This window comes from Streptomyces sp. NPDC048185, from assembly GCF_043202495.1.
GTDB lineage: Bacteria > Actinomycetota > Actinomycetes > Streptomycetales > Streptomycetaceae > Streptomyces.
In genome coordinates this window covers 1-55255 of the sequence record NZ_JBIDAN010000007.1, presented here as the reverse complement: position 1 = coordinate 55255, position 55255 = coordinate 1, and the positions used below count along the sequence as shown (strand labels likewise).

Below are 55255 nucleotides of genomic sequence, written 5' to 3'. Positions count from 1 at the left end.
CGGTTCGATCAAGGTCAAGACCGAATAACCGGCCGCACGGCACCTCACGGAGCGGGCGGGCACCCCCGGTGCCCGCCCGCTCCGGCGTTCCCGCAGGCCCGCCCGGGCCACCGCCGCGTCACCCTCCGCCACCCCGCGTTTGCGGCCGGCAAGCCCTCGGCCCCCCTCCGCGTCACCTTGCTCACGGGCGGATAACAAGGTGGACAGAAGGGGTTTTCAGGCAGGTCTACGCGCGTTAATCTGCGGCGAAGCCAGCGCCGAAGCCGAACCGTACGGCGCTTGTACGACAGGAGCTCCACAATGCGCCGGATTTCCCGGATCACGGTCGCAGGCGCGGCGACCGCCTCCCTGGCCCTCGCCCTCGCCGCCTGCGGCGGTACCTCGACCTCCTCCGGGTCGTCGGACTCGAAGGACGACAAGGGCCTCGCCCTCGCCTACGACGTCGGCGGCAAGGGCGACCAGTCCTTCAACGACGCCGCCTTCTCGGGTCTGGAGCAGGCGAAGAAGGAGTTCGGCTACCAGACGGCCGACATCGAGCCCACCGAGGGCGAGACCGACGCCGACAAGGAGCAGCGCCTCGCGTCGCTGGCGAAGCAGGGCTACAACCCGGTCATCGGCGTCGGCTACGCGTACGCCACCGCCATGAAGAACGCGGCGGAGAAGTACCCGGACACCACCTTCGGCATCGTCGACGACTCCCAGATCCAGGCCAAGAACGTGGCCGACCTGGTCTTCAACGAGGAGGAGGCCTCCTACCTCGCGGGCGTCGCCGCCGCCAAGAGCACCAAGACCAACACGGTCGGCTTCGTGGGCGGTGTGGACGTACCGCTGATCCACAAGTTCGAGGCCGGCTTCGAGCAGGGCGTCACGGACACCAACCCGAAGGTCAAGGTGCTGTCGCAGTACCTGACGCAGACGGCGGAGGAGGGCGGCTTCTCCAGCCCCGACAAGGGCAAGACGGCCGCCGAGGGCCAGATCGAGAAGAAGGCCGACGTCGTCTACGCCGCCGCCGGCCTGTCCGGCCAGGGCGTGATCGAGGCCGCCGCCGCGCACAAGATCTGGGCGATCGGCGTCGACTCCGACCAGTACAAGCAGGAAGCCCTCGCCAAGTACAAGGACTCCATCCTGACGTCGGCGACCAAGGACGTCGCCAAGGCCGTGTACAACCTTGCGAAGTCGGTCAAGGACGGCAAGCCGGCGACCGGTATCGTCAAGGGCGATCTGAAGTCCGGCGAGGTCGGCCTGTCGGTCTCCAACCCGAAGTTCGCGGACAATGCCGAGCTCCAGGCAGCCATCAAGACGGCCAAGGAGAAGATCGTCAGCGGCGAGATCAAGGTCAAGAGCAGCTGAACTGAGCTGAGCACCACCTCGAACAGCGTGTAACCGCGGGGTTGCGCCGCTCGGCGGGGTACGGGGAGGGCACCTCCAGGTCCTCCTCGTACCCCGTCGTGTCGATGTGCCGCCGCCGCTTCAGATGCCGTAGGGGCGCTACGCGCGTAGACGACCCCCGTCCCCAGGAGAGTGCGCCATCAACGCGTCCAGCAGCCCTCCGGCCGGAGCGGCGGTCAACGAATCGGTGACCGCCGTCGAACTCGCCGGGATCACCAAGCGTTTCCCCGGCGTCGTGGCCAACCACGACATCCACCTCACCGTCCGCAGGGGCACCGTCCACGCCCTCGTCGGCGAGAACGGCGCCGGCAAGTCGACGCTGATGAAGATCCTCTACGGCATGCAGAAGCCGGACGAGGGCACCATCGCGATCGACGGCGAGCAGGTCTCCTTCTCGTCGCCCGCCGACGCCATCGTCCGCGGCATCGGCATGGTCCACCAGCACTTCATGCTCGCCGACAACCTCACGGTCCTCGAGAACGTGGTCCTCGGCAGCGAGAAGCTGTACGGCATCGGCGGCAGGGCCCGCCGCAAGATCAAGGAGATCTCCGAGCGCTACGGCCTCGGCGTGCGCCCCGACGTCCTGGTCGAGGAGCTGGGTGTCGCCGCCCGCCAGCGCGTGGAGATCCTCAAGGTCCTCTACCGCGGCGCCCGCACGCTGATCCTCGACGAGCCGACCGCCGTCCTGGTGCCGCAGGAGGTGGACGCCCTCTTCGACAACCTGCGCGAGCTGAAGGCCGAGGGCCTGTCCGTCATCTTCATCTCCCACAAGCTGGGCGAGGTCCTCTCCGTCGCGGACGACATCACCGTCATCCGCCGGGGCACCACCGTCGGCACGGCCGTGCCCGCCGAGACCACCCCGCGCCAGCTCGCCGAGCTGATGGTCGGCAGCGAACTGCCGACGCCGGAGACGGCGGAGTCGACGGTCACCGACCGCCCGGTCCTCACCGTCGACACGCTGCGCCTGGTGGCGCCGGGCGGCAAGGCCCTGCTCGACGACGTGTCCTTCACCATCCACGCCGGCGAGGTCCTCGGCATCGCCGGTGTCGAGGGCAACGGCCAGACCGAGCTGGTCGACGCGCTGATCGGCCTCAAGCACGCCGACTCCGGCACCGTCCGCTTCCTCGGCGAGGACATCACCTCGCTGCCCACCCGCAAGCGCCGCGAGCAGGGCGTCGGCTACATCCCCGAGGACCGCCACCGGCACGGCCTGCTCCTGGAGGCCCCCCTCTGGGAGAACCGCATCCTCGGCCACGTCACCGAGAAGCCCAACGCCAAGGGCGTCTGGCTGGACCCGAAGGCCGCGCAGGAGGACACCCGCCGCATCGTCGAGGCCTACGACGTCCGCACCCCCGGCATCGACGTCACCGCGGCCTCCCTGTCCGGCGGCAACCAGCAGAAGCTGATCGTCGGCCGCGAGATGAGCCACAAGCCGCGCTTCCTGATCGCCGCCCACCCCACCCGCGGTGTGGACGTCGGCGCACAGGCCGCGATCTGGGACCACATCCGCGAGGCCCGCCGCGAGGGGCTGGCCGTGCTGCTGATATCCGCCGACCTGGACGAGCTGATCGGTCTGTCCGACACCCTCCGGGTGATCTACGACGGCAAGCTGGTCGCGGACGCCGACCCGGCCACCATCACCCCCGAGGAGCTCGGCTCGGCGATGACCGGTGCCGCCTCCGGCCACCTGGAACACGACGAGACCGACGAGACCCCCGCAATCCGCAAGTCTCCCGAGGCTCCGGAAGACGAGGCCCGCTGATGAAGAAGTTCGACAAGGAGCGCGTGCTCCTCGCGGTGGCCGGACCGGTCATCGCGCTCGCCGTGGCCTTCGTGCTCAGTGCGATCGTCCTGATCGCCTCGGGCAAGAACCCGATCGAGCCGTTCGCCCTGATGTTCGAGCAGGCCGGGTTCTCCGACATCCAGGTCCTGATCATCAACCAGGCGTCGATGTACTACATCGCGGCCCTCGCGGTCGCCATCGGCTTCCGGATGAACCTGTTCAACATCGGCGTCGACGGCCAGTACCAGCTCGCCGCCATGATGGCCGCGATCGTCGGCGCCCACGCGAACCTCCCCGCGTTCCTCCAGGTGCCGCTGCTGCTCCTGACCGCCGTGTGCACCGGCGCCTTCTGGTCCGGCATCGCAGGCGTTCTCAAGATCACCCGCGGCGTCAGCGAGGTCGTCGCGACGATCATGCTCAACGCCATCGCCACCGCCGTCATCGGCTACCTCTGGCTGCCGGACGTCTTCGGCGTCAAGATCGGCAACAACAACACCACCGGCGAGATGCACGAGTCCGGCTGGATCCCCGGCATCGACATGGGCGCGGCCGGCGAGATCTACGGCCTGGTGATTCTCGCCGTCCTGCTCGGCATCGGCTACTGGATCGTCCTCAACCGCACCCGCTTCGGCTTCGACCTGCGCGCCTCCGGCGCCTCCGAGTCCGCCGCCGCGGCCAGCGGTGTCGACCCCAAGCGCATGGTGCTCACCGCGATGCTCATCTCCGGCGGCCTCGCCGGTCTCGCGGGCCTGCCGATCCTGCTCGGCGACACCCACACCTACAGCCTCAACTTCCCCACCGGCATCGGCTTCCTCGGCATCGGCATCGCCCTGCTCGGCCGCAACAGCCCGGTCGGCATCGCCTTCGCCGCCCTGCTGTGGGCCTGGCTCGACAAGGCCTCGCCCGAGCTGGACTTCCACGGCTACGACAAGGAGATCGCGGTCATCATGCAGGGCCTGATCGTCCTCTCCGTCGTCGTCTCCTACGAAGCCGTCCGCGAGTGGGGCCTGCGCCGCCAGCAGCGCCGGGTCGGCGCGGAGCTGGCCGCCGGTCACGTCCTCGGCGCCACCGACAACACCAAGAAGGAGGTGGCTGCCCGATGACCACCGCGACCGACCTCAACCAGCCCACGCTGCAGCCCGCGGCGCCGACCGGCCGCCGCATGTCGTGGCCCGTGCTGCTGCTGGTCATCGTCGGCGCCCTGGCGCTGACCTCGATCGTCCGGCTGATCACGGGCGCCGACGGCATCACCAACGTCAGCCAGATGTCCACCGCGCTCCAGCTCGCCGTGCCCATCGGGCTCGCCGGCCTCGGCGGTCTGTGGGCCGAGCGCGCGGGCGTCGTCAACATCGGCCTCGAGGGCATGATGATCCTCGGCACCTGGTTCGGCGCCTGGGCCGGTTTCCAGTGGGGCCCGTGGACCGGTGTCCTCGTCGGCATCGTCGGCGGCGCGATCGGCGGTCTGCTGCACGCGATCGTCACCGTCACCTTCAACGTCAACCACATCGTCTCCGGTGTGGCCATCAACATCCTCGCGCTCGGCGCCACCCGTTACCTGGCCCCGCTCGCCTTCGAGGGCCACCAGGGCGGCTCGGCCAAGCAGTCCCCGCCGGTCGACTCCCTCGGCCACTTCACGGTGCCGGGCCTGTCCGACGGCCTCCAGACCCTCAACGACAAGGGCTGGTTCCTGATCTCGGACATCGCCGGCCTGCTCGGCGGCCTGGTCACCGACGTCTCCTGGCTGACCCTGCTCGCGGTCGCCCTGATCCCCGCCACCTGGTGGATCCTGTGGCGCACCCCGTTCGGCCTGCGCCTGCGCTCCTGCGGCGAGAACCCGGTCGCCGCCGAGTCGCTCGGCGTCAACGTCTACAAGTACAAGTACCTCGCCGTGATCATCTCCGGCGGCCTGGCCGGCCTCGGCGGTGTCTTCCTGTCCATCGTGGCCAACCCCTTCTACCTGGAGGGCCAGACCAGCGGCCGCGGTTACATCGGCCTCGCCGCGATGATCTTCGGCAACTGGATGCCGGGCGGCCTCGCCATCGGCGCCGGGCTCTTCGGCTACACCGACAGCCTCAACCTGCGCGGCGGCTCCGCCAACGTGCACGCCCTGCTGCTGCTCGGCGCGCTCCTGCTGGTCGCCGGCGCCATCTGGCTCGCGGTCCGCGAGAAGTACGTCAAGGCCGCGATCACGTTCGTCGTCGGCGCCCTGGTCTTCGCCTGGTACGCGGGCACCAACGAGGTGCCGAACCAGGTCGTCTCCGCCACGCCGTACGTCGTCACCCTCGTCGTCCTCGCCCTGTCCGCGCAGCGCCTGCGGATGCCCAAGGCCGACGGCATGCAGTACCGGAAGGGGCAGGGCAAGTGACCGGAGCCGACTGGGCGGCCCTGCGCACGGCGGCCCGGGACGCGATGTCCCGGGCGTACGCCCCCTACTCGGGGTACCCCGTCGGTGCCGCCGCCCTGGTCGACGACGGCCGCACCGTCACCGGCTGCAACGTGGAGAACGCCAGCTACGGCATCGGCCTGTGCGCCGAGTGCGGCCTGGTCTCCCAGCTCCAGCTGACCGGCGGCGGCCGGCTGACGCACTTCGTCTGCGTCGACGGCCACGGCGAGGTCCTGGTGCCCTGCGGGCGCTGCCGTCAGCTGCTGTTCGAGTTCGGCGGTCCGGAGATGCTGCTGGAGACCCCCGCCGGGGTGCTCCCGCTCGCGGAGATGCTCCCGCAGGCCTTCGGCCCCGACCACCTCACGAAGTAAGGAAAGCCAGCATGGCCATGGACGTCATCTCCGTCATCCGCACCAAGCGGGACCGCGGCGAACTCAGCGGTGAGCAGATCGACTGGGTCATCGACGCGTACACCCGCGGCGAGGTCGCCGACGAGCAGATGTCGGCCCTCGCGATGGCGATCCTGCTCAACGGCATGAACCGCGGCGAGATCGCCCGCTGGACGGCCGCGATGATCGCCTCGGGCGAGCGCATGGACTTCTCGTCCCTGTCCCGCCCGACCGCCGACAAGCACTCCACGGGCGGCGTCGGCGACAAGATCACCCTCCCACTGGCGCCCCTGGTGGCGGCGTGCGGCGCGGCCGTCCCGCAGCTCTCCGGCCGCGGCCTCGGCCACACCGGCGGCACCCTCGACAAGCTGGAGTCGATCCCCGGCTGGCGCGCCCTCCTCTCCAACGAGGAGATGCTGGACGTCCTGGACACCACCGGCGCGGTGATCTGCGCGGCGGGCGACGGCCTCGCGCCCGCCGACAAGAAGCTGTACGCCCTGCGCGACGTGACCGGCACGGTCGAGGCGATCCCGCTGATCGCCTCCTCCATCATGTCGAAGAAGATCGCCGAGGGCACCGGCTCCCTGGTCCTGGACGTCAAGGTGGGCTCCGGCGCCTTCATGAAGACGATCGAGGACGCCCGCGAGCTGGCCTCCACGATGGTCGGCCTCGGCACCGACCACGGCGTGAGGACGGTCGCGCTCCTCACCGACATGGCCACCCCGCTCGGCCTCACCGCGGGCAACGCCCTGGAGGTCCGCGAGTCGGTCGAGGTCCTGGCCGGCGGCGGCCCGTCCGACGTGGTCGAGCTGACCCTCGCCCTGGCCCGCGAGATGCTCGACGCGGTCGGCCTCAAGGACGCCGACCCGGCGAAGGCCCTCGCCGACGGCTCCGCGATGGACGTCTGGCGCCGCATGATCGCGGCCCAGGGCGGCGACCCGGACGCGGCCCTGCCCACGTCGAAGGAGCAGCACGTGGTGAAGGCGTCCTCCTCGGGCGTCCTGACCCGCCTCGACGCCTACGACATCGGCGTCGCCGCCTGGCGCCTGGGCGCGGGCCGCGCCCGCAAGGAGGACCCGGTGCAGGCCGCCGCCGGCGTCGAACTCCACGCCAAGCCCGGCGACACGGTCACCGAGGGCCAGCCCCTCCTGACCCTCCACACGGACACCCCCGACCGCTTCGCGTACGCGCTCGCGGCCGTGGAGGGCTCGTACGACGTCGCCCCGGCGGGCACGGACTTCACCGCCTCGCCGGTGGTGCGGGAACGTATCGCCTGACCAGGCATTTCCCCATTCGGGTGAACGGGATCGGTAGACCACTGCCGGTCCCGTTCGGCATGCTGGGATCGGTGACGCACCGATAGGAGAACCGCCATGAGCGCACTCACCGTCAGTCATGATCCCGAACAGAGCTGGGACGAACTCGTCAGGTTCTGGGAGGAGATGGAGTGGCCCGAGGGCAGCAAGGTGGAGATCATCGAGGGGATCATCACCGTGTCACCCACTCCGGCGTATCGCCACAACGTGATCGCGGATCGCATCCAGCGCCGTCTCTACTCCGCGATCCCCGAGGATTGGGGGATTTTCCAGACTCTGGCCATTGCGGTGCCTTCCCGGCTGGGGATGCTCATCCCGGATCTTTTGGTGACACCGATCGATGACGAGTGGGGCGGAGAGGACAGCCACATCCCTGCCGCCGTCGCAGAACTCGTCGTCGAGGTCACTTCCCGGTCCAACGCCAGACACGACCGCATTACCAAGCCTGCTGCCTACGCCACTGCGGGCATCCCGCTCTATCTCCTGGTGGATCGCTGGGCTCCCAGCGGCCCCACAGCGACTCTTTACGGTGAACCGAAGGGTGACGTGTACCGCGTTCTGAGCACTGCCAAGTTCGGCGACCCCCTCACGCTCCCCGCCCCCTTCGACCTGACCCTCGACACCGGCGAGTTCCCCGAGGCCTGACTCACCCCAGCACCGTGGCCACCCCCACCAGCACCGGTACGGACACCACCGTCGACACCAGGATCGCGTCCCGCGCCAGCCGCTCGCCCACCCCGTACGTCGACGCGTACGTGTACAGGTTCTGCGCGGCCGGCAGCGCCGACGTCACCACCACGTCGAGCAGTTGAGGGCCCCGCAGCCCGAACACTCCCGACGCCAGCGCCCAGGCCACCGCCGGCTGTCCCACCGCCTTCAACGCCACCGCGAGCAGCACGGGCCGCCGTTCCGCACCCCGCAAGGGCATCGTTGAGCCGCACAGGCCGATGCCGAAGGCCATGAGCACCGCGGGGACCGACATGTTGCCGATCAGCGTCACCGGGTCCATCACCGCGTCCGGCACCCTGAGACCGCTCGCGGCTACCGCCACCCCGGCGAGCGAGCCCAGCGCTATCGGATTGCGCAGCGGCGTCAGCAGCCTCCGCCACAGCGAGCCCTTCGCGCCCTCGCCGGACAGGTCCAGGATCGTCACCGCCACCGGCGTCACCAGCACCAGCTGGAACAGCAGCACCGGCGCCACCAGCGAGGCGTCCCCCAGCACGTACACGGCGATCGGGATGCCGAGGTTGCCGGAGTTGACGTAGCCGGAGCACAGCGCGCCGATCGTCGTGCGGCCCACGCCCCAGCCCCGCGCCGCACCCACCGCGGCGAAGACCCCGGCCACCGCGACCGTGGACAGCGCGGTCACCAGCAGGCGGCTGGAGAAGACCACCGACAGGTCGGCCCCCGCGAGGGTGGTGAACAGCAGCGCCGGGGACGCCACGTGGAAGGCGAGCTTCGTCAGCACCTCGCGCCCCTGGTCCCCGAGGTGCCCGCGCAGCCCCAGCACATAGCCGACGCCGATCACCACCGCGATCACCGCGAAGCCGGTCAGCACCCCTTGCACGGCGACGCCTCCCCGGGGACGAGGAGGCGAGGGGCGTCGGGCGGCGCGGCAGGCGGAGGTATGTGGGGCACATGCCAACCCTCCGGGGCGGGCCGCGCCGAGGTCAACGTGATCTTCGCCGTGTCCGCACCGATGAGTTCCACCGGACCGCCCGGTCTACCGCACGTGGACGCCGTGACACCCGCCGTACTCGTGCTGCCGGGGCCCGTCTCCCGAGGGGAGACACCCCGGCTCTGCGACGAGGTGCGCGCACTGCTGGAAGCCACCCGGGCCGGCGTGGTCGTCTGCGACGTCGGCGGGCTGGGACCGCCCGGACTCGCCGTCGTCGACCTGCTGGCCCGGCTTCAGCTCGCCGCCCGGCGGGCCGGGGGCCGGATACGGCTGCGCGACCCCGACCCCGCCCTGGGCGCCCTACTGGACCTCGTCGGTCTCCGCTTCGAGGCGGAGGGGCAGGTCGAACAGCGGGAACCACCGCTTGGTGTCCAGGAAGCAGTGGAACCCGGTGATGCGGCCGTCTGAGATCTCCAGCACCTGGACCGCCCACGGCGCGAAGCCGCCCGCCTCCGGGTCCGGCTTGTAGTGGGCGAAGGCCGGCAGCCCGTTGGCCTGGACCGGCAGCAGCCGGGAATTCGCGCACGCGGCACCGAGCGTCGCCATGAAGCCGGTGATGTCCGCCGGACCGGCCAGCCACAGGTCGAACGGCGGCATGGTCATCACCGCGTCCTCGTGCAGCAGCGCGGTCAGCGCCGTCATGTCATAGCCCTCGAAGGCGGCGACATAGCGCTCCAGGAGCTTCTGCTGCTCCTCGTCCAGCGGGTCGGACACCGCCGCCCCTGCCCCCTGGTCCGCCCGCTCGGCGAGTGTCGCCCGGGCCCGCTGGAGGGCGCTGTTGACGGACGCGACCGTCGTGCCGAGCAGCTCGGCGACCTCGCTCGCCTTCCACGCCAGCACCTCGCGCAGGATCAGCACCGCCCGCTGCTTGGGCGGCAGCTGCTGGAGCGCCGCCATGAAGGCGAGCCGCACCGACTCCTTGGCGACCGCGGCCTCCGCCGGGTCGGCCGTCGTCGGCAGCACCCGGGCGTCCGGCATCGGCTCCAGCCAGGTGTTGTCCGGGCGGGGCGACAGCGCGGCCTGGGCGAGCGGCGTCGAGTCCGTCAGGTCCATCGGACGGGCCCGCTTGTTGCCCGCGCTCAGCATGTCCAGGCAGACGTTGGTCGCGATGCGGTACAGCCAGGAGCGGAGACTGGAGCGGCCCTCGAACTTGTCATAGCTCCGCCAGGCGCGCACCAGGGTGTCCTGCACCGCGTCCTCGGCCTCGAAGGAGGAGCCGAGCATCCGGTAGCAGTACCCGGTCAGCTCGACCCGGTGCTTCTCCAGCGCGGAGTCCAGCTCCGGTGTCACGGTGCCGTTGGTCATCGTCCACCCACCCACCCCTGGGCCGTCCCGTCGTGCGCGTTGTCGCGCCTCGCACTTCGGAAGCTACCGCAGGGGACTGACAATGGCCCGCGGAGTCAGGAAAGGCGCACGTCAACGCGTGGCGGGCAGACCCCGTACCGGGGAGCGGACGCCCTGCCGGCGCGCCGCCAGCGACCCGAGGGCCGTGATCGCCACGACGCCCAGCACCGCCAGCAGCCCGACCCCGACCGTCCCGGCCCAGCCACCGGAGTGGAAGGCCACCGCGCCCACCGTGCTGCCCGCGCTGGAGCCGATGTAGTACGCGGACTGGTACAGCGCCGACGCCTGGGCGCGGCCGTGCGTGGCGGTCTTCCCGACCGCCGACGAGGCCACCGCGTGCCCGGCGAAGAAGCCCGCCGTGATCAGCACCAGCCCGAGCAGGACCAGCGGCAACCAGGGCGCGAGGGACAGCAGCAGCCCCGCCGCCGTCGTGCCGCCGCCCAGGTACAGCGCCCCGCGCCGCCCGAGCCGGCCCACCAGCCGACCCGCCGTGGACGCCGAGACCGTACCGACGAGGTACACCAGGAAGATCGAGCCGATGATGCCCTGCGGCAGGGAGAACGGTGCCTCGGTCAGGCGGTAGCCGATCACCGTGTAGACGCCGCCGAACACCGTCATGAACAGCGCGCCGATCGCGTACAGGCGGCGCAGCAGCGGGTCGGAGAGGTGGTCGCGGACCGTGCGGGCCAGGACCCGCGGGCGCAGCGAGCCCGCCGTGAAGTGCCGCGGCGCCGGCAGCAGCAGCCGGAAGGCCACCGCGCACGCCACCGCGACCAGGCCGATCACCCCGACGGCGACCCGCCAGCCCCACTCCTGCGCGACCCAGCCGGTGATGATCCGGCCGCTCATGCCGCCGACGCTGTTGCCGGCCACGAACAGGCCGATCGCGGTGACCAGCGCCCGCGGCCGCACCTCCTCCGCGAGGTACGCCGTCGCCGACGCCGGCAGCCCGGCCAGCGCCGCGCCCTGCACCGCGCGCAGCGCGACCAGCGCCGGCAGCGACGGGGCGAAGGGCACCAGCAGCCCGACGGTCACCGCGACCGCCAGCGACGCCGTCATGACCGTGCGCCGTCCGAAGCGTTCCGACAGGGCGCTCATCGGCAGGACGAACACCGCCAGGCCGCCCGTCGCGGCGGCCACCGTCCAGCTCGCGTCGCCCGCCGTCACCCCGAGGTCGCCGGAGATCAGCGGCAGCAGGGCCTGGGTGGAGTACAGGAGCGCGAAGGTCGCGACGCCCGCGAGGAACAGGGCGAGACTCATCCGGCGGTAGCCGGGGCCGCCCGGGGCCATGCGCGAGTCGGAGGCTTCGGTGACGTCGGGGGCGTCGGAGGCGTCGGGGGCGGAGACGGCGGATGCGGCGCCCACGGTGGTGGACGCCCCGGTATCGGCGGGAGTCATGCTGCGAAGGTACGGAGACCGGAACTCATCCGTCCAATGCATGGAATCGTCATAATCGTTCCCATGGTGCATCAGCAGAGCTCAGCGGGCCGCCTGTCACGGTTCAGTGACACAGAAGACATCGTGACGCTGCTTGTGCCACGCCTCGCGCACTTCGCCGGCGTCGCCCGCACCGAGCACGTCACCCGGGCCGCGCAGGAGATGAACGTGCCGCAGTCCACCCTCTCCCGCGCCCTCGTCCGCCTCGAGGCGGACCTCGGGGTGGACCTGTTCGTCCGGCGGGGCCGCACCCTGGCCCTGACCCCCGCCGGACACAGCTTCCTCGGCTCCGTCGAACGCGCCCTCGCCGAGATCGAGCGCGCCGCCGAGGAGGTGCGCGCGGACGTCGACCCGGCCACCGGCAAGGTCGCCTTCGGCTTCCTGCACACCATGGGCGCCGAGACCGTCCCCGGCCTGCTGCACGCCTTCCGCGCCGACCATCCCCGCGTCCGCTTCAGCCTCGTCCAGAACTACGGCGAGGCCATGCTCGAGCGGCTGCGCGCCGGTGAGCTCGACCTCTGCCTGACCTCCCCGGTGCCGGACGCCCCCGACCTGGTCGCCCGCCGCCTGGACGAGCAGAAGCTGCGCCTGGTCGTGCCGGCCGACCATCCGCTGGCCGCCCGCCGGCGCATCCGCCTCGCCGAGGCGGCCGACGAGAACTTCGTGACCCTTGAGCCCGGCTACGGACTGCGCCGGATCACCGACGACCTCTGCGGTGAGGCCGGCTTCCGGCCGCGGGTGGCCTTCGAGGGGGAGGAGGCGGAGACGCTGCGCGGCCTGGTCGCCGCGGGCCTCGGCGTCGCCCTCCTGCCGCCGCCCGCCGTGCCCCGGCCCGGTGTGGTCGAACTGACGGTCACGGCACCGCGCGCCGCCCGCGAGATCGGCGTCGCGTGGCTCGCGGGCCGCACGGACACGCCTCCGGTCGCGGCCTTCAAGAAGTTCCTGCTGTCCAGAAGGGGCCACCTGCTGCCGGACTGACGCGGGCCCGCCGGCCCGGGCGGTGACCGCGGGGCCCCGGCACGGCCTATCGGCGCAGCGACTTCCCGAACCCCGCCGCCAGTGGCATCCGCAGCCCCAGCGGCGGCGGCGCGGCCAGCGCGTCCTCCACCGGCCGCGAGAAGGACCGCCCGAACAGCGCGCCCATCACGAAGTCCTCCGCCAGCGCGACGACTTCGTCCCGGTACTGCCGCAGCCCGTGTCCGTCGGCGTGCACTTCGAACCGGCACACGTCCCGGTTGGCCTTCTTCGCCCGGGACGCCAGCCGGAACGACAGTTCGGGATCGCTGCGTTCGTCGTTCGTCCCGTGCACGATCAGCACCTGGCGCCCGGCGAGCTGCTTCACCGGTTCGGGTGCCGCCGCCATGTCCTCGTCCGGCAGCCAAGGGGAGACCGCCAGCACGGAGTTGACGGCCTCGTGCCCGCCCGCGCGCAGCGCGGCCCGTCCGCCCATGCCGACGCCGACGAGGCAGACGGGGACGTCTCCGTAGCGCCGCACGGCCTCGGCGGCGGCCCAGTCGGCGTCGCGCGCGAGGTGGGCCTCGGCGCCGTTCCAGCCCCGGTAGCGGTAGCGCACGACGTGCGTGGCCAGGCCCTCTTCACGGCCCGCGCGCGCCAGCCGGCGCCCCAGTGCGCGCACCGGCGCGCTCGCCGGCAGCGGAGACGGTCTGCGGCCGGAGACCTCCTCGCCACCGGGGAGCAGCAGCACGACGCCGCTGACCGCCGTCCCCTCCGGACCGAGCGTTCGCCCCAGCCGGGCCTGACGGACCGGCGTCGCTTGCTGTGCCATGACAGAACATTCTCAGAAGACACGGGGTACGCGACCGGTCCTGGCAGTCACCGTTACATATCGGCGGTCCCGTACACCGATTCGCCGGGAAGGTTCCCTACTCGCGGGTACTTCCGTCCCTACCCGTCCGTACTCCTGATGTTCTACGCGCGTGGAGCTAGAGTGCCGAAATGACGAGCCAGAACACCGATAAGGCCGGGGCGAAGACCACCGGAAGGACCCCGACGCCGGACCAGATCCGCCGGGCGCCGAAGGTTCTGCTGCACGACCACCTCGACGGCGGGCTGCGCCCCGGCACCGTCGTCGAACTCGCCCGCGCCGCCGGGTACGACCAGCTCCCCGAGACCGATCCCGACCGGCTCGGCACCTGGTTCCGGGAGGCCGCCGACTCCGGCTCCCTGGAGCGGTACCTGGAGACCTTCTCCCACACCGTCGGCGTCATGCAGACCCGTGAGGCCCTCGTCCGGGTCGCCGCCGAGTGCGCCGAGGACCTCGCCGAGGACGGCGTCGTCTACGCCGAGGTGCGGTACGCCCCCGAGCAGCACCTGGAGAACGGGCTGAGCCTCGAAGAGGTCGTCGAGGCCGTCAACGAGGGGTTCCGTGAGGGCGAGCGGCGGGCCCGGGAGAACGGCCACCGCATCCGTGTCGGCGCCCTGCTCACCGCCATGCGGCACGCCGCCCGCTCCCTGGAGATCGCCGAACTCGCCAACCGCTACCGCGACCTCGGCGTCGTCGGTTTCGACATCGCGGGCGCCGAGGCCGGCCACCCGCCCACCCGGCACCTCGACGCCTTCGAGTACCTGAAGCGGGAGAACAACCACTTCACCATCCACGCCGGCGAGGCCTTCGGGCTGCCGTCCATCTGGCAGGCCCTGCAGTGGTGCGGAGCCGACCGCCTCGGACACGGGGTGCGGATCATCGACGACATCCAGGTCCACGGGGACGGCACGGTCAAGCTCGGCCGGCTCGCCTCCTACGTGCGGGACAAGCGGATCCCGCTGGAGATGTGCCCCAGCTCCAACCTCCAGACCGGGGCGGCGGACTCCTACGCCGGGCACCCCATCGGCCTGCTGCGCCGGCTGCACTTCCGTGTCACCGTCAACACGGACAACAGGCTGATGTCCCACACGGGCATGAGCCGGGAATTCGAGCACCTGGTCGACGCATTCGGCTACACGCTCGACGACATGCAGTGGTTCTCCGTCAATGCGATGAAATCAGCGTTCATTCCTTTCGATGAACGACTGGCCATGATCAATGACGTGATCAAGCCGGGATATGCGGAACTCAAGTCCGAATGGCTGTTCCAGCAGACGGCCACCACCAGCGGTTCTTCGGAGGATTGAGGGTCGGGCGGCGCCGAGGGAAAAGCGGGATGAGGGCGGGTGTTCACCATCCGTCCGCAATTCGACGTTTGCGGTGGACGGTGTGGCGTGTTTACGGTCGAGAACCGCTCACATCCCCCGTCATCCATTGCGAGGACGCATTTCATGAAGCAGTCTGCTGCCAAGACCCTCGGTGTCGCCGCGCTCGGTGCCGCCTTCGCCGCCGTCGGCGCCGGTGCCGCGAGCGCCGCCCCGGTCGCCCAGGGCCCCTCCCAGTCCCTCGACCAGGTCGCCCGGACGCTCCCCGCGGAGAACGTCAGCAGCGTGCTGCCGACCGCGACCGGCACCCTGGACAAGGGCCCGGCCGACCAGGTCACCGGTCTGCTCGGCGGAATGCCGGCCAAGGGCCTGCCCACCAAGGGCGTGACGCTGAACAGCATGCCGCTCGGCTGAGCCGCACCCGCACGACGCGCCGACGGGGCGCACCCGGTCACCGGGTGCGCCCCGTCGGCGCGAGCGCTACCAGGCCGTCCGGGCCGCCTTCTCCTCGGACGGCAGGAGCAGCCACAGGGCGAGGTAGAGCAGGAACTGCGGGCCGGGCAGCAGGCAGGAGAGCACGAAGATCACCCGCATCGTGGTGCGGGAGGTGCCGAAGCGCCGGGCCAGCGCGGCGCACACTCCGCCGATCATGCGGCCATGGGTGGGGCGGGCGAGGCGGGACATCGCGGCTCCTTCGTGAGCGGGTGGCGGAGGCGGCCGGCCGGCTGCCCCTCATCTGCCCTCAACGCTACGGAGACGAACGGAACAAAGCGTCGCTCTACGGGGCGATACCGACCCTGGGAATCGTCGGGGTCCGACCCTGAGCGGGCTCCTCCTGGGGCACGTCCTCGCGACACCCCCGCTCGGACCCGCGGCGGAGCCGAGCCCGGCCCGCGGGGACGACGGCGAGGTGGGCGAGGGCGACGCCCAGGGTGTTCAGCAGCAGTGAGTCGACGTCCACGACCTGACCGGGCACCCCGGTCTGCAGCAGTTCGATGCCCAGTGACAGAAGGGCGCCCGCGGCCACGGTGCGCAGCAGGGAAGCCGTCGTCGACACGGCCAGCCGCCCGTTCACCATCGGCAGCAGCACCCCCAGCGGCGCCAGCAGCGCGAGTGCGCCGCCGAGCGAGCGGGCCGCCGACGGCCACCCCAGCGCCAGGTCGGCACGGATACCGGCGAGCGGATGCACGTTGGGCGGCAGTACCCAGGGCACGTCCAGGGGCCGCAGGGTGTACCAGGCGACGAACGCGAGGTGTGCGACGAGGAGGACACCTCCTGTCACACGGATGCGGTGCGCGGCGCTGCCGCCGATGAACCCTTGACGCTGCACGCCCCCCTAGACGCGGCCCCCGGCTCGGTCGGTTCCGGGCCCTTCCACGCAAGGGTGAGGCTTGCGCCACACGGGCCCGGCCCCGGTGTCACCCGCCGTCGACCGCCCGCGACGGCGGTTCGTTGCTGCCGGGCCGGGCGCGGACCTCGTCCGTGCAGGTGTAGCGGCGCGGTGCCCGGTCGTCGGGGCCGGCCAGGATCACGGAACCGTCGCCCTCCGCCGCGGCCGAGTCGGAGAAGGTGCACACCACCTGGGCGAGCGCGTAGGACGTGAGGTCGCCGGGCGCGGTGCCGAGCCGGAGCGTGTCCTCCGGATCACCGGGGCGGGGCCCCTTCACGGTGACGCCGGAGCGCACGTCCGTGGTGTACCCGGCCTGTTTCTCGGCGGCCGACGGCGGAGCGGCGAGCTGGTCCAGCAGTCCCTGGGCGACCAGCACCCGCCGCGCGGAGTCCGCGGCGCCGTCCGGGACCCGTACCGCCCGGTCCACGCTCACCAGCGAGGAGCCGCACAGCAGGAAGACCCGCACCGGCAGGCCGGACACGGAGCGGTCCGACACGTCGGGCTCGGCGAGCGAGCAGCGCACCCGCGAGGGCGCGGGGCCGTAGTCCGTGGGCACCTCCGTGGCCCGGATCCCGCACCCGGCGAGCAGCCCGGCCAGCACGGTCAGCAAGGGGAGTGCCCGCAGGCGGCGTACGGTCATCAGGCCTGTCCCTTCGCGTCCGTGCCCCGCTCCCGACCCGCGTCCCCGCCGTCGGCAGGGGAGGTCGCCTCGCCGGCCACCGCGTCCCCGGCGTCCTCCTCCGCGGGCTCCGACGCGTCCTGCGGCAGCCGCAGCGTGAACACCGCACCGCCCTCGGGCGAGTTCTCCGCGGTGATCTCGCCGCCGTGGATGTGGGCGTTCTCCAGGGCGATGGACAGGCCGAGCCCGCTGCCCTCGGAGCGGGGCCGGGAGGCGCTCGCCTTGTAGAAGCGGTCGAAGACGTGCGGCAGGACGTCCTCGGGGATGCCCGGGCCGTGGTCCCGCACCCGGATGACGACCTCGTCGTCCGCCCGCGTCACCGACACCCGCACCGGCGAGCCGCCGTGCTTGAGCGCGTTGCCGATCAGGTTGGCCAGGATGACGTCCAGGCGGCGCGGGTCGAGGCGGGCGTGGATGCCGCGCTCGGCGTCCAGGTCGACGGCGTCCAGCCAGGCGCGGGCGTCGATGCAGGCGGTGATCTGGTCGGCGACGTCGACGTCGTCCAGGACCAGCCGGGCGGTGCCCGCGTCGAAGCGGGTGACCTCCATCAGGTTCTCCACGAGGTCGTTCAGCCGCCGCGTCTCGCTCACCACCAGCCGCACGGCCGGTTCGATCATCGGGTCGATGCCGCCGCCCTCGAACTCCAGCTCGTCCTCGAGGACCTCCGTGACGGCGGTGATGGCCGTCAGCGGCGTGCGCAGCTCGTGACTCATGTCCGCCACGAAGCGCCGCGAGGCCTGCTCCCGGTCGGCCATGTCCGCGACCCGCTTCTCCAGTGCCTCCGCCGCGCTGTTGAACGTCCGTGACAGATCGGCCAGTTCGTCGGTGCCGGACACGCGCAGCCGGGTGTCCAGCTTGCCCTCGCCGAGCCGGCGCGCCGCGACCCCGAGCCGGTGCACCGGCTTCAGCACGGTCGTCGCCAGGGCCTGGGCGAGCAGCGCGGAGCCGAGCAGCGCGAGCGCCGTCGCGATGCCCAGCGACCAGGCCAGCGAGTTCAGGTCCTTGGCCTCGGGCTCCAGAGACTTGAACATGTAGCCGGTCGGCCCGCCGCCGATCACCTTCGAACCTGCCACAAGGTAGGGGGTGCCGTCCTCGACGACCCGCTGCCAGTACAGGTGGTACGGGTACTTGTTGGCCGAGGAGACCTTCTGCTCCTTGTTCACCGCGGTACGCAGCGACTCGGGCACGTCGGCCAGCGAGAAGCCGCCGAGCCCGCCCGAACTGCCGTACACGGCGCGGCCGTCGGCGTTCTCGGCGACGAGCAGCACCCCGAAGCGCTGGCTGCTGCCGGCCATCTGCCCCGCGGTGTGCTGCAACTCGTCCTGCGAGGGCCGGGCGGGCAGCGCGCCCGCCCGGTTCTCCATCTCCTGCTCGAAGTCGCGCAGCACGGCGTCCTGGGTACGGGTGAGCACCGCCTCGCGGTTCAGCCAGTACGCGATGCCGGACGCCGACACGGCTGCGGTGAGCGCGACGAGACCGAAGACGACGACCAGCCGAAGGCGCAGGCTGGTGAGGCGCAGCCGGGACCGGACTCCCTTGCGAGTCGCGGCCCAGCCGCGCGAACCCCCCTGGTGTTCCTGTGTCACTGAGGCGGATCCAGCCGGTAGCCCACGCCCCGCACGGTACGGATCAGGGTCGGGGACGACGGCACGTCCTCGACCTTGGCGCGCAGCCGCTGCACACAGGCGTCCACGAGCCGCGAGTCGCCGAGGTAGTCGTGCTCCCACACCAGCCGGAGCAGCTGCTGCCGCGACAGCGCCTGTCCCGGACGCCGGCTCAGCTCCAGCAGCAGCCGCAGCTCGGTCGGCGTGAGCTGGAGGTCCTCGCCGTTCTTCGTCACGGTCATCGCCGACCGGTCGATGACCAGGCTGCCGAAGCTCGCCGAGTCGCTCGACTCCCGCTCCCCGCGCCGCAGCACGGCCCGGATGCGGGCGTCCAGCACACGGCCCTGGACGGGTTTGACCACGTAGTCGTCGGCGCCCGACTCCAGGCCGACGACCACGTCGATGTCGTCGTTGCGCGCGGTCAGCAGGATGATCGGCAGCTGGTCGGTGCGCCGGATGCGCCGGCACACCTCGAAACCGTCGATGCCGGGCAGCATCACGTCCAGCACGATCAGATCCGGCCGCTGCTCGCGCAGCAGCTTCAGACCGTCCTCACCACTGGCAGCGGTCGCCACGCGGTGACCCTGGCGCGTCAGAGAGAGCTCCAGGGCCGTCCGGATGGCGTCGTCGTCCTCGATCAGCAACAGGGAAGGCACGGGCTCATTCTGGCCCATGGAGGGGCCGGGGTTCGACCCGCGGGCCCGGATGAGGTTCCCCGCTGCCGACGGGCCCTGTGAAGGATCCGTGGTGCAACCGTGGCCGACCCCTGTGACAGGTCTGTGACAGTCGGCGGACACGGCCATGAAGTCACCGCGGCAAGCTTTTCGGCACAGGCAACACCGCAAGCCGAACACCGGAAGTCCACGACGGGGGGCGCGAGATGAACACGCTGAAGGGCACCAGCACCAGCGCAGTGGTCACGCGTCTGCACGACGTGCACGGACACCGGGGTTCCGAGAAGTCCGGTGCCGTGAGCGGGCGGGGGTGCGCTCGCGGTACCGGGCGGCAGCACATCACCTACATGACGGTGGTGGACGCCGCCAAGGGGGGAACGAACGGGGGATCGACGTACGGGGAGGAGCCGGGGGAGCGGAGCTCGCTGTCGGAGGCGGAGTTCACCGCCTACGTCCAGGAGCGCCGCGCCTCCCTGTACGCCACCGCCTACCACCTGACCGGTGACCGTTTCGAGGCCGAGGACCTGCTGCAGAGCGCGCTGTTCTCGACCTACCGGGCGTGGGACCGGATCAGCGACAAGGCGGCCGTCGGCGGATACCTCCGCCGCACCATGACCAACCTGCACATCAGCGCCTGGCGGCGCCGCAAGCTCAACGAGTACCCGACCGAGGAACTGCCGGAGACGCCCGGCGACACGGACGCCATGCGCGGCACCGAACTGCGCACGGTCCTGTGGCAGGCGCTGGCCCGGCTCCCCGAACTCCAGCGCACCATGCTGGTCCTGCGCTACTACGAGGGCCGCACGGACCCGGAGATCGCGGACATCCTCGGCATCAGTGTCGGCACGGTGAAGTCCAGCATCTGGCGCTCGCTGCGCCGGCTGCGCGAGGACGAGGTCCTCAGCTTCGGCCGTGACCGGGAGGACGCCTTCGGCGAACTGGTCGCCTGAAGGTCCGGGGGGACCTGGGGGGGGACCCCGCGAAAAAAGTCGGAGCCCGGGTGTATCACGGGGGTGATCCCGGGCTCTTACTCACGGGGAAGCACCACGGGGGAACACGGGGGGACACGGGGGAACGGGGAACACGGGGGAGCACAAGGAAGCGGGACTGGAGGGCCGGGGGGTCCGTCCAGTCCCGTTCTCTTTGCGTACGTGCCTCGCGTACGTGCCTCGCCTGCGTCCGTCAGGCCGCCGTACGCGTCGTCCGGGCCGTGGGGCGCCGGCCCGCCGCCGCGGCGGCCAGGCGGCCCATCGCCTCGTCCCGGTCGCAGGCGTGGGCGCCCAGGGCCGTCTGCCGGGCGATGATCGACCGCTCCCGGCGCATCAGCCGCCAGCCGCGGCGCAGCAGGAACGGCACGGACTTGCGGCCCTCCCGCAGGTCCCGCAGGAAACGCCGCCGGAAGGTCGTCAGCGGCCCGCGGCTCAGGCACAGCGCGTCGGCCAGCACGCCCAGTTCACGGCAGCGCGACACGATCTCGGCGGCGAAGATGCCCTCCGCGAGGAACAGCGGGGTGCGTCCGACGTCGACCGCGTCCTCGCCGGTGCGGGCGCTCAGCGAGAGGTCGTAGACGGGCACCCGGGTACGGCCCGCCCGGCACAGTTCGGTGATCGCGGCGACGGCCGCGTCCGCGTCCCACGAGCCGGGGTGGTCCCAGTCGATGTCGGAACTCCCCGCCACCAGCGGCAGCGTCGGGTCGGTGCCCTCCTTGTAGAAGTCGTCGAGCCGGAGCACCGGGAGACCGGAGCGGGCGGCGAGGAGGGACTTGCCGGAGCCGGAGGGGCCGCAGAGCAGCACGACTCGCGTCGGTATGGGCGGATGGGAGGTCACGGGACACCAGTGTGAGGCATCGGCCGGTCCTCGTACGAGCCCGCGGACCGGCTTTGCAGTGTGCGTCACACCCCGGCCACGCCACGGGGTGACCTGATCACCCTCCGCGGTGTTGTCACGGCAGTCCGAAGCACCGAACGGCAACCCGTGAGCAAGAGGTGGCAGCAGCGATGGCCCGACACGTCTCCCCCGAAACCCGAACGTCCGGCGCGCCCTGGCCGTCCTCGCGGCCGCCGGTGCGGCCCTGGCCGCGGGCGCGGCGTCGGCCTCCGCGGACGCGGCCGGCCCGGCCGCCGGCCCGGCGCACCCCCGGGTCGCCGCGTCGGACCCCGTCGATCCGCGGGCCGGCGTGGACGCCGTGACCGGCAGCGTCGGCCATGTCGCCGGCCCGGTCGCCGGCCTCAAGCCCAACCCGCTGGCCGGCACCGGCGTCGATCCCCTCGACAACGGCGTGGGCACGCAGGTGGCCGACTTCCGGCCGGTGTCCTCGACGGAGGTGACCCGGCCGGTGGCCCAGGCGGAGTCGCTCGGCGCCGTCCCGGGTGTGGGAGGGGCGACCGGGGTGCTGCGCTGACGCCCACCTGCCCGGGACAACGGCGGAGCCGCGCCCTCCCCGGACGGGGGGAAGGCGCGGCTCGCTCGTGCGGCCCGGGCGCCCGGGCCACCGCCTCAGTACGCGGAGCCGGACGCGCCCAGCGAACCCGTCGGGTGCCAGACCGTCTTGGTCTCCAGGAACGCCGTCATGCGGTCGGTGCCGGGCGCCGCCGACCAGTCGTCCACAGGCTGTGGACGGAGGACGCGCTTCAGGTTGTCCGCCGCCGCGATCTCCAGTTCCTTCGCCAGCGCCTCGTCGGCGCCCGCGAGGTCGATCGCGTTGACGTCCTGGTGCGCGGCCAGCGGCGCGGCGATCTCCGCCGTGCGGCCGGAGAGGATGTTGACCACGCCGCCGGGGAGGTCGGAGGTGGCCAGGACCTCACCGAGGGAGAGGGCCGGGAGCGGGGACTTCTCGCTCGCGATCACGACCGCCGTGTTGCCGGTGGCGATGACCGGGGCGACGACCGAGACCAGGCCCAGGAAGGACGACTCCTGCGGGGCGAGGACCGCGACCACGCCCGTCGGCTCCGGGGAGGAGAGGTTGAAGAACGGACCCGCGACCGGGTTGCCGCCGCCGGTCACCTGGGCGATCTTGTCGGTCCAGCCCGCGTACCAGACCCAGCGGTCGATCGTCGCGTCCACGACCGCGGCCGCCTTCGACTTCGACAGGCCCTCGGCGTCGGCGACCTCCGCGACGTACTGGCCGCGCCGGCCCTCCAGCATCTCGGCGATGCGGTAGAGGATCTGCCCGCGGTTGTACGCCGTCGCCCCGGACCAGCCGCCGAACGCCTTGCGTGCGGCGACCACCGCGTCTCGGGCGTCCTTGCGGGAGGAGAGGGGGGCGTTCGCCAGCCACGTGCCCTTCGCGTCTGTCACCTCGTACACCCGGCCGCTCTCGGAACGCGGGAACTTCCCGCCCACGTACAGCTTGTAGGTCTTGAAGACACTCAGTCGCCCCGCGGCGGAGCCGCTGACGGATACGTGGTCAGACATCGAGGTACGCCTCCAGGCCGTGGCGGCCGCCCTCGCGGCCGAAGCCCGACTCCTTGTAACCGCCGAACGGCGAGGTCGGGTCGAACTTGTTGAACGTGTTGGACCAGACGACGCCCGCGCGGAGCTTGTTCGCGACCGCGAGGATGCGCGAGCCCTTCTCCGTCCAGATGCCCGCCGACAGGCCGTACGGGGTGTTGTTGGCCTTGGCGACGGCCTCGTCCGGGGTGCGGAAGGTCAGCACCGACAGCACCGGGCCGAAGATCTCGTCGCGGGCGACGGTGTGCGCCTGGGTGACGTTCGTGAAGAGCGTCGGGGCGAACCAGTAGCCGGACGAGGGCAGTTCGCAGGACGGCGACCAGCGCTCGGCGCCCTCCGCCTCGCCCTGGTCCGCGAGCGCGGTGATCCGGGCCAGCTGCTCGGCCGAGTTGATCGCGCCGATGTCGGTGTTCTTGTCCAGCGGGTCGCCCAGCCGGAGGGTGGTGAGCCTGCGCTTGAGGGAGTCGAGCAGCTCGTCGTGGACCGACTCCTGGACGAGGAGGCGCGAGCCCGCGCAGCAGACCTGGCCCTGGTTGAAGAAGATGCCGTTGACGATGCCCTCGACGGCCTGGTCGATCGGGGCGTCGTCGAAGACGATGTTGGCGCCCTTGCCGCCCAGCTCCAGGGTGAGCTTCTTGCGGGTGCCCGCGACCGTGCGCGCGATCTCCTTGCCGACGGCCGTGGAGCCCGTGAAGGCGACCTTGTTCACGTCGGGGTGCGCGATCAGCGCGGCACCCGCGCGGCCGTCGCCGGTGACGATGTTGACCACGCCCCGGGGCAGGCCCGCCTGACGGCAGACGTCCGCGAAGAACAGGGCGGACAGCGGGGTCGTCTCGGCGGGCTTGAGGACCACCGTGTTGCCCGTCGCCAGTGCCGGGGCGATCTTCCACGCCAGCATCAGCAGCGGGAAGTTCCAGGGGATGACCTGGCCCGCGACGCCGAGCGGACGCGGGTTCGCGCCGTAACCCGCGTGCTCGAGCTTGTCGGCCCAGCCCGCGTAGTAGAAGAAGTGCGCGGCGACCAGGGGGAGGTCCGCGTCGCGCGTCTCCCGGATCGGCTTGCCGTTGTCCAGGGTCTCCAGGACGGCCAGCTCGCGGCTGCGCTCCTGGATGATCCGGGCGATGCGGAACAGGTACTTCGCGCGCTCGGAGCCGGGCAGCGCCGACCACTTCTCGAAGGCCTTGCGGGCGGCCTTCACCGCGCGGTCGACGTCCGCCTCGCCGGCCTCGGCGACCTCGGAGAGGACCTCCTCGGTGGACGGCGAGACGGTCTTGAAGACCTTGCCGTCGGCCGCCTCGGCGAACTCGCCGTCGATGAACAGGCCGTACGACGGGGCGATGTCGACGACCGCGCGGGACTCGGGCGCCGGTGCGTACGCGAAAACAGGTGTCTGCTTGTCCATGGTCATGAGGTCTCAGTCCACCGTCACGTAGTCGGGGCCGGAGTAGCGGCCGGAGGCCAGCTTCTGGCGCTGCATCAGCAGGTCGTTCAGGAGCGAGGAGGCGCCGAAGCGGAACCAGTGGTTGTCCAGCCAGTCCTGGCCCGCGGTCTCGTTGACCAGGACCAGGAACTTGATCGCGTCCTTCGCGGTGCGGATGCCGCCGGCCGGCTTCACGCCGACCTGGACGCCCGTCTGCGCGCGGAAGTCACGGACCGCCTCCAGCATCAGCAGGGTGTTGGCGGGCGTGGCGTTGACCGCGACCTTGCCGGTGGAGGTCTTGATGAAGTCGGCCCCGGCCAGCATGCCGAGCCAGCTCGCGCGGCGGATGTTGTCGTACGTCGACAGCTCGCCGGTCTCGAAGATGACCTTCAGACGGGCGGACGTCCCGCAGGCCTCCTTCACGGCCACGATCTCGTCGTACACCTTCAGGTAGTTCCCCGCGAGGAACGCGCCGCGGTCGATGACCATGTCGACCTCGTCCGCACCGGCCGTCACGGCCTCGCGCACGTCGGCCAGCTTGACGGCCAGCGAGGCACGGCCCGCCGGGAACGCCGTGGCGACCGAGGCGACCTTGACGTCCGAGCCGGCGACGGCCTCCTTGGCGACGGGCACCATGTCGGGATAGACGCAGACGGCCGCCGTGGCGGGGCTCGTCCGGTCCGTCGGGTCGGGGCGGACCGCCTTGGTGCCGAGCGCCCGGACCTTGCCCGGGGTGTCCGCGCCTTCCAGCGTCGTCAGGTCGACCATGGAGATGGCCAGGTCGAGCGCGTACGCCTTCGCGGTGGTCTTGATGGAACGGGTGCCGAGCGAGGCGGCGCGCGCCTCCAGGCCGACCGCGTCGACGCCGGGCAGCCCGTGGAGGAAGCGGCGCAGCGTGCTGTCGGACGCGGTGACGTCCGTGAGTCCGTGGGCGGACGCAGCGGATGCAACGGGTGCAGCGGATGCAGTGGTGGGCATGGTCACCAGCCGAGCATATCTACGCGCGTAGCGGCTGTACAGTCTCCGGCGCTCGTCCGCCGGACCGGCACCGCGGCCGAGGCCCGCCCGGCCCGTCGGGCACAATCGGCAGCATGACGACCCCGCAGCCCCAGTCACCCGCGCCCCAGCCCTCGGAACCCGCGTCCAAGGACAGGGTCTACCGCTCGCTCGCGGGCATCGTCGGCGGTGTCCTGCTGCTCGCCCTCGTCGCCTGGCTCGGGATCGACGCGGTGGTCTCGGGCGAGGGGAGCACCCCGTGGAAGGCGCTCGCCACGATGCTGCTCGTCGTTCCGCTCGCCTTCGCCTACACCCTGCGGCCCGCCGTCTTCGCCAACGAGGAGCGGCTGCGCGTCCGCAACCCGCTTCGCGTCCTCGTGCTGCCCTGGGACCAGGTCGCCTCGCTGCGGTCCGGTTACTCCAACGAGGTCCTCGACCGGTCCGGCACCAAGTACCAGCTGTGGGCCATCCCCGTCTCGCTGCGGGCCCGCAAGAAGGCGGCACAGCGGGAGGACCGGCGCCTCGCCGGGGAGACCCGGGGGCGCGGCGGCCTCGGGGGCATGACCGGCGGCACCGGGCCCGGGGCCGTCGCGGACGGGCCGGTGCGGGCGGAGGGCGACCGGGCCATGGACGAACTGCGCGCGCTGCTCGAGGCGCGTGAGGAGCGGGCCGACGTCGCGCAGGCCGACGCCGTGCGGGGCGAGATCAGCGTCCGCTGGGCCTACGAGATCGTCGCGCCGGCGGTGGCCGGGGCCGTGCTGCTGGCGGTGCTGCTGATCGTGGGGTGACGCTGCGGGTCGCTGCTGCGGGCTGCGGCCGCGGGTCGCGGCTGCGGGCTGGGTGCGGCGGCTTGGCTGTGGCTGCGGGTCGGGGGCGCGCATGCGGCGTTGTGGCTGTGGGTCTGGGGCGCGCATGCGGCGGTGTGGCTGTGCGGCGTGGCCGGTTTTTGCGGCCCCGCTAGGGCGCGGCCGGCCAGATCAGGAGCATGTACGCCCCGCAGTACGCCGAGCCCAGCACCGCCGCCGTCAGGGTCAGTGCGCGGTGGCGCGCGGAGGCGCGGGACAGGTGCACGGCCAGCGGCAGCAGCAGCGGGAAGGCCGGCAGCAGGAATCGGGCCCTCGGGAAGTAGACCCCGCCGCTGCCCAGGACGATCACCAGCAGGACGCCGGTGAAGACCAGCAGCGGCAGCGGCTGGCGGTCCCACGCCGACAGGCCGAACAGCACCACCGACGCGATCAGCGTGAGGGTCACCATCACCAGGAACAGCTGCGGTGTCGGATCGCGCCACAGCAGCCAGCGCACCTGGTGCAGCGTCCGCCGGCCGCCGTCCAGCTCGTTGTGCCACAGCCGCTGCACCGCGAAGTAGCCGTCCCAGCGGCCCAGCCTGAGGCCCACCCAGCCGAGGTACGCGCACCAGCCGAGCGGTGCGAGGGCCGCGGCGGCGAACACGCGGGGGCGCAGGGTGCGGTGGCGGACCAGGTGCACCAGGGCCGTCACCGTGACCGCCGCCGCCACCGCGATGCCGGTCGGCCGGGTCAGGCCCGCCAGTGCGGCGCAGCCGGCCGCCCACAGCCAGCGGCCGCTGAGCACCGCGTACAGCGACCAGGCCGCGCACGCCGTGAACAGGGACTCCGTGTACCCCATCCACTGCACCGCGGCGACCGGGAACGCGGCCCACAGCGTGGTGAGCAGCACGCCGACCCGTCGGCCGTACAGACGGTCGCCCACCGCGAAGATCCCCCAGGCCGCGATCAGCGAGGCGACGACGGCGAGGCCGAGGCCCGTGGAGGCGCGGGTGCCCGGAGTGAGGACCGCCACGGCCTTCACCAGGACCGGGTAGAGCGGGAAGAAGGCCAGGTCGTTGGCGTTGAGGGCGGTGCCGAGCTCGTGGGTGTAGCCGTGGTCGGCGATCCCCAGGTACCAGTCGGAGTCCCACTGCGCGGCCAGGATCACCCAGAGATCCTGGTTCCGGCGGTGGGCCCAGACGGCGAGCAGCAGCAGTCCCGTGCCGCGTACGGCGAGGTAGGCGCCGAGGGCCGGGGCGGCGCGGTGTGCGGCGCGCAGCAGCCGCCGGGCGTGGGTGCGGGTGCGGATGCTGCGCTGCGGGGGCGGCGTGGCGGGAGTGCGGTCGTGGGGGCGCCGGGTGCCTGGGATGTGTCCGCTCTGGGTGGTTCGGGGGGCGGTCGAGGACACGGCGGCGGCTCCCTGCGGTGCTCGGCGGTGCGGTTTCCGGTCCACCGTTGCCCGCAGGGCGGCCAGGAACGTGCAGGGCGGGTCAACGGGTGGGGGGAAATCACCCGATGGGGTGCCGCCGGGTGGGGGCACCCCGTCGCCGGGGCCCGGGCGGCCGTCCTGCACGGGCGCCGCCCGGGTGGGGCCGCGTCAGATGCCCGCCGCCGCCGAAAGGTCCCGCTTCAGCGCCGTCAGCAGCTCCGTCGCCTTCGCGCGGGCCTCGGGGAGGGCGGCGTGCGCGGCGACCGGGACGACGACCTCCAGGTAGCACTTCAGCTTGGGCTCCGTGCCGCTCGGGCGGACGATCACCCGGGCGCCGTCGAGCGTGTAGCGCAGGCCGTCCGTGGGCGGGAGCGTGTCCGTGCCCCGGGTGAGGTCCTCGGCCCTCGTGACCGGCAGGCCCGCGAGCCGGGCGGGGGGCTGTTCACGCAGGCGGTGCATCGCGGCGGCGATCAGGGAGAGGTCCTCGACGCGGACCGAGAGCTGGTCGGTGGCGTGCAGGCCGTGCTCCACGGCGAGGTCGTCGAGCAGGTCGAGGAGCGTGCGGTTCTCGGCCTTGAGGACGGAGGCGAGTTCCGTGATCAGCAGCGCCGCGGTGATGCCGTCCTTGTCGCGGACGCCCTCCGGGTCGACGCAGTAGCCGAGGGCCTCCTCGTAGCCGTAGCGGATGTTCTCCACGCGGGCGATCCACTTGAAGCCGGTGAGGGTCTCCTCGTACGGCAGGCCCGCCTTCTCCGCGATGCGGCCGAGGAGGGAGGAGGAGACGATCGACTCGGCGAACGTGCCGTGCGCGCCGCGGGTGACCAGGTGGGCGGCGAGGAGCGCGCCGACCTCGTCGCCGCGGAGCATGCGCCAGTCGGTGCCGTCGTGGACCGCGACGGCGCAGCGGTCGGCGTCCGGGTCGTTGGCAATGACCAGGTCGGCGCTCGTCTCGCGGGCCTTCGCGAAGGCCAGGTCCATCGCGCCGGGCTCTTCCGGGTTGGGGAAGGCGACGGTGGGGAAGTCCGGGTCGGGCTCGGCCTGCTCGGCGACGAGGGCGGGCTCCGGGAAGCCGGCGCGGGCGAAGGCGGCGAGGAGGGTGTCCTTGCCGACGCCGTGCATCGCCGTGTAGACGGTGCGGGCGGTGCGGGGGGAGCCGGGGGCGAGGACGGCGTCCGTGCGGGCGAGGTAGGCGTCCAGGACGTCGGCGCCCAGGGTCTGCCAGCCGGTGGTGGGGCGGGGAACGTCGTTCAGGGAGCGTACGGCGTCGATCTCCGCGGCGATGCCGGCGTCGGCGGGCGGCACGATCTGGGAGCCGTCGCCGAGATAGACCTTGTAGCCGTTGTCGCGGGGCGGGTTGTGGCTGGCGGTGACCTCGATCCCGGCGACCGCGCCGAGGTGGCGGATGGCGAACGCCAGGACGGGGGTGGGCAGGGGGCGGGGGAGGACGGCGGCCCTCAGGCCGGCGCCGGTCATGACCGCGGCGGTGTCGCGGGCGAAGTCGGCGGACTTGTGGCGGGCGTCGTAGCCGATGACGACGAGGCCGGCCGTGACGTCCCCGTGGGGGATCCCCTGCTTCTTCAGGTACGCGGCGAGGCCGGCGGCGGCCCGGATGACGACGGAGCGGTTCATGCGCATCGGGCCGGCGCCCAGTTCGCCGCGCAGGCCCGCGGTGCCGAACTGGAGGGTGCCGGAGAAGCGTGCGGTGAGCTCGGCGTGGTCCTCGGTGTCGATGAGCTTGGCGAGTTCCGCGCGGGTGTCCGCGTCGGGGTCCTCGGCCAGCCATGCCTTGGCCCGTGCGAGGAGGTCGTCGTGCACGTCGGTCAGCCTCTCGTGTGGTCGGTGGGTCGGTCTCGTACGTCGCGCCTGCCCGGCGGGTGGGGCGGGGTGCCGGGTGCCTCCGGCGGTGGTGCCGTGTGCGGGGTGCCTGCGGCGGCCTGTGCGGGTTCGGTGGGGGTGCGCGTAGCGCTTTCGGTGGTGTGTGGGTCGGGGCCGCGCCGGGGGGTGTCCGTCCTCGGAACGGCGCGGAATCGGTCCCTTTCCAGCAGGCGGGGCGTTGACGCGCCAACCGCTGCGGGCGGACACCCCCCGACACGTCCCCTTCCCGCCGTACGCGTCTGACCGTCGTCCCCCCATCCGGCTGCGGTCCGGTCCGCCGTCCCGCCCCAGCTGCGGGCTGCCGCCCGTCCCGCCCTAGCTGCGGGCAGTCGTGCCGCTGGGGCGGCACGGGTGGGCGCAGCGGCACCCCGGCAGCGCCGGGTACCGCGACCCACCCCCGGCCCGCACCCGCGCCGGGCACTCGGCAGCGCCGGGCACCGCGACCCACCCCCGGCCCACAGCCGCGCCGGGCCGCGTGGCCCTGGGCGACCCCGGGCCGCGAGGCGCCGGTGTTGTTACAGCCGGCCGAGCACCTGCGTCAGCAGCGCGCCCATCCGCGTCGCGGAGTCGCGGCCCGCCTGCAGGACCTCCTCGTGGTTGAGGGGCTCGCCCGTCATGCCCGCCGCCAGGTTGGTCACCAGCGAGATGCCGAGCACCTCCGCGCCGGCCTCGCGGGCGGCGATCGCCTCCAGGACCGTCGACATGCCCACCAGGTCGGCCCCGATGACGCGCGCCATGCGGATCTCCGCGGGCGTCTCGTAGTGCGGGCCGGGGAACTGGGCGTAGACGCCCTCCTCCAGCGTGGGGTCGACCTCCTTGCACAGGGCGCGCAGGCGGGGGGAGTAGAGGTCGGTGAGGTCGACGAAGTTCGCGCCGACGATGGGGGAGGTGGCGGTGAGGTTGATGTGGTCGCTGATCAGGACCGGCTGGCCGGGGCGCATGCCCTCGCGCAGGCCGCCGCAGCCGTTGGTCAGGATGATCGTCTTGGCGCCGGCGGCGACGGCCGTGCGGACGCCGTGGGAGACGGCGGCGACGCCGTGGCCCTCGTAGTAGTGGGTGCGGCCCAGGAAGACCAGCGCACGCTTGTCACCGATGGAGTACGAGCGGATCTTGCCGCCGTGGCCCTCCACTGCGGGCTTGGGGAAGCCCGGCAGGTCGGTGACCTGGAGATCGGCCTCGGGGTCGCCCAGGGCGTCCACGGCCGGTGCCCAGCCGGAGCCCATCACGAGGGCTACGTCGTGGGTCTCGGCGCCGGTGAGTTCGCGCAGGCGGGCCGCGGCGGCGTCGGCGGCGGCGTAGGGGTCGCCCTGGATGTCGTCCGGAAGAAGAGATGCGTTCACGCCGATGAGGGTAGCCGGTTTACGCCTACGCGCGTAGATGACGGAGCTCACGGGATTGCGATTGTTGTTTTGTTGTTTCTGACGAGCGCCGCTCAGCAGGGACGCTTGCGGAGCTCCATGACGTAGTCGTGGGGCGCGCCCGCCGATTCCGCCGCGTCGGCCACCTCGCCCAGGTAGCGGGCGGAGGGCAGGCCGCCCTCGTAGGCGTTCAGGACGTACGTCCAGGCACCCTCCTCGCCGTCCAGGGTGTGCACGCGGACGCGCATGCGGCGGTATATGTCCATGCCCACGCCCTCCCAGCGGTCGAGCGAGTCCTCGTCCATCGGGGCGACGTCGTAGAGGGCCACGAAGACCTGGGAGATCGGATCCTCCACCAGGGTGGCGAGCGCGCCCTCCCAGCCCATGTGCTCGCCCCCGAAGGTCAGCCGCCACCCGTTCAGCCAGCCGGTGGCGCGCAGCGGCGAGTGCGGGGCGCGGCGGGTCATCAACCGCGCGTCGAGGTTGCCGGCGTACGCGGCGTAGAGCGACATGGGGAGAGCGTACGGCAGGCGTCCCGGGCGTCGCTCTTGTCACAGGCGTGCCCCCGGGCGGCCCCGCGTCGAGCGGTGCGGGACAATGGAGTACGTGACTCGGATCGTGATCATCGGTGGCGGACCCGGCGGATATGAAGCGGCCCTGGTGGCCGCGCAGCTCGGCGCGGAGGTGACCGTCGTCGACTGCGACGGTCTGGGCGGGGCGTCGGTGCTGACCGACTGCGTGCCGTCCAAGACTCTGATCGCCACGGCCGAGGTGATGACGACCTTCGACTCGTCCTACGAGGAGCTGGGGATCATCGTCGCCGACGACACCCCGCCCATGGAGCAGGCCGCCCGGGTGGTGGGGGTCGACCTGGGGAAGGTCAACCGCCGTGTGAAGCGGCTCGCGCTGGCGCAGTCGCACGACATCACCGCGTCGGTGACCCGCGCCGGTGCCCGGGTGATGCGCGGGCGCGGGCGGCTGGAGGGCATGCAGGCCCTCGACGGCTCGCGCAAGGTCGTGGTCCGCGCCGCCGACGGGAGCGAGGAGACGCTGACCGCGGACGCGGTGCTGATCGCGACCGGCGGGCACCCGCGTGAGCTGCCCGACGCGCGGCCCGACGGTGAGCGCATCCTGAACTGGACCCAGGTCTACGACCTGGAGGAGCTGCCGGAGGAGCTCATCGTCGTCGGGTCCGGTGTGACCGGTGCCGAGTTCGCCGGTGCCTACCAGGCGCTGGGGTCCAAGGTGACGCTCGTGTCGTCGCGGGACCGGGTGCTGCCCGGCGAGGACCCGGACGCCGCCGCCGTCCTGGAGGACGTGTTCCGGCGGCGCGGCATGAACGTCATGGCGCGGTCGCGGGCCCAGTCCGCCAAACGGGTCGGGGACCGGGTGGAGGTGACGCTGGCCGACGGGCGTGTCATCACCGGGTCGCACTGCCTGATGGCCGTCGGCGCCATCCCCAACACCGAGGGCATGGGTCTGGAGGAGGCCGGGGTCAAGCTCAAGGACTCCGGGCACATCCGCACCGACCGGGTGTCGAGGACCTCGGCCCCCGGCGTGTACGCCGCCGGTGACGTCACCGGTGTCTTCGCGCTGGCCTCGGTGGCGGCGATGCAGGGGCGGATCGCCATGTACCACTTCCTGGGGGACGCGGTCACGCCGCTGAACCTCAAGACGGTCTCCGCCAACGTCTTCACCGACCCCGAGATCGCCACGGTCGGGTACTCGCAGGCCGACGTCGACGCCGGCAAGATCGACGCCCGTGTGGTGAAGCTGCCGCTGCTGCGCAACCCGCGCGCCAAGATGCAGGGCATCCGGGACGGCTTCGTCAAGATCTTCTGCCGGCCCGGCACGGAGATCGTGGTGGGCGGTGTGGTCGTGGCGCCGCGCGCCTCCGAGCTCATCCACCCCATCTCGATCGCGGTCGACAACAACCTGACGGTCGAGCAGATCGCGAACGCCTTCACCGTCTACCCCTCCCTCTCGGGGTCGATCGCGGAGGTGGCGCGTCAGCTGCACACCCGGAAGACCAACGGCGAGGGCTAGGGGTGTCGTTCGGATCAGGCCAACACACCTAGCGGCCGGAATCGACTCCCCGTCGGTCACGGGGAGTTGCGGGGCTTGCGGGCGGCATAGTCGCGCGTATACCACTTCCGCCCCTGACGTGCGAACAACTTCTGTTATTCGGCGCATACTGCTGAAAGCAGACGGTCGTTCGGGTTACTGTCAGTTTCGTGTTCGCTGCAGAACGTCGCCAATTGATCCTCGAAATGGTGCGAGCGAACGGGGCCGTGTCGCTCCGTGAGCTCGCCCGCGTCGTCCAGACCTCCGAAGTGACCGTACGGCGGGACGTGCGCGCACTGGAGGCAGAAGGACTCCTCGACCGCCGGCACGGCGGTGCGGTACTGCCGGGCGGGTTCACGCGAGAATCCGGCTTTCCGCAGAAGTCCCATCTCGCGACCGCCGAGAAGACGGCCATCGCCGACCTGGCCGCGGGGCTCGTCGAAGAGGGCGAGGCCATCGTGGTGGGGGCGGGGACCACGACCCAGGAGCTGGCGCGCCGGCTCGCGCGGGTGCCGGGACTCACCGTCGTCACCAACTCGCTGCTGGTGGCCCAGGCCCTCGCCCACGCCAACCGCGTCGAGGTCGTGATGACCGGCGGCACGCTGAGGGGCTCCAACTACGCCCTGGTCGGCAGCGGTGCCGAGCAGTCCCTCCAGGGGCTGCGGGTGTCCAAGGCCTTCCTGTCCGGGGCGGGGCTGACGGCGGAGCGGGGCCTGTCCACGTCCAACATGCTGTCGGCCTCCGTCGACCGCGCGCTGGTGCAGGCCGCCGCCGAGGTCGTCGTTCTCGCCGACCACTCCAAGCTGGGCACGGACACCATGTTCCAGACCGTGCCGACGGACCTCATCACCCGACTGGTGACCGACGAGCCGCCCGGTCACGACGACCGTGCGGCCACCGAGCTCCAGGCGCTGGCCGACCAGGGCGTGCAGATCGCCGTGGCCGGGGCGTCGGGAGGTGCGAGCGGGGCGGGAAACCCCCAGGCCGCCGGGGCTGACCCGGCGCGTCAGCAGCGCCGAGACGTGCCGCTGCCCGGGCCGCGTCGGCAGGTCCCCGGGGCGGGGCCGACGCTGCGGACGGCCACGGCACTGGGCGAGCCGGGCGCCGGGGCCGAACGGGCCCGGGTCGCGGATCTGCGCCGGCGCTGAGGTGCCGCACGGTCCGTCGCGTCCCCGTGAACGACGGGGCGCCCGGCGGACCGTGTGAGGTGGCCCGCCGGGCGCCCCGGCCGTGCTGCTGTCGCGCGGGTGTCAGTCCTTGATCTCGCAGATCGCGGCACCCGAGGTGATGGACGCGCCGACCTCGGCGCCCAGGCCCTTGATGGTGCCGGACTTGTGGGCGTTGAGGGGCTGCTCCATCTTCATGGCCTCCAGGACGACGATCAGGTCGCCCTCCTGGACCTCCTGGCCCTCCTCCACCGCGATCTTCACGATGGTGCCCTGCATCGGGGAGGCGAGGGTGTCACCGGAGGCCGCGGGACCGGACTTCTTCGCCGCGCGGCGCTTCGGCTTGGCGCCGGCCGCCAGACCGGTGCGGGCCAGGGACATGCCCAGCGACGACGGGAGGGAGACCTCCAGACGCTTGCCGCCGACCTCGACGACGACCGTCTCGCGGCCCGCGTCCTCGTCCGCCTCGGCGTCCGCGGGGGCGGCGAACGGCTTGATCTCGTTGACGAACTCCGTCTCGATCCAGCGGGTGTGGACCGTGAACGGGTCGCTGGAGCCGGTCAGCTCGGGGGCGAAGGCGGGGTCACGCACGACCACGCGGTGGAACGGGATCGCCGTGGCCATGCCCTCGACCTGGAACTCCTCCAGCGCGCGGGCGGCGCGCTGCAGGGCCTCCTTGCGGGTGCGGCCGGTGACGATCAGCTTCGCGAGCAGCGAGTCCCACGCCGGGCCGATGACGCTGCCGGACTCCACGCCCGCGTCCAGGCGGACACCCGGGCCGGAGGGCGGCGCGAACGTGGTGACGGTGCCGGGGGCGGGCAGGAAGCCCCGGCCCGGGTCCTCGCCGTTGATGCGGAACTCGAACGAGTGGCCGCGCAGCTCCGGGTCGCCGTAGCCGAGCTCCTCGCCGTCGGCGATGCGGAACATCTCGCGGACCAGGTCGATGCCGGCGACCTCCTCGGTGACCGGGTGCTCCACCTGGAGGCGCGTGTTGACCTCCAGGAAGGAGATCGTGCCGTCCATGCCGACGAGGAACTCGACGGTGCCGGCGCCGACGTAGCCGGCCTCCTTCAGGATCGCCTTGGAGGACGAGTACAGCTCCGCCATCTGGGCGTCGGACAGGAAGGGGGCGGGGGCCTCCTCCACCAGCTTCTGGTGGCGGCGCTGGAGCGAGCAGTCACGGGTGGAGACGACGACCACGTTGCCGTGCTGGTCGGCCAGGCACTGGGTCTCCACGTGGCGGGGCTTGTCGAGGTAGCGCTCGACGAAGCACTCGCCGCGGCCGAACACCGCCACCGCCTCACGGACGGCCGAGTCGTACAGCTCCGGCACCTCTTCGAGGGTGCGGGCGACCTTCAGGCCGCGTCCGCCGCCGCCGAAGGCCGCCTTGATGGCGATCGGCAGGCCGTGCTCCTTCGCGAAGGCCACGACCTCCTCCGCGCCCGAGACGGGGTCCGGGGTCCCGGCGACCAGCGGGGCACCGGCCCGCTGGGCGATGTGCCGGGCCGCGACCTTGTCACCCAGGTCGCGGATGGCCTGCGGCGGCGGGCCGATCCAGATCAGCCCCGCGTCCAGAACGGCCTGCGCGAACTCGGCGTTCTCCGAGAGGAAGCCGTAGCCGGGGTGGATGGCGTCCGCGCCCGACTCGCTCGCGGCCTTGAGTACCTTGGCGATGTCCAGGTAGCTGGTGGCGGGGGTGTCACCACCCAGGGCGAACGCCTCATCAGCGGCGCGGACATGCAGAGCGTCCCGGTCCGGGTCCGCGTAGACGGCCACGCTCGCGATCCCGGCGTCCCGGCAGGCCCGGGCCACGCGGACAGCGATTTCGCCACGGTTGGCGATGAGCACCTTGCGCACGATTGAGGCTCCCTCCTTGAAACAAGCCGAGTTTAGGGACTGCCGACACGGCACTTCGACCCGTCCCCAATGGTGAGCTTGCCCACACGGAGCGTGATTCGAGGCTCGCTCGACCCGCGAAATCCCTTGCAGTACCGCGATACGCAGGACTCCTCGGGCAAACCCTAGCCCCCCGATGTGGTCAAGGTCTCTGTGAGAGCGTGCTGCGGGCCACTCCGTTTCTTTGTGGAGTCCCTACGAATGGCCCAATGATTCTTTGCCCGCGGCAGACCTCTTGTCGCGAGGTTTACCCGTTAGTAGCGTGCGAGTCGTCTCGAACGTACTTGGGGTAACAGCTGTCCTGTGCGGCAGCGGTCGAAAGTGGGTGGGGACCGGTGGCGATGCGCAGGCCGGTGGCGTGGATCGTGGCGGTCGTCCTCTTCGCGGAGGCGCTCGGCGTCGCCGCGCTGAACTGGTTCCTGGGGGTCGTCGTCGACCGGCAGGAGATGTCCCTGGCCGGCCTCGACCCGGACACCATGTCCGTGTCCTCGAAGATCGGCGGCGTTGTCTTCGGTCTCTACTTCGCGCTCTGCGGGCTGGTGGCCCTGCTCGTGGCGCTGCGCGACCGCCGTCCCGCCGGAGTGGGCCGCGTCCTGCTGATCAGCGCGGCCGTGGTGCACGGGCTGCTCGGCGCCTTCACCTGGGGCCTGGTGGGCTGGAGCGCCTTCCTGTTCATGCTGGTGGTGCTCGGTCTCATCGTGCTGCTGCTGATGACCTACGACGGCCGGGAGGAACCGGCCGCCGGGCCGGCCGGGGACGGCAAGGGCGAGGGCGGCTCGCCGGTCAGTCCGCCGCCGGCGCCCACAGCTCCGTGATGCCGATGCCGAGCTCGGCGAGGAGGCGCCGCAGGAGGGGCAGGCTGAGGCCGATCACGTTGCCGTGGTCGCCCTCGATGCCGTCGATGAACGGCGCCGAGCGGCCGTCCAGGGTGAAGGCCCCGGCGACGTACAGCGGCTCGCCCGAGGCGACGTAGGCGGCGATCTCCTCGTCGGTCGGTTCGCCGAAGCGGACGACGGTGGAGGCCGTGGCCGAGACATGGCGGCCGTCGGCGGTGTCCCAGACGCAGTGGCCGGTCTGCAGCGTGCCCGCCCGCCCGCGCATCGCCTTCCAGCGGGCGGTGGCCTCCTCGGCGTCGGCGGGCTTGCCGAGGGCCTGCCCGTCCAGGTCCAGCACCGAGTCGCAGCCGATCACCAGCGCGCCCCGCACGTCGGGCCTGGCGGCCACCACGGAGGCCTTGGCCTCGGCGAGGGCGAGGGCCAGCTCGGCGGGGGTGGGGGCGGTCACGGCGTCCTCGTCGACGCCGCTCACGAGCACCTCGGGGTCGAGCCCGGCCTGGCGCAGCAGCCCGAGCCGGGCGGGGGACTGGGAGGCGAGGACGAGCCGCCTGCGGCGCTGATCAGTCATGGGGTCAGGTTAGCCACCCGGACGGGCCCGGCTCACCTCAGACCGATCACGATCATCGCCAGCACCATGGCCGAGGCCAGGAGGACGCTCAGCCGCCGCAGCATGTGCTGCATGTCGCGCAGCTCCTCGGGCGGCTCGTTCTCGGGGTCGGACCACAGCATTCCACCAGCGTGGGGCCGGGTGGTGGAGGGGCGCCTGAGTACGCGTACTCAAGAAAGGGGCGCGGGTTCCCGCTGCTGTGCGCGGGCCCCGCGCCCCCAGGGCGTCTTGCTCACACCGGCCAGTACGTGCGGCCCCACGACGCCGGGCCCGGCTGGGGCATGCGGTGGCCCGCGATGCGGGACGGGTCGGACCACGCGTCGCGCGGGCCCTCGGCGCCGGACGGCTCGGGCTGGGCCGTCGCGGCGCGGGCGCGGACCACCGCCAGGGCGGCGGCGAGCTCCTCGGGGGTCGGGTTGCCCCGTACGACCTTGATCGTCACAGCGGCTCCTTAGAGGGGGATGTTGCCGTGCTTCTTCGGGGGCAGGGATTCCCGCTTCGTGCGCAGCTGACGCAGGCCGCGGACGATGTGGCGGCGGGTGTCGGACGGCATGATCACCGCGTCGACGTAGCCCCGCTCGGCCGCCGTGTAGGGGTTGAGGAGGGTGTCCTCGTACTCCTGGATCAGGCGGGCGCGCACGGCCTCGACGTCCTCGCCGCTCGCCTCCGCCTCGGCGAGGGTGCGGCGGTGCAGGATGTTGACGGCGCCCTGGGCGCCCATGACGGCGATCTGGGCGGTCGGCCAGGCCAGGTTCAGGTCGGCACCCAGGTGCTTGGAGCCCATGACGTCGTAGGCGCCGCCGAAGGCCTTGCGGGTGATGACCGTGATCAGGGGGACGGTGGCCTCGGCGTAGGCGTAGATCAGCTTGGCGCCGCGGCGGATGATGCCGTCGTGCTCCTGGTCGACGCCGGGCAGGAAGCCGGGGACGTCCACGAAGGTGATCACGGGGACGTTGAAGGCGTCGCAGGTGCGCACGAAGCGGGCGGCCTTCTCGGACGCGGTGATGTCCAGGCAGCCGGCGAACTGCATGGGCTGGTTGGCGACGATGCCGACGGGGCGGCCCTCGACGCGGCCGAAGCCGGTGAGGATGTTCGGCGCGAACAGCGGCTGCGTCTCGAAGAACTCGGCGTCGTCGAGGACGTGCTCGATGACGGTGTGCATGTCGTACGGCTGGTTCGCCGAGTCCGGGACGATCGCGTCCAGCTCGCGGTCCTCGTCGGAGACGTCGAGGTCCGCCTCCTCCGGGAAGGCGGGGGGCTCCGAGAGGTTGTTCGAGGGGAGGTAGGACAGGAGCTGCTTGACGTACTCGATCGCGTCCTTCTCGTCGCCGGCCATGTGGTGGGCGACACCGGAGGTCGAGTTGTGGGTACGGGCGCCGCCCAGCTCCTCGAAGCCGACGTCCTCGCCGGTGACCGTCTTGATGACGTCCGGGCCGGTGATGAACATGTGGCTGGTCTGGTCGACCATGACGGTGAAGTCGGTGATGGCGGGCGAGTAGACCGCGCCGCCCGCGCACGGGCCGACCACCAGGCTGATCTGCGGGATCACGCCGGAGGCGTGGGTGTTGCGGCGGAAGATCTCGCCGTAGGCGCCGAGGGAGGCCACGCCCTCCTGGATGCGGGCGCCGCCGGAGTCGTTGATGCCGATCACCGGGCAGCCGGTCTTCAGCGCGAAGTCCATCACTTTGACGATCTTCTGGCCGTAGACCTCGCCGAGGGCTCCGCCGAAGACGGTGAAGTCCTGGGAGAACACGGCGACGGGGCGGCCGTCGACGGTGCCGTAGCCGGTGACGACGCCGTCGCCGTAGGGGCGGTTCTTGTCCAGGCCGAAGTTGGTGGAACGGTGCTGGGCGAACTCGTCCAGTTCGACGAAGGATCCCTCGTCGAGGAGGAGGTCGATGCGTTCACGAGCCGTCAGCTTGCCCTTGGCGTGCTGCTTCTCGACGGCGCGCGCGGAACCGGCGTGCGTCGCCTCCTCGATACGGCGCCTCAGATCCGCGAGCTTGCCCGCGGTCGTGTGGATGTCGGGCTGCTGCTCTTCCGGCTCGGACATCGGGATGCGGCTCCCTGCCTGCTCAAAAGGGGGGACGGTTACTCATCCGTAGAGTAGTGGGGGGTCCTCCGATCGGCAGTGCGGTGTTTCCCACACCTAGTGTGGGTTGCATGACACCCCGAGATGACTCCGGCCCCTCCGACAGCCGTTGGTCCGACCTGGACCGGCCGCCACTCAACGTCACGGCGCTGCGCCGGGGACTGGTGCGGGAGGGAGGGCTGTGGCGCCGGGTGGACGTGGTGCAGCGCACCGGCTCCACCAACTCCGACCTGGTGGCGCTCGCCGCCGAGGGGAAGGCCGACGAGGGGGCCGTGCTCGTCGCCGAGGAGCAGACGGCCGCGCGCGGGCGTCTGGACCGGCAGTGGTCGGCGCCGGCCCGCTCCGGTCTCTTCTTCTCCGTGCTGCTGCGGCCCGTGGACGTACCGGTGGCCCGCTGGGGCTGGCTGCCGCTGCTCACGGGCGTCGCGGTGGCGACCGGGCTGGCCCGGGCCGCGGGGGTCGACACGGCCCTGAAGTGGCCGAACGACCTGCTCGTCACGGTGGGCGGCGAGGAGCGCAAGGCCGGCGGGATCCTGGCGGAGCGGGCCGGCGACGGCGTGGTCGTCGGTGTCGGCATCAACGTCAGCCTGCGGGCGGAGGAGCTGCCCGTCCCGCGTGCGGGGTCGCTGGCGCTGGCCGGAGCGGTGAGCACGGACCGGGACCCGCTGCTGCGGGGGGTGCTGCGGGCACTCGAGGACTGGTACGGGCGGTGGCGGTCGGCCGGGGGCGACCCGGCGGTGAGCGGGCTGCAGGAGGCGTACGCGGCGGGGTGCGCGACGCTCGGGCGCGTGGTGCGGGCGGAGCTGCCGGGGGATCGGTCGCTGGCGGGGGAGGCGGTGGCCGTGGACGGGGACGGACGGCTGGTGCTGGCCACGGAGGCGGGGGTGCAGGAGCCGGTGGGGGCGGGGGACATCGTGCACTTGCGACCGGCGTGACCCTGCGGGTGCCTCCGGCGGTGGTGCGGGGTGCCGGGTGCCTCCGGCGGTGGTGCCGCGTGCGGGGTGCCTGCGGCGGCCTGCGCGGGTTCGGCGGGTGGTGCGGGGTGCCTGCGGCGGCCTGTGCGGGGTCGGTGGGGGGCCGGGTGCGTCCGGCGGTGGTGCCGCGTGTGGGGTGCCTGCGGCGGCCTGTGCGGGTTCGGTGGGGGTGCGCGTAGCGCGGTGCGTGGTGTGTGGGTCGGGGCCGCGCCGGGGGGTGTCCGTCCTCGGAACGGCGCGGAATCGGGGACTGACCAACAGGCGGGGCGTTGACGCGCCAACCGCTGCGGGCGGACACCCCCCGACACGTCCCCTTCCCGCCGTACGCGGCTGACCGCCGTCACCTCCATCCGGCTGCGGTCCGGTCCGCCGTCCCGCCCCAGCTGCGGGCTGCCGCCCGTCCCGCCCCAGCTGCGGGCAGTCGTGCCGCTGGGGCGGCACGGGTGGGCGCAGCGGCACCCCGACAGCGCCGGGTACCGCGACCCACCCCCGGCCCGCACCCGCGCCGGGCACCCGGGCAGCGCCGGGTACCGCGACCTACTCCCGGCCCCACTCGCGCCGGGCACCCCGGCAGCGTCGGGCTCCGCGCCTACCCTCGGCCCGCGCCCGCGCCGGGTACCCGGTAGCGCCGGGCTTCGTGAGCCAGCCGGCCCGCGGCCGCGCCCCGCGCTGGGCCGTGTGGGCTCGACCCCGCGTTCGGCTCGCGGAGTGAGCTGGGGCACACCTGACGTAAAGTTGGGGCCGGTCGAACCTGACCGCGGCAGATCGGAAGGGCAGCAGGCGTGACCGTCGACGACACGGGCTCCGGCGCGGACGGGGACGGCCGGGTGGACCCCGAGCCCGCCCCGGACTCCGCCGATTCCGGCGAGGACCCGCTCGCGCTGCGCCTCGAAGGACTGATCCTGGGCGCCGAGCGCCGCTACACCCCCTTCCAGGCCGCCCGCAGCGCGGGCGTCTCCATGGAACTGGCCTCCCGCTTCTGGCGGGCCATGGGCTTCGCCGACATCGGCCAGGCCAAGGCCCTCACCGAGGCCGACGTGCTGGCCCTGCGGCGCCTGGCCGGTCTGGTGGAGGCGGGGCTGCTCAGTGAGGCCATGGCCGTGCAGGTGGCCCGGTCCACCGGGCAGACCACCGCCCGGTTGGCCGAGTGGCAGATCGACTCCTTCCTGGAGGGCCTGACGGAGCCGCCGGAGCCGGGCATGACCCGCACCGAGGTGACGTATCCGCTGGTCGAGCTGCTGCTGCCGGAGCTGGAGGAATTCCTCGTCTACGTCTGGCGCCGTCAGCTCGCCGCCGCGACCGGCCGGGTCGTGCAGGCCGGCGACGACGAGGAGATGGTGGACCGGCGTCTCGCGGTCGGCTTCGCCGACCTGGTCGGCTTCACGCGGCTGACCCGCCGAATGGAGGAGGAGGAGCTCGGCGAGCTCGTCGAGGCCTTCGAGACCACCGCCGCCGACCTGGTGGCCGCCCGTGGTGGCCGGCTGATCAAGACGCTCGGCGACGAGGTGCTCTACGCCGCCGACGACGCGGGCACCGCCGCCGAGATCGCGCTGCGCCTCATCGAGACGATGGCGAACGACGAGACCATGCCGGAGCTGCGCGTCGGCCTCGCCTTCGGCACGGTGACCACCCGGATGGGCGACGTCTTCGGTACGACCGTGAACCTGGCCTCCCGGCTGACGTCCATAGCCCCCAAGGACACCGTGCTCATCGACTCCGCCTTCGCCGAGGAGCTGATCCGCACCCGGGACGCCCCGTCCTCCGAGGCGGAGGCGGCCGAGGAGGCCGCGGCGGCGGAGAAGGAGGGCGAGGAGCCACCGACGTACCGCTTCGCCCTCCAGCCGATGTGGCAGCGGCCGGTGCGTGGTCTCGGCGTGGTCGAGCCCTGGCTGCTCAACCGGCGGGGCGACGGCGGGGAGTAGGCGGACGGGTGTCAGCCGTCGCCGCTCAGCAGGTCCACGCACAGCCCGAGCAGCGGGACGCACAGGCCCCCCGGGGACTGCGGCTGCGGGGCGGGCGACGTGCGGCTCGGTGCGGGGGTGGGCGTGGGGCGTGGGGCGGGAGTGCCGGTGCTCGGCGGCCGCGGGGCCGTAGGGGTCGGGGCCGCGCTGCCGGTGTCCGGTGCGCGCGGGGTGTCCGGGCGGTTCGGGCGCTCCGGGATCGTGGTCGGGGGCGCCGCCGACGGGTCCGACGCGGAGGGGCGCGGTGCCGCGGAGTGGCTCGTGGACGGGCCCGGTATCAGCTTGTCGTCCGGTCGCGGGGACGCGCTCGGGCCGCCCATGACCGACGTCGCCGACGGACGCACCGCGCGCGTGGCACCGGCGTCCGCGGCCGCGCCGGTGGCCCGGCCGGACTCCGCGCCGCCCGCGTCGGCCCGGCCCGTCTCGACGCGCGGTGCGGCCTCGGCGCGGTAGCCGTCCAGTGCGCCGCCCCCGGGCTCGGGAACCAGCCGCACGAGGCTCAGGGCGCCGGCCGCCAGGACCAGGCCGCCGGCCGCGAGGACGGCCTTGCGGGGACGTCGCCGGCGGTGACGTCCCCGGATCCGGGGAAGCCGCGGGCGCGGTGCGGTCGGCGTGTCCGTCGTCGTCATGATCCCTCCCCGGGTGCGCAGGTGCCCCCCGCCGCTGCGCTTGGCGAGCGACCATAGGCGCTGCCGGACGCCGGGGCGGCGGCATCGACCGGATGTCACTCGAACGGGTGGGCGGAGGCGTGGTGCCGTGGCGGCACGCGTCCGGCCTTTCCCCGCGCCCGTCCGCCTGCGATGATCGGGCGGTCGTTGTTAACCCGCGTTAACCGGAGGGTGTCATGAGCGAGGAGCGGTTCGGAGAGTTCGTCCTGGTGCGGCGGCACGGGGACGGGCATGTCGCGGAGCTCGCCCTCGACCGGCCGAAGGCCATGAACGCCGTCTCGACCGCGATGGCCCGGTCCATCGGCGCGGCGTGCGCGGCGCTGGGCGAGGACCCGGGCGTACGGGTGGTGGTGCTGACCTCGACGCACGAGCGGGCGTTCTGCGTCGGCGCCGACCTCAAGGAGCGCAACTCCTTCTCCGACGCCGATCTGCTGCGCCAGCGGCCGGTGACGCGGGGTGCGTACACCGCCGTGCTGGAGCTGCCGGTGCCGACGGTCGCGGCCGTGCACGGGTTCGCGCTGGGCGGCGGGTTCGAGCTGGCGCTCTCGTGCGACGTGATCGTGGCCGACCCCACGGCGGTGGTCGGGCTGCCCGAGGTGTCGGTCGGGGTGATCCCGGGCGGGGGCGGCACGCAGCTGCTGCCGCGCCGGGTGGGGGCGGCGCGCGCCGCCGAGCTGGTGTTCACGGCGCGGCGGGTGGAGGCCGTGGAGGCGCGCGAGCTGGGCCTCGTCGACCTGCTGGCGGGCGAGGGACAGGACCGTGAGGAGGCGCTCGGCCTGGCGTCCCGGATGGCCGCGAACTCGCCCGTCGGGCTGCGGGCGGCCAAGCGGGCGCTGCGGCTCGGTCAGGGGCTGGACCTGCGGGCCGGCCTCGAGGTCGAGGACGCCGCGTGGCGGGCGGTGGCCTTCTCCGGGGACCGGGCGGAGGGTGTCGCGGCGTTCAACGAGAAGCGGGCGCCGCGCTGGCCCGGGGAGTGACGGGCGAAGCGCGCGGGCCGGTCCCCGTTCGCGTCGTCCATGTCCACTTTTGAGTAGAACGTCCCTAGCCTGGAGTGATGGGTGAGGACAGGCGGCTCGCGGCCGTCGTGGCGTTGGCTCAGGGCATGGCCGCCGCGCACAGTTCCCGGGAGGCGTGGCGGGCGGCGGCCGCCGGCGCCTGCCGGGCGCTGGGCGGCAGCTTCGCGGCCCTGTCGGTGTGGGAGCGCGAGCTCGGCCGGCTCCGGGTCCTGGTGAACGTGGGCGCGCGGGCCGAGGACGAGGAGGAGTTCCCCGAGGACGAGTCCTACCCCGTGCACCAGTTCGCGGAGATCACCGAGTTCCTGCACGAGCGCTGGGCCGGCGGCGGTGAGCCCGACGCCTGGGTCGAGACGGCCGTGGGCCCCGCGGCGGGGAGCCCCGGGTACGTCCACCAGCGCGTCGCGGCCCTGCGCCGCCGCGGGCGCGGCTGCTGCGTGGTCGCGCCGATCGTGCTGCACGGCCGCGCCTGGGGCGAGCTGTACGTGGCCCGTCCGGTGGGCGAGCCCGTCTTCGCACGGGGCGACGCCGACTTCGCCACCGTCCTGGCCTCGGTGGTGGCCGCCGGGATCGCGCAGACCGAGCGGCTCGAGGAGGTCCGGCGCCTGGCGTACACCGACGCGCTCACCGGCCTCGCCAACCGCAGGGCGGTCGACACCCGCCTGGACGAGGCGGTGGAGCGGCACCGTACGGAGGGTGTCGTCGTCAGCCTCGTCGTGTGCGACCTCAACGGGCTCAAGCGGGTGAACGACACGCACGGGCACGCCGCAGGCGACCGGCTCCTGGAGCGCTTCGGGTCGGTCCTGTCGTTGTGCGGGGCCATGCTGCCGGGCGCGCTCGCGGCCCGGCTCGGCGGTGACGAGTTCTGCCTGCTCGCGGTCGGGCCGCCCGCCGACGCGGTGGTCAAGGCGGCCGAGGAGCTGTGCCGCCGGGCGGCCGAACTGGAGCTGGGGGACGGTGTGGCCTGCGGCATCGCGTCCACGGAGGACCCGGTGGGGCCCGTCCGCTCCGCCCGCCGGCTCTTCCGGCTCGCGGACGCCGCGCAGTACCGGGCCAAGGCCGAGCGGGCCGGCCGGCCGGTCGTGGCCGGCCGTGAGGGACCCGACGATCCCGTCGTGCGCCTCGCGGACGAGCCGCCCCGGGGTGAGGGCGGGGAGCGGCGGCGCTTCCGCGGCCGCCGTTCGCCCTAGCGGCCCCGCGGCGGCCCCACGACTGCCCGGGCGCTCCGGGTGAGGGGCGTCCCCGGCGACCAAGGACTCACCCCGGCCCCGGCGTCGCGGGCGGTCGTCGAGGCGGCGCGGGCGGCCGGTCCGAGCCCACGGGGCCCGTCGCGCGGTGGCGTGACGGGCCTCGGTGGAGTCAAGACCGTCAAAAGAACGTCAAGTGATGTCAAAAATCGAGGCGTTCCCGGCGCACCGAGTACACGACGAACCCCGCACCGAGGCCGAGGCAGGCGGTGCCGCCGATGACGTACGGGGTGCTGTCGAAGCTGCCGGTGTCGGCCAGCCGGGCGCTCTCCTCGCCGGCGGCCGCCGTGTCGGTCGACACGGCTCTGGCCTGCTCGGTGACCTGCGGGGACGGGCTCGTGGAGGCGGTGTCCTCGGCCTGGGTCCCGGGCGCGGCGTTGGCGGACGGGACGAACCACAGGGCGCACAGCAGGCCCCCCGCGGCGGCGGCGGTCAGCAACGGACGGCGAGCGGATGACACGGAATATCGATCCCCTTGTGGCGCTGGCGAATTGGCCGTGTGGGCAGATGTTAGTGAAAGGCGCGGGTCACAGGAAAGTCACGGGAGCGCTCGGCCGTACTCTCCGGGCATGAGCACTCCAGAGACATCACGTTTTGTGCGGCTTCGCGTGGACCTCGTCCTGGCGGTCGACGACGAGGAGGCGGTCACCGGTGCGGCGCTGCAGGCCGTCGCCGACGACTCCACGCTGCCGGAGGCGGAACGGACGCACGCCGAGCGGGCTGTGACCGAGGACACCGCCGAGGCCCTCGCCTATCTCGTGGATCCATTCGACCTGGTCAGCGCGGTCCCCGGGATCGAACTCCAGCAGGCCTCCTGGAGCAGTGAGCAGATCGACTACGACCCCGGCTCGCCCGATTGGGGTCTGGACGAGGATGATGGCGGCCAAGACGAACCGGAAGACGGTGAATCGGCGGCCGGCTGACGCGGCGTGGGGAAAATCGTGACCCCCGGCGGCAACCGCCGTCCGGGGTTCCGCCGTCTCAGGAGGCGCACCGACCGACCCCCGCACCACCACCGCCCCGAGGCGGAGTGGTATGTCCCACACCCACTGAGGATATGGAACGGGACGAACCGGTCGTAGCGTTGAACGTCTTGGCGGGGGAGCTCGGGGTTTCGGGAATCGGCAACGATGGAGAAGCGTGTGATGACGGACGGTAAGCGGCGCAAGGGCCTGGCGGCCGCGTCCGCACTGCTCGGCGGTGTGCTGGTGCTCTCGGCATGTTCCAGCAACGACGCCGACGCCTCCGGAGGTGGGGACGACAAGGCCTCGCAGGCGCAGGTCGACGAGGCGGCAGCCAAGAAGACCTCCGAGGCCCAGATCAAGATCACGCCTGAGAACGGCTCGGACAACGCCTCCATCAACAACGCGGCGGCCGTCACCGTGAGCAAGGGCACGCTCACGGAGGTCAAGATGACCACCACGGACGGCACCGAGGTCAGCGGCGAGATATCCGCCGACAAGACCAGCTGGAAGCCCAGCACCCAGCTGGAGCGGGCCACCACCTACAGGCTGACGGTGACCGCCCAGGACTCCGAGGGCCGCGCCGCCCACGAGAACAGCTCCTTCACCACCGTCTCCAAGAGCAACAGCTTCATCGGCACCTTCACCCCCGACGACGGCACCACCGTGGGTGTCGGCATGCCCGTGTCGATCAACTTCGACAAGGAGATCACCAACAAGGCCGCCGTCCAGAAGGCGATCACCGTCAACACCACCAGCGGTCAGGAAGTCGCCTGCCACTGGTTCAGCACCCAGCGCATGGACTGCCGCCCCGAGAACTACTGGCAGGAGGGGTCCACCGTCACCCTCAAGCTGGCGCTGGACGGCGTCGAGGGCGCCGACGGCGTCTACGGCGTCCAGCAGAAGACGGTCACCTTCAAGATCGGCCGCAACCAGGTCTCGTACGTCGACGCGAAGACCAAGCAGATGAAGGTCACGCAGGACGGCAAGACCATCCGGACCATCCCGATCTCCGCGGGCTCGCCCGACAACAAGACCTACGAGGGCCAGATGGTGATCTCCGAGAAGTACAAGGAGACCCGGATGGACGGCTCGACCGTCGGCTTCACCGACGACGACGGCAAGGGCGAGTACGACATCAAGGACGTGCCGCACGCCATGCGCCTGAGCACCTCCGGCACCTTCATCCACGGCAACTACTGGGGCAAGGGCATCTTCGGCAGCGCCAACACCAGCCACGGCTGCGTGGGCCTGGAGGACGCCAAGGGCGCCGACGACCCGAACACGCCGGGTGCCTGGTTCTACAACAACTCCATCGTCGGTGACGTGGTCGTCGTCCAGAACACCGGTGACAAGACCATCGCCCCGGACAACGGCCTCAACGGCTGGAACGTGGACTGGGCCCAGTGGAAGGCGGGTTCGGCGGTCTGACGCCCAACTCCCCGCGGCTCACCGCGACTTCACGACGGACGCCCGTCGCCCCTCACCCGGGGGCGGCGGGCGTCCGCCGTTCCCCCCCGCTTCTCATCTCCCTCTTACGCGGGCCTTATCCCTTCATCACGGGCCGTCCCTAGCTTTCGGCCATGTTCTTCACCTACCTGAGGCGCGAGCTGCGCCGCCGCAGAAAGGCGGCCCTCGTCGTCGCCTCCGGCCTGGCGCTGGGCATCGCGCTGGTCATCGTCGTCGACTCCGTCTCCTCCGGCATGGGCAGGGCCCAGGACAAGGTCCTGCAGTCCCTGTACGGCCTGGGCACGGACATGACGGTCACCAAGGCCGCGTCGCCCACCCCCAGCACCTCCGACCGGCCGCGCTTCCGCTTCGACGCGCAGGACGACGGCTCCGAGGAGGAGCAGAGCACCGACCGCGTCATGGTGCAGGGCTTCCAGACACTGGCGAGCTCGACCGTCGGCAAGGTCGCCGGACAGAGCGGCGTCGCCGACGCGGTGGGCGGGCTGAGCCTGCAAGTCGTCAAGGTCAGCGGGCAGTTCACGCGCGGTCAGTTCCAGCAGGACGGTTCGGGCGGCGGCCAGGGCCAGGGCCAGGGTGGCGGGCCGGGCGCCCAGCAGGCCCCCGAGGGCCGCGTCCAGGGCGGCGGCGCCGACTTCGACGTCAACAGCTACTCCGTCTACGGCACCGACGTCACCGAACCCGCCCTCGGCCCGCTGACCTCCTCCTCGATCACCAGCGGCCGTACCTTCAAGACGTCGGAGACCGACGCCGAAGTCGCCGTCGCCGACGCGGCGTACGCCAAGGAGAATAAGCTCAAGACCGGCTCCACGGTCACCATCAAGAGCATGAAGTTCCAGGTCGTCGGCATCGCCACCGCCGACAGCGGTGACGCGGCGGCCGACCTCTACGTGCCCCTGGCACAGGCCCAGACGCTGGGCGACGCGAAGGACAAGGTCACCACGATCTACGTCAAGGCGACCGACTCGCAGAGGATCGACGGCGTCAAGTCCGCGATCCAGAAGAACATCTCGGGCACCACGGTCACCACCTCCGCCGACCTCGCCGACACCGTTTCCGGCTCCCTGTCCACCGCCTCCTCCCTCGCCGCGGGCGTCGGCAGGTGGCTCTCCGTCGTGGTACTGGCCGCCGCGTTCCTCGTCGCCGGTCTGCTCACCTCCGCGGCGGTCTCCCGCCGGGTGCGCGAGTTCGGCACGCTCAAGGCGCTGGGCTGGCGCTCGGGCCGGGTGACCCGGCAGGTGGTCGGCGAGGCCGTCGTCAACGGCCTGGTCGGCGGCGTCCTCGGCATCGCGCTCGGCCTGGCGGGCGCGTACGCCGTCACCACGGTCAGCCCGACCCTGGAGGCCCAGCTCGGCGGCGGCGCCGGCGGCGGGGGCACGGGCGGCGGCTTCGGCGGTGGCGGCGGCATGGGCGGCCCCGGCCGGCAGACCGCCGCGAAGACCCTGGACATCGCCCTCACCGCGCCGGTCAGCGTCACGACCATCGCCCTCGCGGTCGCCCTCGCCGTGGCCGGCGGACTCGTCGCGGGCGGCTTCGGCGGCTGGCGCGCCTCCCGGCTGCGCCCGGCGGACGCCCTGCGCCGCGTCGAGTAGCGCCAACCCCCATACCTCTCCCAGGAGTTGCACCATGTACGAACTCAGAGGCGTCACCAAGCGCTACACCCGCGGCAAGGACGCCGTGCACGCCCTCGACGGCGTCGACCTGACCATCGCCGACGGCGACCGTCTCGTCATCCAGGGCCCCACCGGCGGCGGCAAGTCCACGCTGCTGCAGATGCTGGGCGCCCTGGACCGGCCGACCTCCGGTGAGGTCGTCCTCGACGGCATCGACCTGGCCAAGCTCCCCGAGGCCCGGCTGACCCGGGTGCGCAGCGAGAGCATCGGCTTCGTCTTCCAGTCCTTCAACCTCATACCCACCCTCACCGCGCAGGAGAACGTCGAGACCGCGCTGGTCCCGCTCGGCGTCAAGGCGAAGGAGCGGCGCGAGAAGGCCGCCGAGGCCCTGGCGTCCGTCGGGCTCGGCGAGCGGCTCGGACATCTCCCCGGCGAGATGTCCGGCGGTCAGCAGCAGCGGGTCGCCATCGCCCGCGCGCTGGTCAAGCAGCCGAAGGTGCTGCTCGCCGACGAGCCCACCGGCAACCTCGACGAGTCGACGCGCGACGAGATCATGGACGTCCTCGACCGCATGTGGAAGGAGCTGGGGCTCACCTTCGTGATGGTCACCCACGACTCGGCGATCGCGAAGAAGGCCCCGCGCCTGGTGACGATCCGCAAGGGTCGGATCAGCATCAAGGAGAACGCCTCCGCGTGAGCCTCCGCCGTCACGGCCGGGCGAAGGCCCCCGCCGCCGCGGCCACCGTGGCCGTGGCGGCGGCCTGTTCGGGCAGCAGCGGGTCGGGAGCGGCCCGCAGCAGCACCAACTGGTGGTAGAGCGGCGCGGTCGAGGCGACCAGCAGGCGCCGAACCGGCCGGCACGGCTGCGTGCCGCGCACGCGCCCAGGGCGGCAACCGGCGCGCCGCCGAGCTCATCGAGGAAGCGTCGGCCCGAGAGCGGGGGCCGGCCGGCGGGTCACGTCGTCAGCGCGGTCGCCGCGTCCGTCCCCCAGCTCGCCAGCAGCCGCAGCCCCTGCGCCGACGGTGAGCCCGGCTCGGCGTGGTAGGTGATGAACGCCTGCTCCTCGTCGTCGACCAGGCGGAACGTCTCGAAGGACAGGGTCAGGTCGCCGACCAGCGGGTGACGCATCCGCTTGACGCCGTAGGTCTTCTCCTTGACGTCGTGCGTGGCCCACAGCCGCCGGAACTCCTCGCTCTTCACGGACAGCTCACCGACCAGGGCGGACAGCCGCGGGTCGTCCGGGTGCCGCCCCGCGTCCATGCGCAGGAAGCTGACCATGTCGTACGCCTTCTGGTCCCAGTCGACGAACAGGTCGCGGTACTCCGGGTTCAGGAAGACCAGCCGCGCCCAGTTCCGCTCCTGGGCCGGCAGTTCGCCCCAGTCGCCGAAGAGGGCGGCGGCCATGCGGTTCCAGGCGAGGATGTCCGACCGGCGGCCCGTCACATAGGCGGGCACCGTGTCGATCGACTCCAGCAGCTGGAGCAGCGCCACCCGCACCGGCTGCTGCGCCCGCCCCGCCGAGGCCCGCCTGCGCTGCTGCTTCGGCTTGGCGAGGTGCGTCAGGTGGGCGTGCTCGGCGTCGGTGAGCCTGAGCGCCCGGGCGATCGAGTCCAGGACCTCCGCCGACACGTTCTGCCCGTTGCCCTGCTCGAGCCGCGTGTAGTACGCCACGGAGACCCCGGCGAGCTGCGCCAGTTCCTCGCGGCGCAGTCCCGGCACCCGGCGGTGGCGCCCGAAATCCGGCAGCCCCACGTCCTCCGGCTTCAGCCGGGCCCGCCGGGTCCGAAGGAACTCGCTCAGTTCGGCACGCCGGTCCAGCTGTCCATCCATGCCCTCCAGTATTCCCGGTCGTACGCACAGAAGCCTGTCCCCGCTGGTGGTAGGAACGCTGGACGTAGGCAGAACCGTGGTCTGGGTGGAGTCCGGCGGGCCGGGCAGAGTGGAGACAGAACACCCCTCTACGAGAATCCCGGAGACCCCGGCATGACCACCACTGTCGCTGCATACGCCGCCCCCGCCGCCAAGGCTCCGCTGGAGCGCACCACCATCGAGCGGCGCGAGGTGGGCGAGCACGACGTCCTGATCGACATCAAGTTCGCCGGCATCTGCCACTCCGACATCCACCAGGCCCGCGAGGGCTGGGGCGAGGCCATCTTCCCGATGGTTCCCGGCCACGAGATCGCGGGCGTCGTCGAGGCGGTCGGCTCCGGCGTGACGAAGTTCAAGGTCGGCGACCACGTCGGCGTCGGCTGCATGGTCGACTCCTGCGGCGAGTGCGAGAACTGCCTGGCAGGTGCCGAGCAGCACTGCGTCCGCGGCAACGTCCCGACGTACAACGGCGTCGGCAAGGACGGCGAGCCCACCTACGGCGGGTACTCGCAGAAGGTCGTCGTCGACGAGGCCTTCACCCTGCGCATCCCGGACGGGCTGCCGCTGGACGCGGCCGCGCCGCTGCTGTGCGCCGGCATCACCACGTACTCCCCGCTCAAGCACTGGGGCGCGGGCCCGGGCAAGAAGGTCGCCGTCGTCGGCCTGGGCGGCCTCGGCCACATGGGCGTCAAGATCGCGCACGCCCTCGGTGCCGAGGTGACGGTCCTCTCCCAGTCCCTGCGCAAGAAGGACGACGGCCTCAAGCTGGGCGCGGACCACTACCACGCGACGAGCGACCCGAAGACCTTCGAGGACCTGGCGGGCTCCTTCGACCTGATCCTCTCCACGGTCTCCGCGCCCCTGGACTTCGGCGCGTACCTGGGCCTGCTGAAGACGGGCGGCGCCCTCGTGAACGTCGGCGCCCCCGAGGAGCCGATCTCCCTGAACCTCTTCTCCCTCATCGGCGGCAACAAGACCCTCGCCGGCTCGATGATCGGCGGCATCGCCGAGACCCAGGAGATGCTGGACTTCTGCGCGGAGCACGGCATCGGCGCCGAGATCGAGCTGATCGCCGCGGCCGAGATCAACGACGCCTACGAGCGCGTCCTGTCGAGCGACGTCCGCTACCGCTTCGTGATCGACGCGGCGACGATCTGATGCCTCGCACCCACCCGCACGCCGGGCGCGCCCACCGGACGGGTGGGCGCGCCCGGCCGCTCTCTCCGGGGCCGGGGCGGCCCGGCGCGGGTGCGTGGCGGTCTCGCGTGCGTCCCGGTCACCCGACCGGGACGCCCGCGTCCGGGACGGCCGGGGCCGGGTCGGTCAGGTGTGTCCGGCGGGGCAGCAGGAGCGGCGTGGCGAGCAGGAGGACGCTCGAGACGGTGATCGCGGCCAGGGGGCCGACGAGGCCGGCGAGGACGCCCCAGAGCAGCATCAGAGCGGCCTGGACGAGCCTGCTGCCGACGCTCCACGTGCCGATGACCCGCGCCGCACGGTCCGTGGGGGTCCGCTGCAGGCGTTCCGTGGCGTGGATCGGGTTGTAGATCCCCATGCAGGTGATCAGCAGGCCCTCGACGACGATCATGATCACGAGGCCGGGGACGCCGGGCCGGAGGAACGCGAGACCGAGCGGGAACAGGGAGCGCAGCCACCCGGAGACGGCCAGCACCCGGTAGCGGCCGTACCGCCGCACCAGGCGGGCCGAGAGGCGGGCGCCCACGAAGCCGCCCAGTGCCGGGACGCCGAAGGCGAGGCCGTACTGCCAGGCCGGGACGCCGTACTCGCCCAGCAGGAGGACCGCCAGGAGCGGACCGGTGGCCATGATCAGGCCGCCCACCAGCACCTGGTTGAGGAACAGGCGCCGCAGTACCCGGTCGCGGAGGATGAACCGCCCGCCGTGGAGCAGGCCGGCCGCCCCCGGCCGGGCCGCCGGGTCGCGCGGTGTCACGACGTCGCTGCCGCGGATGCGGCGGACGGCCAGCGCGGACAGCAGGTAGCTGACGGAGTCGGCCAGGACCGTGACGACCGGGCCCAGCAGTCCGACGAACGCGCCGCCGAGAGGCGGGCCCGCCGCGGTCGCCACCCAGGTGGTGCCCTCCAGCCTCCCGTTGGCGCCGAGGAGGCGGTCCCCGCGGACGAGGTGTTTCAGGTACGCGCCGGACGCGGCGGTGAAGGCGAGGCCCGCCGTCCCGGAGACGACCGAGACGACCAGCAGCTGGACGTAGGACAGCAGGCCGAGGACGTACGCGACCGGGATGCTCGCCATGGCGAGGAAGCGGGCCAGGTCCGTGGCGATCATCACCGGCCGTTTGGCCCGGTGCTCGACCCACGGCCCGAGCGGGAACGCGACGATCGCCGCGACGGCGAGCCCGGCCGCCTCCAGCATTGAGACCGCGAACGCCGACGAGTGGAGGACGCGCACCGCGATGAGCGGGAACGCGCCGAACGCCGTCCACGTGCCGTACGTGCTGATGGCGTAGGCCAGCCACAGCCGGCCGAAGTCGGACCCCGGTCCCACGCGCACAAGACTCCTCCGGAACAACCGTTGCTTGGGTCCGCACATCACATCGGTCGGGGATCACCAGGAGCAAACAACCATCTGTTGAGGAGCCACAACGATCGGTTGGGCACACATAGGCTGCTCCCATGGACACCGAGGCAGTGCGATCCTTCGTCCGGGCGGCCGAGCTCGGACAGCTCCAGCACGCGGCCGACGAGCTGGGCGTGACACAGCAGGCGGTCTCGAAGCGGATCGCCGCCCTGGAGCGCGAGCTGGCGGCCCGACTGTTCACCCGCACCGCCCGAGGCGTCGAACTCACGCTGGACGGCCAGGCACTGCTCCCGCACGCGCGGAGCATCGTCGCCGGCGTCGACCGCGCCGTCGCCGCGGTCAGGCCGGCTTCCCGGGCCCTGCGGATCGACGTGCTCGGCCTGCGCAGCGCGCAGGCCGTCGTCCTGCACGACTACTGGCGCTCCCGCCCCGGAACCGACCTCGACGTGGTGACCCTCAGGGTCGACGACCCCCACGTGGCGGCCGCCGCCGTCCGGGCGGGCGAGATCGACGCCTCCTTCCGCAGCGTCACCGACCCGGCCACGCTGCCGCCCGACGTGCGGATGATCCACGCCTTCGACTCCCCGCTGGAACTCCTCGTCGGCCCCAGGCACCCGCTCGCCTCCGCACGCACCCTGACACCGCCCCGGCTGCGCGGACTGCGGATCTGGGTGCCCGGCATCGCACCCCGGAGCGAATGGGCGGACTTCTACGACCAGCTCACCGAGGCCTTCGACCTGCGCATCGACGCCGCCGGCCCGAACTTCGGCAACGAGGTCCTCCTCGACACCCTCGCGGAATCCGCCGACGTCGCCACCCTCGTCGGCGCCCGCGACCGGTACGTCTGGCCGGCCCATCACGACCTGCGGCGCATCCCGATCGTGAACCCGACCCTCGCCTACCCGCTCTCCCTCATGCTCCCCGCGACGAACCCGCACCCGGGCCTGAGGGCGGTCGTCGACCACCTGGCCACCCTGACGCCGCCCCCCGGGCCGTCCTGGCGGCCGTCCTGGGCGATGACCCGGTGAGCCGCCGGGCGGGCACGGAATCGCGCGGAACCCTCGCGCGTTGAGGGAAGCGGGCCAGGAGTGCCGGTGTGCGAGCCGGGCAGCCCGAGCGACCGGACGAACGATTTTGGAGGGGCCGTAATGGCTGCGCAGACGCAGAGGGCCGTGCTGGCGGGCGGATGCTTCTGGGGGATGGAGGAGCTGATCCGCCGCCTTCCGGGTGTGACCGCCACCCGGGTCGGCTACACCGGGGGTGACGTGCCGAACGCGACGTACCGCAACCACGGCACTCACGCGGAGGCCATCGAGATCCTCTTCGACCCGGAGGAGACCGACTACCGCGCGATCCTGGAGTTCTTCTTCCAGATCCACGACCCGAGCACCAAGAACCGCCAGGGCAACGACATCGGCCTCAGCTACCGCTCGGCGATCTACTACGTCGACGACGAGCAGAAGCGCATCGCCGAGGACACCATCGCCGACGTGGACGCCTCCGGGCTCTGGCCCGGCAAGGTCGTCACCGAGGTGGAGCCGGTCGGCCCCTTCTGGGAGGCCGAGCCCGAGCACCAGGACTACCTGCAGCGCTACCCGGAGGGCTACACCTGCCACTTCCCGCGCCCGGGATGGCGACTGCCCGCCCGCACCGAGGGCACCGCTCAGTGCGGCAGCGTGGCCGGGCTGCCGCCGTTCGCCTCGTAGCCCGCCACCGCCAGGGCGCGGTAGACCGCGAAC

General features: G+C 72.4%; 56 protein-coding genes (1 of these 56 cut by a window edge). 29 read left to right on the top strand and 27 right to left on the bottom strand.

Annotation, left to right across the window (positions count from 1 at the left end; all coding sequences use genetic code 11):
- The 8 genes from ACGF3H_RS21310 to ACGF3H_RS21275 all read left to right on the top strand — a co-directional run.
- Positions 1-28, top strand: partial view of a BMP family ABC transporter substrate-binding protein gene (locus ACGF3H_RS21310; RefSeq protein ID WP_362490451.1) — the 3' end only. Its footprint begins 1025 nt before the window's first position; only the last 28 of its 1053 coding nucleotides appear in the window; the start codon falls outside the window, past its left edge; its stop codon occupies positions 26-28.
- Positions 29-300: 272 nt separating this feature from the next.
- Complete coding sequence (locus tag ACGF3H_RS21305) at positions 301-1350, top strand: BMP family ABC transporter substrate-binding protein (protein ID WP_362490448.1); 1050 nt, start codon at positions 301-303, stop codon at positions 1348-1350.
- A gap of 226 nt (positions 1351-1576) precedes the next feature.
- A complete protein-coding gene (locus ACGF3H_RS21300; RefSeq protein ID WP_362490446.1) occupies positions 1577-3151 on the top strand; it encodes an ABC transporter ATP-binding protein in 1575 nt (524 codons plus the stop codon).
- Positions 3151-4275 carry an ABC transporter permease gene (locus ACGF3H_RS21295; RefSeq protein ID WP_362490444.1) on the top strand — a complete coding sequence of 375 codons (1125 nt, stop codon included), beginning with the start codon at positions 3151-3153 and terminating at the stop codon, positions 4273-4275. Before ACGF3H_RS21300 ends, ACGF3H_RS21295 begins: the two co-directional genes overlap by 1 nt.
- On the top strand, positions 4272-5537 hold the full coding sequence (locus ACGF3H_RS21290; RefSeq protein WP_362490442.1) for an ABC transporter permease: 1266 nt from the start codon (positions 4272-4274) through the stop codon (positions 5535-5537). The genes ACGF3H_RS21295 and ACGF3H_RS21290 overlap by 4 nt, the downstream gene beginning before the upstream one ends.
- Positions 5534-5926 carry a cytidine deaminase gene (locus ACGF3H_RS21285; RefSeq protein WP_362490440.1) on the top strand — a complete coding sequence of 131 codons (393 nt, stop codon included), beginning with the start codon at positions 5534-5536 and terminating at the stop codon, positions 5924-5926. The genes ACGF3H_RS21290 and ACGF3H_RS21285 overlap by 4 nt, the downstream gene beginning before the upstream one ends.
- Positions 5927-5943: 17 nt before the next feature.
- Complete coding sequence (locus ACGF3H_RS21280) at positions 5944-7221, top strand: thymidine phosphorylase (protein WP_362490517.1); 1278 nt, start codon at positions 5944-5946, stop codon at positions 7219-7221.
- Between the two features lie 96 nt (positions 7222-7317).
- Positions 7318-7905, top strand: a complete 588-nt coding sequence (locus ACGF3H_RS21275; RefSeq protein WP_362490437.1) for a Uma2 family endonuclease — start codon at positions 7318-7320, stop codon at positions 7903-7905.
- A gap of 1 nt (position 7906) precedes the next feature.
- Here ACGF3H_RS21275 and ACGF3H_RS21270 read toward each other — a convergent pair whose 3' ends face one another.
- Positions 7907-8827 carry an AEC family transporter gene (locus ACGF3H_RS21270; protein WP_362490434.1) on the bottom strand — a complete coding sequence of 307 codons (921 nt, stop codon included), beginning with the start codon at positions 8825-8827 and terminating at the stop codon, positions 7907-7909.
- Positions 8828-8959: 132 nt separating this feature from the next.
- Between ACGF3H_RS21270 and ACGF3H_RS21265 the strand changes: the two genes are divergently transcribed.
- Positions 8960-9346: an STAS domain-containing protein gene (locus tag ACGF3H_RS21265; RefSeq protein WP_362490515.1), complete on the top strand. Its 387-nt coding sequence runs from the start codon at positions 8960-8962 to the stop codon at positions 9344-9346.
- Here ACGF3H_RS21265 and ACGF3H_RS21260 read toward each other — a convergent pair.
- Positions 9239-10243, bottom strand: coding sequence for a sigma-70 family RNA polymerase sigma factor (locus tag ACGF3H_RS21260; RefSeq protein ID WP_362490432.1), 1005 nt, complete (start codon positions 10241-10243; stop codon positions 9239-9241). The genes ACGF3H_RS21265 and ACGF3H_RS21260 overlap by 108 nt on opposite strands.
- Positions 10244-10354: 111 nt before the next feature.
- Entirely contained in the window at positions 10355-11680 is a 1326-nt protein-coding gene (locus ACGF3H_RS21255) for an MFS transporter (protein WP_362490430.1), read from the bottom strand.
- A 63-nt stretch (positions 11681-11743) separates the two neighbouring features.
- On the opposite strand from ACGF3H_RS21255, the gene ACGF3H_RS21250 reads away from it, so the two are divergent.
- Entirely contained in the window at positions 11744-12697 is a 954-nt protein-coding gene (locus ACGF3H_RS21250) for a LysR substrate-binding domain-containing protein (protein WP_362490426.1), read from the top strand.
- Positions 12698-12743: 46 nt separating this feature from the next.
- Here the strand turns inward: ACGF3H_RS21250 and ACGF3H_RS21245 are convergent, their stop codons facing one another.
- The gene (locus ACGF3H_RS21245) at positions 12744-13505 is read right to left on the bottom strand and encodes an alpha/beta hydrolase (RefSeq protein ID WP_362490424.1); all 762 of its coding nucleotides are present in this window, start codon (positions 13503-13505) and stop codon (positions 12744-12746) included.
- A gap of 170 nt (positions 13506-13675) precedes the next feature.
- Here ACGF3H_RS21245 and ACGF3H_RS21240 point away from each other — a divergent pair, with 170 nt between their 5' ends.
- Positions 13676-14851: an adenosine deaminase gene (locus ACGF3H_RS21240; RefSeq protein WP_362490421.1), complete on the top strand. Its 1176-nt coding sequence runs from the start codon at positions 13676-13678 to the stop codon at positions 14849-14851.
- A gap of 144 nt (positions 14852-14995) precedes the next feature.
- The gene (locus tag ACGF3H_RS21235; protein WP_362490418.1) at positions 14996-15283 is read left to right on the top strand and encodes an ATP-binding protein; all 288 of its coding nucleotides are present in this window, start codon (positions 14996-14998) and stop codon (positions 15281-15283) included.
- A 66-nt stretch (positions 15284-15349) separates the two neighbouring features.
- Here ACGF3H_RS21235 and ACGF3H_RS21230 read toward each other — a convergent pair whose 3' ends face one another.
- The 5 genes from ACGF3H_RS21230 to afsQ1 form a co-directional block, all read right to left on the bottom strand.
- Positions 15350-15553, bottom strand: coding sequence for a PspC domain-containing protein (locus tag ACGF3H_RS21230; protein WP_362490416.1), 204 nt, complete (start codon positions 15551-15553; stop codon positions 15350-15352).
- Positions 15554-15647: 94 nt separating this feature from the next.
- Complete coding sequence (locus ACGF3H_RS21225) at positions 15648-16199, bottom strand: VanZ family protein (protein ID WP_362490414.1); 552 nt, start codon at positions 16197-16199, stop codon at positions 15648-15650.
- An 88-nt stretch (positions 16200-16287) separates the two neighbouring features.
- On the bottom strand, positions 16288-16899 hold the full coding sequence (locus tag ACGF3H_RS21220) for a hypothetical protein (RefSeq protein WP_362490413.1): 612 nt from the start codon (positions 16897-16899) through the stop codon (positions 16288-16290).
- The gene (locus tag ACGF3H_RS21215; RefSeq protein ID WP_362490411.1) at positions 16899-18524 is read right to left on the bottom strand and encodes a HAMP domain-containing sensor histidine kinase; all 1626 of its coding nucleotides are present in this window, start codon (positions 18522-18524) and stop codon (positions 16899-16901) included. The genes ACGF3H_RS21220 and ACGF3H_RS21215 overlap by 1 nt, the downstream gene beginning before the upstream one ends.
- A complete protein-coding gene (gene afsQ1, locus ACGF3H_RS21210) occupies positions 18521-19198 on the bottom strand; it encodes a two-component system response regulator AfsQ1 (protein WP_029394402.1) in 678 nt (225 codons plus the stop codon). The genes ACGF3H_RS21215 and afsQ1 overlap by 4 nt, the downstream gene beginning before the upstream one ends.
- 224 nt (positions 19199-19422) lie before the next feature.
- Here afsQ1 and ACGF3H_RS21205 point away from each other — a divergent pair, with 224 nt between their 5' ends.
- Positions 19423-20166: a SigE family RNA polymerase sigma factor gene (locus ACGF3H_RS21205; RefSeq protein WP_362490409.1), complete on the top strand. Its 744-nt coding sequence runs from the start codon at positions 19423-19425 to the stop codon at positions 20164-20166.
- A 232-nt stretch (positions 20167-20398) separates the two neighbouring features.
- Here the strand turns inward: ACGF3H_RS21205 and ACGF3H_RS21200 are convergent, their stop codons facing one another.
- Positions 20399-21112, bottom strand: a complete 714-nt coding sequence (locus ACGF3H_RS21200; protein ID WP_362490406.1) for a uridine kinase — start codon at positions 21110-21112, stop codon at positions 20399-20401.
- Positions 21113-21392: 280 nt separating this feature from the next.
- On the opposite strand from ACGF3H_RS21200, the gene ACGF3H_RS21195 reads away from it, so the two are divergent.
- Complete coding sequence (locus tag ACGF3H_RS21195) at positions 21393-21617, top strand: hypothetical protein (protein WP_393816522.1); 225 nt, start codon at positions 21393-21395, stop codon at positions 21615-21617.
- Between the two features lie 95 nt (positions 21618-21712).
- Here ACGF3H_RS21195 and ACGF3H_RS21190 read toward each other — a convergent pair whose 3' ends face one another.
- Genes ACGF3H_RS21190 through deoC form a run of 3 tightly spaced genes read right to left on the bottom strand, consistent with a single transcriptional unit; the run spans position 21713 to position 25064 of the window.
- A complete protein-coding gene (locus ACGF3H_RS21190) occupies positions 21713-22630 on the bottom strand; it encodes an aldehyde dehydrogenase family protein (protein WP_362490403.1) in 918 nt (305 codons plus the stop codon).
- The gene (locus ACGF3H_RS21185; protein ID WP_362490513.1) at positions 22623-24068 is read right to left on the bottom strand and encodes an aldehyde dehydrogenase family protein; all 1446 of its coding nucleotides are present in this window, start codon (positions 24066-24068) and stop codon (positions 22623-22625) included. Before ACGF3H_RS21185 ends, ACGF3H_RS21190 begins: the two co-directional genes overlap by 8 nt.
- 12 nt (positions 24069-24080) lie before the next feature.
- On the bottom strand, positions 24081-25064 hold the full coding sequence (deoC, locus tag ACGF3H_RS21180; RefSeq protein WP_362490511.1) for a deoxyribose-phosphate aldolase: 984 nt from the start codon (positions 25062-25064) through the stop codon (positions 24081-24083).
- A gap of 113 nt (positions 25065-25177) precedes the next feature.
- On the opposite strand from deoC, the gene ACGF3H_RS21175 reads away from it, so the two are divergent.
- A complete protein-coding gene (locus ACGF3H_RS21175) occupies positions 25178-25870 on the top strand; it encodes a PH domain-containing protein (protein ID WP_362490400.1) in 693 nt (230 codons plus the stop codon).
- Between the two features lie 169 nt (positions 25871-26039).
- Here the strand turns inward: ACGF3H_RS21175 and ACGF3H_RS21170 are convergent, their stop codons facing one another.
- The 4 genes from ACGF3H_RS21170 to ACGF3H_RS21155 all read right to left on the bottom strand — a co-directional run bounded on the left by ACGF3H_RS21170 (position 26040) and on the right by ACGF3H_RS21155 (position 31041).
- A complete protein-coding gene (locus tag ACGF3H_RS21170; RefSeq protein ID WP_362490399.1) occupies positions 26040-27275 on the bottom strand; it encodes a hypothetical protein in 1236 nt (411 codons plus the stop codon).
- Positions 27276-27464: 189 nt separating this feature from the next.
- On the bottom strand, positions 27465-29111 hold the full coding sequence (locus tag ACGF3H_RS21165; protein WP_362490396.1) for a phospho-sugar mutase: 1647 nt from the start codon (positions 29109-29111) through the stop codon (positions 27465-27467).
- A gap of 575 nt (positions 29112-29686) precedes the next feature.
- The gene (locus ACGF3H_RS21160; protein ID WP_362490394.1) at positions 29687-30511 is read right to left on the bottom strand and encodes a purine-nucleoside phosphorylase; all 825 of its coding nucleotides are present in this window, start codon (positions 30509-30511) and stop codon (positions 29687-29689) included.
- Positions 30512-30603: 92 nt separating this feature from the next.
- Entirely contained in the window at positions 30604-31041 is a 438-nt protein-coding gene (locus ACGF3H_RS21155) for a gamma-glutamylcyclotransferase (protein ID WP_362490393.1), read from the bottom strand.
- An 85-nt stretch (positions 31042-31126) separates the two neighbouring features.
- Here ACGF3H_RS21155 and ACGF3H_RS21150 point away from each other — a divergent pair, with 85 nt between their 5' ends.
- Together ACGF3H_RS21150 and ACGF3H_RS21145 are read left to right on the top strand one after the other, a co-directional pair.
- Positions 31127-32575, top strand: a complete 1449-nt coding sequence (locus tag ACGF3H_RS21150) for an NAD(P)H-quinone dehydrogenase (RefSeq protein ID WP_362490390.1) — start codon at positions 31127-31129, stop codon at positions 32573-32575.
- Between the two features lie 188 nt (positions 32576-32763).
- Positions 32764-33741 (top strand): DeoR/GlpR family DNA-binding transcription regulator, encoded by a 978-nt coding sequence (locus ACGF3H_RS21145; RefSeq protein WP_362490389.1) that lies wholly within the window; start codon positions 32764-32766, stop codon positions 33739-33741.
- A gap of 102 nt (positions 33742-33843) precedes the next feature.
- Here ACGF3H_RS21145 and ACGF3H_RS21140 read toward each other — a convergent pair whose 3' ends face one another.
- Positions 33844-35616 carry a biotin carboxylase N-terminal domain-containing protein gene (locus ACGF3H_RS21140; protein ID WP_362490386.1) on the bottom strand — a complete coding sequence of 591 codons (1773 nt, stop codon included), beginning with the start codon at positions 35614-35616 and terminating at the stop codon, positions 33844-33846.
- Between the two features lie 380 nt (positions 35617-35996).
- On the opposite strand from ACGF3H_RS21140, the gene ACGF3H_RS21135 reads away from it, so the two are divergent.
- On the top strand, positions 35997-36470 hold the full coding sequence (locus tag ACGF3H_RS21135) for a hypothetical protein (RefSeq protein WP_362490383.1): 474 nt from the start codon (positions 35997-35999) through the stop codon (positions 36468-36470).
- On the opposite strand, the gene ACGF3H_RS21130 is transcribed toward ACGF3H_RS21135, so the two are convergent.
- The 4 genes from ACGF3H_RS21130 to ACGF3H_RS21115 form a co-directional block, all read right to left on the bottom strand.
- Positions 36439-37059 (bottom strand): nucleoside triphosphate pyrophosphatase, encoded by a 621-nt coding sequence (locus ACGF3H_RS21130; RefSeq protein WP_362490382.1) that lies wholly within the window; start codon positions 37057-37059, stop codon positions 36439-36441. The genes ACGF3H_RS21135 and ACGF3H_RS21130 overlap by 32 nt on opposite strands.
- Positions 37060-37091: 32 nt before the next feature.
- The gene (gene mmpB / locus ACGF3H_RS21125; RefSeq protein ID WP_362490380.1) at positions 37092-37220 is read right to left on the bottom strand and encodes a morphogenic membrane protein MmpB; all 129 of its coding nucleotides are present in this window, start codon (positions 37218-37220) and stop codon (positions 37092-37094) included.
- A 110-nt stretch (positions 37221-37330) separates the two neighbouring features.
- The gene (locus tag ACGF3H_RS21120) at positions 37331-37540 is read right to left on the bottom strand and encodes an acyl-CoA carboxylase subunit epsilon (protein ID WP_362490378.1); all 210 of its coding nucleotides are present in this window, start codon (positions 37538-37540) and stop codon (positions 37331-37333) included.
- Positions 37541-37549: 9 nt separating this feature from the next.
- Complete coding sequence (locus ACGF3H_RS21115) at positions 37550-39151, bottom strand: acyl-CoA carboxylase subunit beta (protein ID WP_362490376.1); 1602 nt, start codon at positions 39149-39151, stop codon at positions 37550-37552.
- Positions 39152-39261: 110 nt separating this feature from the next.
- Between ACGF3H_RS21115 and ACGF3H_RS21110 the strand changes: the two genes are divergently transcribed.
- Positions 39262-40125, top strand: coding sequence for a biotin--[acetyl-CoA-carboxylase] ligase (locus ACGF3H_RS21110; RefSeq protein ID WP_362490373.1), 864 nt, complete (start codon positions 39262-39264; stop codon positions 40123-40125).
- 821 nt (positions 40126-40946) lie between these two features.
- On the top strand, positions 40947-42086 hold the full coding sequence (locus ACGF3H_RS21105; protein WP_362487215.1) for an adenylate/guanylate cyclase domain-containing protein: 1140 nt from the start codon (positions 40947-40949) through the stop codon (positions 42084-42086).
- Positions 42087-42097: 11 nt separating this feature from the next.
- Here the strand turns inward: ACGF3H_RS21105 and ACGF3H_RS21100 are convergent, their stop codons facing one another.
- Complete coding sequence (locus ACGF3H_RS21100) at positions 42098-42754, bottom strand: hypothetical protein (protein WP_362487213.1); 657 nt, start codon at positions 42752-42754, stop codon at positions 42098-42100.
- Positions 42755-42969: 215 nt separating this feature from the next.
- On the opposite strand from ACGF3H_RS21100, the gene ACGF3H_RS21095 reads away from it, so the two are divergent.
- Both ACGF3H_RS21095 and ACGF3H_RS21090 read left to right on the top strand, forming a co-directional pair.
- The gene (locus tag ACGF3H_RS21095; RefSeq protein WP_362487211.1) at positions 42970-43770 is read left to right on the top strand and encodes an enoyl-CoA hydratase-related protein; all 801 of its coding nucleotides are present in this window, start codon (positions 42970-42972) and stop codon (positions 43768-43770) included.
- A 77-nt stretch (positions 43771-43847) separates the two neighbouring features.
- Positions 43848-44996: a sensor domain-containing diguanylate cyclase gene (locus ACGF3H_RS21090; RefSeq protein ID WP_362487209.1), complete on the top strand. Its 1149-nt coding sequence runs from the start codon at positions 43848-43850 to the stop codon at positions 44994-44996.
- A 199-nt stretch (positions 44997-45195) separates the two neighbouring features.
- Here the strand turns inward: ACGF3H_RS21090 and ACGF3H_RS21085 are convergent, their stop codons facing one another.
- Entirely contained in the window at positions 45196-45513 is a 318-nt protein-coding gene (locus tag ACGF3H_RS21085) for a hypothetical protein (RefSeq protein WP_362487207.1), read from the bottom strand.
- 109 nt (positions 45514-45622) lie between these two features.
- Between ACGF3H_RS21085 and ACGF3H_RS21080 the strand changes: the two genes are divergently transcribed.
- From ACGF3H_RS21080 to ACGF3H_RS21065, 4 genes are all read left to right on the top strand, one after another.
- Positions 45623-45976, top strand: coding sequence for a hypothetical protein (locus ACGF3H_RS21080; protein ID WP_362487205.1), 354 nt, complete (start codon positions 45623-45625; stop codon positions 45974-45976).
- A 222-nt stretch (positions 45977-46198) separates the two neighbouring features.
- On the top strand, positions 46199-47446 hold the full coding sequence (locus tag ACGF3H_RS21075; RefSeq protein WP_362487202.1) for an Ig-like domain-containing protein: 1248 nt from the start codon (positions 46199-46201) through the stop codon (positions 47444-47446).
- Between the two features lie 152 nt (positions 47447-47598).
- Positions 47599-49074 carry an ABC transporter permease gene (locus tag ACGF3H_RS21070; protein ID WP_362487199.1) on the top strand — a complete coding sequence of 492 codons (1476 nt, stop codon included), beginning with the start codon at positions 47599-47601 and terminating at the stop codon, positions 49072-49074.
- A gap of 34 nt (positions 49075-49108) precedes the next feature.
- Entirely contained in the window at positions 49109-49792 is a 684-nt protein-coding gene (locus tag ACGF3H_RS21065; RefSeq protein WP_362487197.1) for an ABC transporter ATP-binding protein, read from the top strand.
- A gap of 10 nt (positions 49793-49802) precedes the next feature.
- Here ACGF3H_RS21065 and ACGF3H_RS21060 read toward each other — a convergent pair whose 3' ends face one another.
- Both ACGF3H_RS21060 and ACGF3H_RS21055 read right to left on the bottom strand, forming a co-directional pair.
- Positions 49803-49973, bottom strand: a complete 171-nt coding sequence (locus tag ACGF3H_RS21060; protein ID WP_393584867.1) for a hypothetical protein — start codon at positions 49971-49973, stop codon at positions 49803-49805.
- A 77-nt stretch (positions 49974-50050) separates the two neighbouring features.
- A complete protein-coding gene (locus ACGF3H_RS21055) occupies positions 50051-50926 on the bottom strand; it encodes a helix-turn-helix transcriptional regulator (protein WP_362487194.1) in 876 nt (291 codons plus the stop codon).
- A gap of 153 nt (positions 50927-51079) precedes the next feature.
- Between ACGF3H_RS21055 and ACGF3H_RS21050 the strand changes: the two genes are divergently transcribed.
- Complete coding sequence (locus ACGF3H_RS21050; protein WP_362487192.1) at positions 51080-52123, top strand: NAD(P)-dependent alcohol dehydrogenase; 1044 nt, start codon at positions 51080-51082, stop codon at positions 52121-52123.
- 118 nt (positions 52124-52241) lie between these two features.
- Here the strand turns inward: ACGF3H_RS21050 and ACGF3H_RS21045 are convergent, their stop codons facing one another.
- A complete protein-coding gene (locus tag ACGF3H_RS21045; RefSeq protein ID WP_362487190.1) occupies positions 52242-53489 on the bottom strand; it encodes an MFS transporter in 1248 nt (415 codons plus the stop codon).
- Positions 53490-53611: 122 nt separating this feature from the next.
- Here ACGF3H_RS21045 and ACGF3H_RS21040 point away from each other — a divergent pair, with 122 nt between their 5' ends.
- Both ACGF3H_RS21040 and msrA read left to right on the top strand, forming a co-directional pair.
- The gene (locus ACGF3H_RS21040; RefSeq protein ID WP_362487188.1) at positions 53612-54544 is read left to right on the top strand and encodes a LysR family transcriptional regulator; all 933 of its coding nucleotides are present in this window, start codon (positions 53612-53614) and stop codon (positions 54542-54544) included.
- Positions 54545-54664: 120 nt separating this feature from the next.
- Entirely contained in the window at positions 54665-55222 is a 558-nt protein-coding gene (gene msrA / locus ACGF3H_RS21035; RefSeq protein ID WP_393584858.1) for a peptide-methionine (S)-S-oxide reductase MsrA, read from the top strand.
- Positions 55223-55255 lie beyond the last annotated feature (33 nt).

Coding starts and splice junctions, on each gene's coding strand:
- ACGF3H_RS21100 (WP_362487213.1), bottom strand. CDS start 42,754: ATGACGACGACGGACACGCCGACCGCACCGCGCCCGCGGCTTCCCCGG.
- ACGF3H_RS21135 (WP_362490383.1), top strand. CDS start 35,997: ATGCGCAGGCCGGTGGCGTGGATCGTGGCGGTCGTCCTCTTCGCGGAG.
- ACGF3H_RS21115 (WP_362490376.1), bottom strand. CDS start 39,151: ATGTCCGAGCCGGAAGAGCAGCAGCCCGACATCCACACGACCGCGGGC.
- ACGF3H_RS21185 (WP_362490513.1), bottom strand. CDS start 24,068: ATGGACAAGCAGACACCTGTTTTCGCGTACGCACCGGCGCCCGAGTCC.
- ACGF3H_RS21290 (WP_362490442.1), top strand. CDS start 4,272: ATGACCACCGCGACCGACCTCAACCAGCCCACGCTGCAGCCCGCGGCG.
- ACGF3H_RS21130 (WP_362490382.1), bottom strand. CDS start 37,059: ATGACTGATCAGCGCCGCAGGCGGCTCGTCCTCGCCTCCCAGTCCCCC.
- deoC (WP_362490511.1), bottom strand. CDS start 25,064: ATGCCCACCACTGCATCCGCTGCACCCGTTGCATCCGCTGCGTCCGCC.
- ACGF3H_RS21055 (WP_362487194.1), bottom strand. CDS start 50,926: ATGGATGGACAGCTGGACCGGCGTGCCGAACTGAGCGAGTTCCTTCGG.
- ACGF3H_RS21205 (WP_362490409.1), top strand. CDS start 19,423: ATGAACACGCTGAAGGGCACCAGCACCAGCGCAGTGGTCACGCGTCTG.
- ACGF3H_RS21260 (WP_362490432.1), bottom strand. CDS start 10,243: ATGACCAACGGCACCGTGACACCGGAGCTGGACTCCGCGCTGGAGAAG.
- ACGF3H_RS21070 (WP_362487199.1), top strand. CDS start 47,599: ATGTTCTTCACCTACCTGAGGCGCGAGCTGCGCCGCCGCAGAAAGGCG.
- mmpB (WP_362490380.1), bottom strand. CDS start 37,220: ATGCTGTGGTCCGACCCCGAGAACGAGCCGCCCGAGGAGCTGCGCGAC.
- ACGF3H_RS21175 (WP_362490400.1), top strand. CDS start 25,178: ATGACGACCCCGCAGCCCCAGTCACCCGCGCCCCAGCCCTCGGAACCC.
- msrA (WP_393584858.1), top strand. CDS start 54,665: ATGGCTGCGCAGACGCAGAGGGCCGTGCTGGCGGGCGGATGCTTCTGG.
- ACGF3H_RS21065 (WP_362487197.1), top strand. CDS start 49,109: ATGTACGAACTCAGAGGCGTCACCAAGCGCTACACCCGCGGCAAGGAC.
- ACGF3H_RS21240 (WP_362490421.1), top strand. CDS start 13,676: ATGACGAGCCAGAACACCGATAAGGCCGGGGCGAAGACCACCGGAAGG.
- ACGF3H_RS21250 (WP_362490426.1), top strand. CDS start 11,744: ATGGTGCATCAGCAGAGCTCAGCGGGCCGCCTGTCACGGTTCAGTGAC.
- ACGF3H_RS21155 (WP_362490393.1), bottom strand. CDS start 31,041: ATGTCGCTCTACGCCGCGTACGCCGGCAACCTCGACGCGCGGTTGATG.
- ACGF3H_RS21090 (WP_362487209.1), top strand. CDS start 43,848: ATGGGTGAGGACAGGCGGCTCGCGGCCGTCGTGGCGTTGGCTCAGGGC.
- ACGF3H_RS21190 (WP_362490403.1), bottom strand. CDS start 22,630: ATGTCTGACCACGTATCCGTCAGCGGCTCCGCCGCGGGGCGACTGAGT.
- ACGF3H_RS21220 (WP_362490413.1), bottom strand. CDS start 16,899: ATGACCGTACGCCGCCTGCGGGCACTCCCCTTGCTGACCGTGCTGGCC.
- ACGF3H_RS21040 (WP_362487188.1), top strand. CDS start 53,612: ATGGACACCGAGGCAGTGCGATCCTTCGTCCGGGCGGCCGAGCTCGGA.
- ACGF3H_RS21275 (WP_362490437.1), top strand. CDS start 7,318: ATGAGCGCACTCACCGTCAGTCATGATCCCGAACAGAGCTGGGACGAA.
- ACGF3H_RS21305 (WP_362490448.1), top strand. CDS start 301: ATGCGCCGGATTTCCCGGATCACGGTCGCAGGCGCGGCGACCGCCTCC.
- ACGF3H_RS21095 (WP_362487211.1), top strand. CDS start 42,970: ATGAGCGAGGAGCGGTTCGGAGAGTTCGTCCTGGTGCGGCGGCACGGG.
- ACGF3H_RS21150 (WP_362490390.1), top strand. CDS start 31,127: ATGGAGTACGTGACTCGGATCGTGATCATCGGTGGCGGACCCGGCGGA.
- ACGF3H_RS21050 (WP_362487192.1), top strand. CDS start 51,080: ATGACCACCACTGTCGCTGCATACGCCGCCCCCGCCGCCAAGGCTCCG.
- ACGF3H_RS21230 (WP_362490416.1), bottom strand. CDS start 15,553: ATGTCCCGCCTCGCCCGCCCCACCCATGGCCGCATGATCGGCGGAGTG.
- ACGF3H_RS21295 (WP_362490444.1), top strand. CDS start 3,151: ATGAAGAAGTTCGACAAGGAGCGCGTGCTCCTCGCGGTGGCCGGACCG.
- ACGF3H_RS21265 (WP_362490515.1), top strand. CDS start 8,960: ATGAGTTCCACCGGACCGCCCGGTCTACCGCACGTGGACGCCGTGACA.
- ACGF3H_RS21235 (WP_362490418.1), top strand. CDS start 14,996: ATGAAGCAGTCTGCTGCCAAGACCCTCGGTGTCGCCGCGCTCGGTGCC.
- ACGF3H_RS21110 (WP_362490373.1), top strand. CDS start 39,262: ATGACACCCCGAGATGACTCCGGCCCCTCCGACAGCCGTTGGTCCGAC.
- ACGF3H_RS21280 (WP_362490517.1), top strand. CDS start 5,944: ATGGACGTCATCTCCGTCATCCGCACCAAGCGGGACCGCGGCGAACTC.
- ACGF3H_RS21080 (WP_362487205.1), top strand. CDS start 45,623: ATGAGCACTCCAGAGACATCACGTTTTGTGCGGCTTCGCGTGGACCTC.
- ACGF3H_RS21255 (WP_362490430.1), bottom strand. CDS start 11,680: ATGACTCCCGCCGATACCGGGGCGTCCACCACCGTGGGCGCCGCATCC.
- ACGF3H_RS21075 (WP_362487202.1), top strand. CDS start 46,199: ATGACGGACGGTAAGCGGCGCAAGGGCCTGGCGGCCGCGTCCGCACTG.
- ACGF3H_RS21245 (WP_362490424.1), bottom strand. CDS start 13,505: ATGGCACAGCAAGCGACGCCGGTCCGTCAGGCCCGGCTGGGGCGAACG.